We start from the raw sequence: 57,671 nt of genomic DNA on the forward strand, positions 1-57,671 counted from the left end.
ATCATAATCCACCTTTGATTTCTTAACTTATCTTTCATAATTATTTTTTTAATAACTGGTCCATTAATATTGCGGTTATTGCACCAACTGCCATTCCTGATTCTAAAATGCTCGAGATGATTTTTGGAAACAAACCCAAGAATTCTGCAGGCAGTTGTGGAGCACCAAGACCGAGTACAAGTGCGCTTGCTAATATAAGTGTGTTCCTGTCATTTAGTTCAACTTTGTCTTTTATTAATTTAAGACCTGTAATACTTATCATACCATAAAGTGCTGTTGTAATTCCCCCCAAAACTGGAGCAGGGATTGAAGCTAAAAGACCTGAGAATTTTGGAATTAATGAAAGGAGTATTAATATTACAGCACCGATCTGTACAACCTGAACACTTGAAACTTTGGTAAGTGCTACAAGCCCTATGTTTTCAGAGTAACTTGTTGTACCGCATGCACCAAAAAGACCTGCAAGAGTACAGGAGAAACCTTCTGAAGCGATACCCCTGTTTATTTTATTATCATCTATTTTTAAATCTGCAATCGTTGAAATCGCGTGATAATCCCCGACACTTTCAATTATACTGACCATGAATGCGAATAATAATATTATAATTGCATTAATGTCAAAAACAGGCATTCCCCACGGCATGAGTTTAGGTATTGCAAACCATGAGAGCTGGTTCATCATTGAAAAGTCCACGAGTCCTAAAAACATGCTTACAATATATCCAACAACTGCCCCTACAATGATTGGCATTGCTTTTAGGGTTCCTTTAGCTTGTAATGAAACAAGGATTGTAGTTATAAATGTTATTGCTGCAACAATTGCAGAAATCAATATCGAGCTACCTGCAGGGTCTGCAAAGTAGTTAAATGAGTACTGAACTGCAACATCTGCAAGGCTAAATCCGATGAGCATGATTGTAACACCGGTAACTATCGGCGAAAAAAGCTTTTTTAATTTTCCAATTAATCCAAGTGCACCGGTAGCAGCTTCAATTACACCACCAACGATTAAAGCACCTTCAACTGCAGCAAGACCCATGCTTGAACCAATTACAATTAATCCTGGGATAAATGCAAAACTTGAGCCTTGAACAATTGGAAATCTTGAACCTGCATAAGTTTGAAGCAGTGTTGCAATCCCCATTGCAAGCAATACTGCTTGAATTAAAAACGCAATTTCAGAAAGTGAAAGCCCGATTGCGTAACCCACAACAAGAGGAACAGTTACAGTTGCACCAAACATTGCGAGCACGTGCTGGAAACCTAAAATTATTCTTTTCATTATTTTCCTCCAAAACATTAATAACAGTTGAAAAAGATTTTCCTATTAAATATGGGTAAAATATTATATAAAATGTTTCAAAAAATGAAAAAGAATGGTTGATATATCTGGTAGTAAGTAAATGATTTGGAGAAAATTTTTACAAAATACATTTTAAAAATTAGATCGGCAAAAGCATGATAAAATACCCAAAAACGCATTTAGCAGTCTGTAAATTAATGATACTCCTTGGATTTTCAGTTTTATTTATGAATTATTTATCGCCCGATAAAAATATTTTAAAAATTTCAAATGTGATATTTTTTGGAGCGTTTTTATGTTTTGGATGTTATTTTAGCCAGAAAAACGTTTAAAGCTATGAAAATTAAAAACAGATAAAAAAATATTGAAAGAAGGTTAGATATTTTCGTTGCTAATATTTAACGCATCTAAAACTTTTTTTGGGAGGAACATCAATATGGCATATGCCCAAATCGCGGATAAAACAATATCTGCAATCATTAGTGGAAATTCTGCAAAGTAGGTGGCTGCAGCCATATTTAAACCAGTATTTGACGTAATTGTTGAGGCATACGAAATGAGTGTATGGTCAATTGGTCCGCCAAATATGAACAGTTCTATAGGTATTGCAAGACACAAAGCTATAATTGATATTAAAAAAGCGTGCAGCATTACAGAAGTAAACTCCCTATCATGCTTGATTGCAGCGTAACCCGCAACAAAACCAACAACAACATTTATAATTGTAAAAGGGATGTAAACAGAATTAACTGTAGAACCAATTATTAAATTTGAAACAAGACCCGTTATTACTCCGCCTGCAGGCCCGAGCAATAATCCGCAAAGTATCGTTCCCAAATGATTTAAGAATATGGGTAATTCATAAAATGTGGCAATAAATCCGCCTAAAACATTGATAAATATCCCAAAAGCCGTTATTATATAAGGTAATTTGTTATTCACGCTACCACCGGTAAATTGTTAAAAAAATTAGGTTTATTAAGATTTATATAACTTACCACTTGTAGTTACTGCCGATTAAAACTGCCTTTCAGACGATAATTTAGTTTCTTCCTCTGAAAAGAGTTTTTTTACCATCCATTCAACATCGAATTCTTGAAGATCAGAATACCTCTGACCCACACCCATGAATAAAATTGGTTTTCCAATTGCATATGCAATCGAAAGTGCAGCACCACCTTTTGCATCAGCATCTGTTTTTGTAAGGATTGCACCATCGATATTAATTGCGTTGTTAAATTCTTCTGCTTGTGATATTGCATCGTTTCCTGCAAGCGAATCTCCGACAAATATGATTAAATCTGGTTTTGTAACCCGAACTACCTTTTTAATTTCATCCATTAAGTTAATGTTTGTAGTCTGTCTTCCGGCAGTGTCAGCAAGTACAACGTTTATTCCTTTTGCTTTTGCATGACTTATCGTATCATAAATAACTGCAGCGCTGTCTGCACCTTTCTGGTGTTTTATAACCTTAATGCCTGTATTTTTGCCGTGTTCTTCAAGCTGTTCTATGGCACCAGCCCTAAATGTGTCGCCTGCAGCCATTACTGCAGAATATCCTCTTTCTTTTAAAATATATGCTAATTTAGAGATAGATGTTGTTTTCCCAGTTCCATTTATCCCAACGAATAGTAGTATTGCAGGTTCTCCTTTCTCTTTTTTTTCATCGATAAGTTTAAAAACATCAATTTTTTCCTGAGATAAAATTTCTTTTATCGATTTTTTAAGTGCATTTATAGTTATTTCTTCAGGGTCGGCTTTTGCAGATATTTTAAGTCCAACAAGCTGGTTTTTTAACGATTCAATAATTTCTCCAACAACTTCGAATGAAACATCCGCTTCAAAAAGTTCCATTTCCATTTCTTCAAGTATTTCTTCAATGTCGCTTTCCGTTAAGATTACATCTTTTCCAAGAACTTTTTTGATACTTTTTGTAATTGTTAATTTGTCTAAAAACCCGATTTTTTCCATTTTTTCAAAAGATTCAGTTTCTAATTGATTTAAATTTTCTACATTCTCTTCAATTAGTGCTTTACTATCTTCAATGCTTTTTTCAGGAGTTTCATCTAAAACGGGTTCTTCTACCGTTTTAGCATCTCCTTTAATGTAAATTTTATCGCTTAATTTTGAAATAGTATTGTTTAATTTTTCCTTTAAATTTCCAAACATTATTTTCCACCTTTCGGCAATTGGGAATTATCATTACAACTTTTACGCTCTTTTATATTAAATATCTTACATTTAATCGCTGTTTTTACATTTCAATAACCAAAAGATTTATATAGAACTTCAAAGTAATCAATATTTAGAAATTTAAAAATGGGGTGATAAAAATGTTTGGTAGAGATCCAAAAGACCCATTTTCAGAAATCTTTAAGGTTTTTGGCATGGGTATTCCAATGGAAGGTTTTGGAAGTCCTATGGGAAAATCAATGTTTCAAATGAGTTCCATGGGATTAGAAATCAGTGGAAAAGGTTTTATGCCTGTAACGTTAATTGAGGGCGATGAAACAATTAAGGTCATTGCAATGGTTCCCGGAGTAAATAAAAACGACATAGTAATCAATGCAGTTGGAGAAACCCTCGAATTGCGTGCTAAAAGAGCTCCAATGGCAATAATGGAATCAGAAAAAATAATTTATTCCGAAGTTCCAGAAGATGAAGAGATTTATAAAACAATAAAATTACCTGCTCCAGTTAAAGAAGGAAACTCTTCTGCTAAATTTGAAAATGGAATGTTAATTGTAACCCTTCCAAAGGCAGAAAAAGCTAAGAGAACCGGAATAGATATAGAATAATTTTAGCTTAAATTTACATTACTTATTTTTTTATTTAACTTTTAGCAGATTTAAACGTTTTAATAATGCTTTTTTATACTTGTAATTTAATCAGTTCTTATAAGATTTTTTGGGATTTTAATGAAAAAAAGACATCTTGAAATATTACTCGACAATTTAAAACCGCATCCAAAACCAAAAGCACATCTCGAACAGTATTCTATCGAAGGAAACCTTGCAAGCGAGTTTTTATTGTTTGCTAAAGAAGATATTGAAGGCAGTTTCGTAATTGACCTTGGATGTGGCAGTGGTAGACTTATAATCGGTGCTAAAGTTCTTGGTGCAGAACATGCGGTAGGAATTGATATTGATAATGAAACAATTGACACTGCAAAAGAAAATTTAAAAAATTTAAACAATGAATCAAAGTTAGATTTAAAGGTCGATTTTTTAAATTCCGATGTTAAAAATATCGATAAAAAATATTTTGAAGATAGTTTTTCCGATTTTAATAATTTAAAAAAGGTAGTTATTCAAAATCCACCTTTCGGGTCGCAAAAAAAGTATGCTGACAGGATTTTTTTAGATAAGGCGTTTGAAATCGGGGATGTAGTTTACACGATACACAATACTGCAACGAGGGATTTTTTAATAAATTATGTTAAGGAAAAAGGGCGAGAAATCACGAATATTTTTCAGGCAGACTTTAGAATTCCTGCAATTTATGAATTCCACAAGAAAAAGTCCGTAAATATTCCAGTGGACATTTACCGGATAGTATAAATTAAAAAAATATTTGTCCTGTCGTATTTGTTGTTTATTTTTGAATGAACAAAATCGGAAAATATATATATTAATATGGGCAGATGAATTTCTGTAAAATAAAAAAATAAAAACATGAGTAAAAATTAAATACAAAAAAAGAGGGATGAAAAATGACGCATACGCAGAGTAGCATCAGGAACTTGAATTGTATAGTTAATAAATTATGTGGCGCATTAGGGTTTAGTTTGTTTTTTTCATACCAGTGGTATTATTAACTGCTGAGAATTGTTTGTTTAATTGAAACTGTATTCGTAAAAAAGTACGATTGCGGTGTTTTGCAGATTTTAAGAATTTAATGACAAGAGTATATTCTCCATACTATATACTATATCTCTAAAGAAGACTCTATACACGTTTTAATGGTGATTGTTTATGAAAATGTTTGACAATATAAAAAATGTAGGAAAATTAATCAGATTAGAAAGAATATTCGATAAAAAAAGTGAAAAAACTGTAATAATTCCAATGGATCACGGTGTTTCATCGGGGCCACTTGATGGTATAAAAGATATGCGAACCACAACAAACGCAGTAGCAGATGGTGGAGCAAACGCAGTTTTAGGTCACAAAGGACTTGTAAGACACGGCCACAGGGGATACGGAAGAGATATCGGGTTAATCATACACATGTCCGCAGGAACTTCAATTTCACCTGACCCAAATAAAAAGGTAATCGTAACAACAGTTGAAGATGCAATGAGACTCGGTGCAGATGCAGTTTCATTACACGTAAACGTCGGTGCAGAAACTGACTTTGAAATGTACAGGGATTTAGGTTTAATTTCAGAAACCTGCGAACACTGGGGAATGCCTTTAATTGCAATGATGTACCCAAGAGGTCCAAAAATTAAAGATGAAAAAGACCCTGAAGTAGTTGCTCACGCTGCAAGACTCGGTGCAGAACTTGGTGCAGATATTATCAAAACAAATTACACTGGGGATATCGATTCATTCAGGGAAGTAGTAAAAGGATGCCCTGCTCCAATTGTTATTGCAGGCGGCCCTAAAACAAATACTGATGAAGAATTCTTGCAGATGGTAAAAGATGCAATGCACGCAGGCGGAAAAGGAGTGGCTTCTGGAAGAAATGTGTTCCAGCACAAAGATGTCAAAGGAATTACAAGTGCAATTTGTAAAATCGTTCACGAAGATGCAGAAGTAAAAGAAGCATTAAAAGAAATAAAAATCTAAATTTCTCCTTTTTTCAAAAAGTTACCTATAAATATTAATTTTTTTAAAAAGATTATTATAATTAAGGGCGGTGGTACTATCAAGCCAAATGTAATCATAAATTACAAAACTTACACGGAAAGCGTTGGTAAAAGCGGTTTAGCAATTGCAAAAGCTGCAGAAAAAGTTTCAGAAGAGTCTGGAGTTACTATTGGGGTAGCACCTCAATTTTTAGATTTAAGAATGATTTTAGAAGAAGTAAACATCCCGGTATACGCGCAACACATGGATGCTGTAACTCCTGGAAGCAGCACTGGTCACATATTGCCCGATGCATTAAAAGATGCGGGAGTTACCGGAACTCTTTTAAACCACTCTGAAAGAAGAATGCTTCTTGCAGACCTTGAAAAATGTATTGAAATTTCAAATAAACTTGGATTAAAAACCGTTGTCTGTACAAATAATATACCTGTTTCAAAAGCAGTTTCTGCGTTAAATCCAACTTCAATTGCAGTAGAACCTCCAGAATTAATTGGAAGCGGAATACCTGTTTCAAAAGCAAATCCTGAAGTTGTATCTGGAACTGTTCGAGAAGTTCGAGAAATTAACAAAAACGTTGAAATATTGTGCGGTGCAGGAATTTCAAAAGGAGAAGATGTAAAATCTGCGCTTGAACTTGGAACAAACGGTGTTTTGCTCGCATCAGGTGTTGTAAAAGCTAAAAACGTCGAAGATGCAATAAGAGAATTGATTGCAGAAATTTAAAAATAAATTCATTTTTTAAAATTTAATTAAAATTAAAAAAATAAAAAATTAATTATTCAATTTTTACTTCGACATTTAAAAAGACCGGGCCTCTAACGTCGATTACTTTATTTTTGCTCATTATCTGTTTTAATGCGATATCATCGATTTTTAAGTTAATGTCGCTTAAACTTCTGACAATTGGAACTTTAACTTTGAATTCAGACGTGTTTGAAACGAATGCTTCTTCTAATTTTGAAGTAATTTTAAAGCAGAGCGCATCGATATATCGAATGCCTGTTGGAATACCTTCTGATTTTCCTTTTTCTAAAAAGTCTTTAAATTCTTCTTTTACTCCATCAAAGCTTTCAGGAATTCCAATTACATTTCCGTCGTAAACGTAGATTTCGTTTAAAATTGAAGGTCCGAGTAAGTTTTTACCTTCTTCTTTTTCGAAAATATTTATTTTTACATTTTTCTTGGTTTTTCCAAAAGAAAATGTTTTTTCAATGGTTAATTCACAAGGGGATTTTAAATCTTTGTTTTTAACACATGAATCAATTAAATCTTTTGTTAAATCGTAAATTTCATCCATTACTGGAACTTTATCGAGTTTTACCATTGAAGCGACAGCTCTGTCATCAAGTTTGTGTTCGTAAAACTGTGGGTATACCATTTCTCTAACATCTGCAAAGTTTCCAGAAATCATTGCAAGTCTTTCAACACCAAGTCCTAAATTCATGACTGGAACATCTATTCCGTATTTGCTTAATGCAACTGGAGAATATACTCCAAAAGTAGCAACTTCAAGCCATTCTTTTAATTTTGGGTGGTATGCATAGACTTCAGTCTGTGTTTCAGGAGTATAATATTTACTTTTCTTTTCATCAGGAATAAATTTGAAGTTTGTAAATCCAAACTGTGACAAAAGCCCTTCTGCAATTGCTTTTCCATCGTTAATATCCACGCCTTCGCCAACAATTGCACATGATGCAGAGTGATATGTCATTAAGTGGCTTTTATCTTCTTTTTGTTCTCTTCTAAAGCATCTATCGATTGAAAAGAGTTTAAATGGAAGCGGCTTTTTGTTCATTAAGTCTGAAACAGTAAGGAACCATCCTGAGGTCATATGGCTTCTCAAAGTTAATTTTGAAGAAACTGCAGTTAAATCTTTAAATTCAGGGAATACTTCTTCTAAAATTTTTAAACCCATTTCGCTTGAAATTTCAAGTGCATTTGAAATTTCTAAGACTAAATCGTCACCGTCAAGTGTTCCTTTTTTGTATCCGTGAAGTATTTTTTGTAAACTTTCTTTGTGTTCAGAAACTTTAATTCCAAGTTTTTCAATCTGTGAAATTTTTTCATCGCTCAAACCAACGTCAGGTCGTGGAAGTCCAGCTAAATAAAAGCATCTATCCAAAACTGCCATTGCTTCTGGGCCAAACTGTTTATAAATATCTTTTTCATCTACAATTACTGGATTTATATATTCTTCAAAACCCATTTTTAAATAAGCCTGTCTTAGATTTTCAATAGTGTCGTTTACAGGGTGTGTTTTTCCAAAAACTGGTTTTATTCTTGGATAGCTTTCGTTTATTTTTTTAGCTTTTATAAGACTTTTAGTTTCAATCCATGCTTTTTCAAAGTCTTTGTTGGCCATTTCAATGATTTCTTCTCTTTTAAACATCATTATCACTAAATTTCTAAATTTTATGATTGAAATGTAATCTTTATATCATAATAGTTGCTTATATTATATATTAATTAATTGGGGTGAAGTTATGGCAAATTTTTTGGCTAAGTACTTTGGGTTTGAAGAACACAACACAAACTTCAAAGTAGAGACCATGGCTGGAGTTACAACTTTTATGACCATGGCGTACATTATATTTGTAAACCCGTCGATTTTAAGTCTCGCGGGAATGGATTTTGGAGCAGTAATGGTTGCAACTTGTATTTCTGCTGCACTCGGTACGTTTATAATGGGTGTTTATGCTAAATATCCGTTTGCACTCGCGCCAGGAATGGGTTTAAACGCATTCTTTACATTTGGTGTAGTTATCGGTATGGGCTTGAGCTGGCAGACTGCTCTTGGTGCTGTTTTTATTTCTGGTATTTTATTTATTTTGTTAACATTGACTAAAATTAGAACATGGATATTTGACGCGATACCTGATGCGTTAAAATACGGTACTGCAGTTGGTATCGGGTTATTTATTGCGTTCATTGGTTTAAAATCTGCAGGAGTTATCGTTGCAAACGAAGCTACTTTGGTAGGTCTTGGAAACGTTCTTTCACCTGCAACGTTCTTAGCACTATTTGGCTTATTTGCAACTGCTGCAATGATGGCAAGAAAAGTAACCGGTGCAATTCTCTGGGGTATTATTCTAACCGCAATAATTGGAATGGGACTTGGTGTTTCAGCACTTCCCGTAGGTTTAGTTTCAATGCCCCCATCACTCGCACCAACGCTAATGCAGATGGATGTTATGGGAGCTCTTAGCTTTGGTCTTTTAAATATAATTTTGGCATTCTTCTTCGTGGATTTATTTGATACACTTGGAACTTTAAGTGCTCTGAGTTCACAGGCAGGATACTTAAAAGAGGGAAAACTTCCAAAAGCAGAAAAAGCATTAATGTCTGACTCCGTTGCAACTGCTGTTGGGGCCGCTCTTGGTACTTCAACAGTTACAAGCTATATTGAATCGGCTTCAGGTATAGGGGTTGGTGGTAGAACTGGGTTTGTTTCAGTTGTAGTTGCTGCATTGTTCTTACTTTCGATATTCTTCTCACCATTTGTTGCAGCAATTCCTGCATACGCGACAGCTCCTGCATTAATCATTGTTGGAGCTTTAATGATTTCAGCAATAAAAAGAATTGATTTAGAGGACATTACAGAATCAGTTCCTGCATTTATTGCATTAATTACAATTCCATTAACATACAGTATTGCAACAGGACTTCAATTAGGGTTTATTTTCTACCCCTTAATCAAAATAATTGCAGGACGTGCAAAAGAAGTACACCCAATCGTATATTTACTTGCAATCATCTTTGCAGCAAGATTTGTATACATTGGATAAAATTAAAAAATCTTAAATTTTTTTTCTATTTTTTTATTTCGAAATTAAAAAAAGTAAACTGTAAAAATTATTTTTCGTATTTTATTCCACCTTTTTTACAGGCAGTTACACACTGGAAACACCTGATACATTCTTTTTCATCCATGTTGTCAAGTATATCAATTTGCATTGGGCATTTCATCTCACAAAGCCTGCAAGTATTACATTTATCGTTGGACTTTATTTTAAAGACTGGTTTTATGGATAAAATTCCAAGAAGTGCTCCAATCGGGCAGAAATACCTGCAGAAAAACATCGGTATAAAATATCCACCAATTAAGAATAATCCAAGAAGTATAAATGAAATTATCGTTCCATTTAGGCTTGCAAACGATCCAATAGGACACACTCCACAAATCGCGTAAGTTGCATATTTAAAAGTCAAATAAAACCCGATTATTAGTAGGATATATTTTAAATAAATCAATTTTTCATGAATTTTCGGATTTACTTTTGGGAGTATTTTTGAATTATTTATTTTCATTTTTAATTTGTATGTCCATTCAAAGATGATTCCAAATGGGCAGATAAATCCACAAAAAAGCCTCCCAAAAACAACTGAAATTGTGGAAAATCCAATTAATTGTGGTGTAATCTCGTTTAAATTGAAGGTTAGAAGAATTCTTTGAACAAAACCTACAATACAGAGACAAAAACTATTATTCACTAAAAAATAACCTAAAAAGGAAGTTTTAATCAGATTTCTCAATAATTGGAAACTAATTTTCATTTAATTCACCAAAAACTTCTTAAATCAATCCATGTAAATAAAAAATCAATTATTCTTTCTGAAAAAGACTTATTTTCTACTGAAATAGTATTTTCAGTGATATTTATAAGGTCTTCTTCTACCATGCAGTCAAATATTGCATATTTTATTTCAGTAACGGATAAACCATAAATTGAACGAACCTGGTCGATTGTAACATCGTTATTTACCTCAATACCTAATTTAACTTTTAAAGATTCCGGAGGTATCTGGTAATACTCGCAAACTTCTTCAATCGTGTAAGTTTTCAGTTCTTTTCCCGTCATCGGCACATATAATTCCACCAATTCATCATAGCTTGCATTTTCAGAACCTCCCTGAACAACATCATTTAAATTTCCAGGAACTGGCTCTGAATGGTCACATATCTGGTTATTATTTGTATCTATGTACCTTCCACAGGCTCCCGGAAAGTTACAGGATGAATTTGTAACTCCAAATGGGCAGTCGTCCCATGCATGGGCTGTTAAAATTGAAATGAATAATATTGTTATAACTATAAATTTCACGTTCATCATTTCACCAATGTAATTATATTGTGAAATGGATTTAAAAAAAGTAACTGAAAAAAATATATTAAATATTATGAAATTTTTCAAAGATTATTCTGAAGTTTCGTTGTTTTCTTCATCTTCGGTTTCTTCTTCGTCATCATCAGAGTCATCGTCTGAAGGTTTACCGTTGTTTGTTTTTACTTTAACGGTTGTTTTTACTTTGACATTGGCGTTTGTTTTGTACTGATTAGCTTTTAAGTCATCGTCTAACTGGATTGCAAGAGCGTAAGCTTGAGTGTAGTTTCCGCCGTTATATGCATCACACAATGCACCGTATTTAGCATCAAGTTCTGATGTATTAATACCGTTCTGTTCTAAAGCTTGAAGAGTTGTTTGAATTGTGTTCATTCTTCTTTCAATTTTTGCTTTTAAAACATTTCCTGGCATTGCAGCAGTACTTACCTGGAATCCGTGGTTTTGAAGTCTTGATAAAAGTCCGCTGTAGTTGTATGCAGCATCTTCTAAAACCGTGATGTTGTCAGACATATTTTCCATGTCTTCTTCGCTAACTGATGTTTTGTTTCCGTCAGTTAGTACGAATGTCACGTTCGTGATATTTCCGTATGTATCGTTTGTACCATTAGCATAAACGATTAAAATTGTTTTGTTAACAAATAAGTCTTTAAACCTGTTTATTGTAAGGTTGTTTGTTTCAAACCTGTCAGAACCGTTGATTCTTTCAACGGAAATGTTTTCGCTTTCCAATGCAGTTGTATAATTTTCAGGAATTGCAACCGTTCCGCCAATTATTACTACATTTTCAGGAGTATAATTCAATATTTCATTTAATGTATCATTGCTGAAATTTCCCCATGGGGACTCAACAAGTTCAAATTCATCGAGTTCGTCAGCAATCGTCTGAGCTACGAGTTTGTCCGCAAAGTTATCGCTTACTAAAATAACATCACTTGCATACGAAACTGGCATTAATACTACCATTAATAAAACTAGCTTTTTAAACATGTTCATAGAATCCCTCTAAATGTTTTAAAGGTAATAAAAGAGTATTATTGTTTAATGGTATATTAAATTATTTAATTGTTGTTTCCCAAGCCGTTTTTGGAATTAGAGGTACTTTTTGGCCCGTTCCAGTAGACTTGCCTGTTCAAATGTTTATAACTTAATACATTTCTTTCAAGAACTATTTCTCCAGCATAAGCTTGTTCTAAGTTCTGATTTCTTATGGAATTATTTATCGAATTTAAATCATTTCTAAGTGGAGTACAATTTATTCCAAGCTGTTCCATAGTTTCAATTTGGAGTTGTAACTGTTCCATTTTTCGATAAACGGTTCTATTTAAGACACTTTCGGGCATGGCCTGAGTACTTACAGAAAATCCCTGATTTTGAAGTCTCGACATTACATTATTTGAATTAAACACTGGAGTTTCCATGATTGTAACGGTTTTTGGATCAAAGTCTTCTAAATCGTCATCATCGATGGATAATGCAGTACCGTTTGAGAGAACTACAATGTAGTTTCCAGCACTGCAGAATTCTGGCCTATCATCGTCCCCATAAACTATCCACATATTTCTATCCTGAATTTGATTTTTAAATTTTAAAAGCACGTTTTTATTTGTTTGATACCTGTCAAGGCCGTATATTCTTTCAACAGTTATTCCTGCATCTTCTAATTGCGTATCATATTCAGAAGGAACTGCAACAGTTCCGCCGACTATTATTACGTTTTCAGGATTTTCGTTTAATATTTTTTCAAGCACGTCGTCATCATAAACTCCCCATGATGTGTTTATAACAACGTATGAATCGTTAATCGTTGGAATGATATTTGCACTTGCGCAGTCTGAAACCGTGTCGCTTACAAGCACGACATTGCTTGCAGATATGGGAACAATCAAGACCAAAAATATGGCAAATATCTTAAAATAATTCATTTTACCACCCCTTTTGTTATATATAAAATTTTGAAGAAAGGGGTATATCAAATTATTCAAAACTTAAAATAAAAAATAGTAATTATCTTAATCTTATTGAATCGAGATTCATCGGAGCTTTTGTTTCTTTCTTAAATAATTTGTATGCCGTACTTGCAAGGTCGATACATTTTGAAACTTCCCCGTGAACGGTTAATATACGGTCTGGGATTGGTTTTAATTTTCTAAGGTATTTTATGAGCTGTTTTCTGTCACTGTGTCCTGAAAATCCTTCAAGGGTGTGAACTGAAAGATTTACTTTAACCGCTTTACTTCTTCCGTTTTTACCCATCAATGGGATTTCTTTAAATCCTTTCTGGATTTTTCTACCCAAAGTTCCTTCAGACTGGTAACCTACAAAGACAATTGCGTTTTTCTCATTATCTGCGAGGTTTTTGAAGTATTCAACACTCGGTCCACCGCTGAGCATACCTGAAGTTGTTAAAATAATTCCTGGTTCATCGCTATCGATAATGTTTCTTCTGTCATTTGTATTTTTAACTTTTTTAAAGACATCTGAAAGGAACGGATTATCTCCTTCATGGAAAATTCTGTTTCTCATATTTTTAGAGAGATATTCTGGGTATGCCGTATGTATTGCAGTTGCTTCCCAGATCATACCGTCTAAATATACTGGAGCGTTGAAAATTCCCTGATTGTATCCTTCTTCTAAAACAAGCATCAATTCCTGAGCTCTTCCAATACCAAATACTGGAATTATTGCTTTTCCTTTTCTTGCAATAGTTTCAGCAATCACTCTTAAGAATTCTTTTTCAGTTTCATCTCTTTCTGGAAGTACGTCGTCGTATCCTCCGTAAGTAGATTCAATGATTAATGTTTCAAGTCGTGGGAACTGGCATACTGCAGGTTCTAATAATCTTGATGCTTCAAATTTAATATCTCCTGTATATGCAACGTTATAAAGCCCATCGCCCACGTGACAGTGTGCAATTGCTGAACCTAAAATGTGTCCTGCGTTGTGGAGTGTTAATTTGATTGCAGGTGCAATATCTGTGGTAACCCCGTAATCAAGAGGGATTGTGTGTTTAATACAGTTTTTAATATCTTTTGATGAATATGGAACTGGTTTTCCTTCTTTTTCACTAATCTCTACGTAATCTTTCTGTAAAAGAGTCATCAAGTCTCTTGTTGGTTTTGTACAGTAAACAGGTCCATCGTAACCGTATCTAAATAATCCTGGAATAAATCCGCAGTGGTCAAGGTGTGAGTGTGTTACTACAACTGCATCTATTTCTTCAATTGAAAATTCCGGTGCATCAAAATGAGGGAATGCTTTTTCGTCTTCAACAGCAATATTAATACCACAATCAACCAGGATTCTGCTTTCTGGAGTCTGGTGGTAAAGGCAAGTTCTTCCAACTTCTCTACTTCCACCTAAAAATGAGGTTCTAATCCAGCAGTCATCCCTGAGTTTTACATCCCTATGGATTCTTCTTCCGATTCTTCTCAAAATATCTTTTACATCTGCTCTTTCTCGATACATTGTAGCTCTGATGGCTTTAATTGTATCTGATGGAATTGGCGGGGTTCTAACTGGTTTTGGGGCCCATTGAATTGCTTTTTTAATATCTTCAAGGGTTGATCCTTCTTTTCCAATTACTAACCCTGGTTTTTTAGATTCGATTATTACTTCACCAGTATTTGCATCGAAAATACAGTTTGTAATTTCAGCATCCTCTGGAACTATTTTTAAAATTTTATCTTTCGCGATATCGGGTTCGACTAAAACAGATGGATCCGGTCGAATTGCAAGTCTTTTTCTAAAATCTCTTGCAAATTCTTTGATAAGATTGTTTGAAAAAAGTTCTGGGTTTTTTGCATAGATAACTACTTCTGAACCTTCAAATTCGACGTCAGTAATAACCGCATTTCCAGGGGCTTTGTTTATAACCTGCGCCTTTATCTCGTTTAATATATCTTCAGCTGACAAAATAGTCCCTCCTAATAATATCTCTGTTTAAATTCTAGAAACGCCTATAAAATTGATTAATTTGTGTTAAATCTTAAAAAAAATTTGAAAAGAATACTTTTCAATAGTATATGTTAAGGTAGTATATTTTTTAATTTATCTTTTTTTGCTGATTTTTTTCAAAAAACTTTCAATTTCTTCGTCTGAGTATATGTTTACTCCATCTTTATTGACATGAGCTAAGGAAATACCATTTCCTGAGTATGCATCTCTCTGCATGGCGGATGAAAGGGCTTTTACAGCAATTAATAATCCTTTGTCAATTGTGACATCAGATCGGTATTCTGCTTCAAGTACTCCGTAAGCAGTAGGTGAACCTGACCCTGTGGCAGTGAATGAAGATTCTTCATTAATGCCCCCAACTGGATCGAGTGAGAACAGTTTAGCTCCGTTAATCAGGTCGTATCCGCCGAGTATTAATTGTGTTAAAAGAGGGTAGTGTCTGTTACCATGCAAGACGTTACTTATTAATGTAGTGCATGAAAGAGGAGTCATATTGTTTCCAGTTCTCATCTTGTATATTTTTGCTTCTGCAGAAATAATCCTGATGAGTGACTGAGCATCACCAACACTTCCAGCTATAGTCATTGCTATGTAGTCATCAATCTTATATAACTTTTTCGCTTCTTTATCCGCGATAAGATTGCCCATAGTAGCCCTTTTATCAGTAGCTAAAACGACGCCATCCTTACAAAGTAATCCTACGGTGGTCGTTCCTTTCATATACTCTTTATGGTATTCGCTGTTGGATATCATCTTATCACCACTTAATATAATTCAATTTATAATAAATGCTTTATATACTCATCGATTTTAAAAAATAAAAGAAATTTGGCTTGAATTTTTGAAATTATTAGTAAGTTCGAGCAACTGAAATATAGTCTTTTCCATCATATGTAGTTTGACCTAAAACTGATGCATCAATCAGTTCTTCAAATTCTTCATTGTATATTGATTCATTGAATGGAATTAATATTATTCCTTTATTTTCCATGAGTGCAGTTTTAACTTTTTCTGAAAGTGCATTTACATCGCTTTCAAAGTCTACGACAGTGATAAAACTTTTAATTTTTTCTTCAGCGCGTGTTTTCAAGTCTTTTTTGTATGAAGAAACTATTTTTTCAACTTCTTCTAAAATATTTGAATATTCAACTGTTATTTTTTCTCCAGTATCCCTTCTAACAATTAATGCGTGTCCGTTTTCAATATCTCTTGGTCCAATTTCAATTCTTAATGGAACCCCTTTTATTTCCCAGTCGTTGTATTTTCTTCCAGGTCTAATGTCTCTATCGTCTAAATGAACTCTGAATTCTGATTTTAAGGTATTGTTTAATTCTTTAATTTTGTCCATTACAATTTTCTCTTTTCCTTTGAATAATAACGGAATAAGAACAATCTGGATTGGTGCAACATCTACTGGAATTACGAGTCCTTTTTCGTCACCGTGAACTGAAATCAATGAGGCAATTGCCCTATCAGAAATTCCGTAGCATGTTTGGTACACGAAATCTTTTTCGCCATCAGGAGTTTCAAATTCAAGTTCGAAAGTCTTTGCAAAGTTTTGCCCTAAATTGTGAACTGTTCCAATCTGCATTGTTTTTCCATCTGGATATATGGTGTCAAATGCCATTGTGTAGTCTGCTCCAGGGAATTTATCCCATTCAGGCCTTTTAGAAATTACGTATGGAACACCGATTTCATCAAAGAATTTTCCGTAAAGATTTAGCGCTTCTTTAATCTGAGCATCACATTCTTCTCTTGTTGCGTGAGCGGTGTGAGCTTCTTTAAAACTCATTATTTCTCTCAACCTGATTAATGGTCTTGTATGCTTTGTTTCGTACCTGAATGTGTTTACAACCTGATAAAGTTTTAATGGAAGGTCAGTGTGTACTTTAATCCACTGTTTCATCATGTAGTACATTGTGGTTTCAGAAGTAGGCCTTAACGCGAGTTTTACTTCCAAAGGAGTTTTTCCACCATGAGTTACCCAGAAAACTTCATCTTCAAATCCTTTGATGTGTTCTCCTTCTTTTGCAAGCAAATTTTCAGGAATTAACATTGGAAAGAGTGTTTCATCGTGGCCCGTTTCATCGAGCAATTTTCTCAAAATTTCAAGAGAATATCTTCTGATTTTAAAACCGTATGGTAAATAGACCCCGCATCCTTTTATAGGGTATCTTAAGTCGTAAATTCCGGCTTTTTCTAATATGTCGCTATACCATTCAGAAAATTCCATTTTTTTCACCGTAAATAATTACATTCAGAATTGACGTGTTTTAAATTTGGTAGATTATATGGTTTTGATATAAAATAAGCAGTAAAATAACTTACATAAGTATTTAATGCATATACATAACATGACAGACTATTTATAAAATATATTTATATAATTTGTGAAAATATTGCTAAATTGATGAGTATTTGATTAAATTTAATTTTTATTTTTAAAATGTTTTTGATGTTTGCATAATGTTTGCATAAACAATTGGAAGATAGATTTAAGGTAAAAGAGTGAGAATATGGATCAAAACGAAGTAAATGTAAACGAATGTCATAAGTCTGTTGATTTAATTCAAATAATGGATAAATGGCAGAAAAAATGGACAGAAGCTAAAATTTTTGAAGCTGAACACGATTTAAGGGATAAATTTTTCATAACTGCTGCATTCCCCTACCTTAACGGGGTACTTCATGCAGGACACTTAAGAACATTTACAATTCCCGAAACAATTGCAAGATACCAGAGAATGAAAAATAAAAACGTGCTCTGGACCTTTGGATTCCACGTTACCGGAACTCCGATTTTAGGTCTTGCAAACCAGATTAAAGAACGAAAAGAAGATATTATTTGGGCTTACAACAATTTACACAACATTCCAATGGATGAACTCTTAAAATTGGACACTCCTGAAGCAATAGTTGAATGCTTTTCAAAAAAAGCAACAGAAGCATTTAAAAGAATGGGATTTTCACTCGACTGGAGAAGAAACTTTAAAACTGACGATAAAGTATTCAGTAAATTCATAGAATGGCAGTTTTATAAATTAAAAGAAATGGGTAAAATTACAAAAGGTTCCCACCCTGTAAGATACTGTCCAAAATGTGAAAACCCTGTAGAAGACCACGATTTACTCCACGGTGAAGAATCAACAACCGTAGAATACAGCTTAATCAAATTTACTTCTGAATTTGACGGAAACGAAATAATAATGCCAATGGCAACTTTAAGGCCTGAAACAGTCTTTGGTGTAACCAATGCATGGGTTAATCCAAATGAAATTTATGTAATGGCAGAAGTACACGATGAAATCCAGAAATTGGATAGCGAAGACGTTGATTTAAAATACAACGGAATTTGGATTGTCGGAAAAGAGTGTGCATATAAATTAAAAGAACAGGATAGAAAAATTGAAATTTTAAAAGAAATTAATGGAAGCGAATTAATTGGTTTAAAAATCAAAAACCCCGTTACTAAAAAAGAAGTTCCGCTTCTCCCCGCAGATTTCGTTGAAATGGGGATTGGAACCGGATGCGTAATGAGTGTTCCAGCACACGCTCCATACGACTACGTTGCTTTAAGGGACCTTGGAAAAATCGAAGAAGTAGGTCTTATTCCATTAATCGAAATTGAAGGATACGATAAATATCCTGCAAAAGAGATTGTGGAAAAATTAGGTGTTAAAGACCAAAATGATGATGAATTACTTGAACAAGCAACGAGTAAAATCTACAAGGACGAATTCCACAAGGGAAAATTAAATGAAAACTGCGGAGAATACGCAGGAATTTCTGTAAAGGACATTAAAGAAAAATTAACAAAAGATTACCTAAATTCAAACATTGCAGAAATAATGTACGAGTTTTCAGAGCAGAAAGTTGTTTGTAGGTGCGGTGAAAAGTGTATTATAAAAACCGTGAAAGGACAGTGGTTTATTAACTATTCTGATGAAAACTGGAAAAAACTTGCACACGAATGCATTGACAGCATGAACTTTGCACCTGAAAACATAAGGCAGGAATTCCACAACAAAGTCGATTGGATGAAGGACAAAGCCTGTGCAAGGAAAAGAGGGCTTGGAACAATATTACCATTTGATGAAAACTGGATTATTGAATCATTGTCTGACAGTACAATTTACATGGCATATTACACAATTGCAAGATTTATAAATGAAGGATTAACTCCAGAACAGCTTATTCCAGAATTATTCGATTACGTTTATCTTGGAAAAGGAAATGTTGAAGAAATAGCTAAAAATTCAAAAATTCCAACAGAAACAATTGAAGAAATGAGAAAAGAATTCTTATACTACTATCCGCTTGACTGGAGATGTTCTGCAAAAGATTTAATTCCAAATCACCTCACATTCATGATATTCAACCACGTTGCACTATTTGGAAGAGAACATTGGCCAAAAGGAATTGAAATAAACGGATACGTTACAATCGAGGGTAAAAAGCTCTCAAAATCAAAAGGTCCAGTTTTACCGGTTTCTGAAGTTGCTGAAAAATACGGTGCAGATGTTGCAAGGTTTTACATCACAACATGTGCTGAACTACCGCAGGATGCAGACGTTAAATTCAAAGAAATGGAAAAAGCAAGAGATAATTTGATAAAATTGTATGAACTTGCAGTATCCGTCATGAAAGAAGGAAAAACTGAAAAAGAATTATCTTTAATTGATAAATGGCTTTTACACAAAACTTATAGTTCAATAAACGGTGCAGAAACTGCATACGAAGAATTCCAGTTAAGAAAAATTGGTTTGATGTTTTATGAACTCATTAACGATTTAAGATGGTATAAAAGAAGAGGCGGAGATAACAACAGCGTTTTAAAAGAAGTTGTTGAAATCTGGACGAAATTGCTTTCTCCCGTAACCCCACACCTCTGTGAAGAAATCTGGGAAAAATTAGGATACACAGGATTTATTTCACAAGAATCATTCCCAAAAATCAAATCAGAATTAATTAATGAAGATTTAGAACTTGGAGAAGAATTTATCAAATCAGTAATGGAAGATATCCGAAATATCAAGGGAGTTGCAAAAATTAACCCTGAAAAAATGTATTTATACACTGCAGACGACTGGAAATACGATCTCCTTGAATTTATGAATGAAAATGCTGAAAAAAATGTAAAAGCACTTATTCCATTTGTGATGAAAGAAGATAAATTCAAGAAACACGGAAAAGATGTAATGAAATTAATCAATGAAATAACGAAAATAGGTGTCAAAAAGGCAATAAGCGAAGTAGAAATACTTGAAAATGCCAAAACATTTATTGAAAGTGAATTTGATTGCGAGGTTATTGTAAATGGTGAAGATATTATGGGCAAAAAGAAATTTGCAATACCTTACAAACCTGCAATATACATGGAATAACTTTTAATTTTTCTATTGGGTGATTTTATGTCTTGTATTGATAATTATAACCACGAAATTCTCTTAAAAGGTTCATTTAAAGAATGTAGTGATTATATTAAGAAAAATTACAAAAATATTCGCGAATATAGTCCAGGAGATGAAATATTGGATGGAGTAATGCTTATTGGACTGCCCCCAATTCCTGTTGGTTATGACGACGATTTTGTAATTTTTCCATATACAAAGCCGTGTTATGGAACTCACGTACTCAGGGTTCCGTTAAATCAGTACATGAAATCACAAACTACCGAAAAAGGAGAAAAGAAAGGAATACTTTCAAAATTGAAGTTCTGGTAAATTCAACTTCAAAATTTCTTCAAATACTTTTTTAAAAATAAAAATTTAAAATAATTTTTTAAGAATTTAAAGAGATAGGTTTAATGATTTTCTATCTTTGTAGATAATGCCGCTTGCAAGGGTGAATCCCAACAAATCTCCAATTGGGAATGAAAACCATATTCCATTCAATCCAAAGAATATTGGAAGTATTATCAAAGTAGGCAGTAAGAATAAACTCTGTCTTGCACAAGAAATCATAAATGCAGGTTTTGCTTTACCAAGTGACTGGTATAATCCACCTATTACCATCTGAGCCCCGATAAGGAATGAGAACATGAAAAATGCTCTTGTTGCAAAAACTCCTTGTGTGATTACTTCGGGGTCAGTTACAAATATCTGGATGAATTTTTCTGGAAATATCATTATAAGTATAAATCCAAGTAAACAGAGACCTGTAGTTCCAACTAACGCGAGTTTTATTGATTCGCTGACCCTATTTAACTGGCCTTTTCCGTAGTTATATCCAACAATCGGCTGGAACCCCTGTACAATTCCAAAAACGGGCATAAGTGTAATCATTCCAATTCTCATTATTACCCCATAAATTGCAATTGCAATATCTCCACCATACATCCCAAGCAGATTATTTCCAACAATCAAAAGAATGCTGCTCATAATCAGTTTTGCAAATTCAGAAGCTCCAATAAACAATGTTTCTTTTAAAATCTTTAAATTAATTATAAAGTCATTAATTGCGTATTTGATGCTCGTATTTTTTCCAAACTGGTGTTTTACAATATAAATTACACCGATAATTTGAGACAAAACTGTTGCAATTGCGGCACCTTTTATTCCCATATTAAATACTATAATGAATAGTGCATCAAGAATCATGTTTATAATTGCAGGGACAACCATTGCAAACATTGCAACTTTTGCCATTCCCTCTGCACGAACAAGGTTATTTGCAGCAATTAAGTAGCTATTGAAGACTGTTCCGTAAAGTATTATTTCGTAGTAGTCTTTTGCGTAAGGGAATACATCGGCAGAAGTTCCAAGAATGTTCAAAATTGGAACCATGAATATAATTCCAATAATTGTTATCACTATGGATAAAATCAGAACGCTGCTGATTGCATTTCCTCCAGCTTTTCTTGCAAAGTCTAAATCTCCTTCACCAAGTTTTCTTGATAAGAGGGAAGCCCCACCGATTCCAAAAGTAATTCCGAATGCCAAAATTATCATTTGGAATGGAAATATCAAGGATATTCCTGTAAATGCTGAAGTTCCAACCCATCTACCGATAAAAAATCCATCAACTACATTATAAAGTGCCATTATAAGCATTCCAATCATTGCAGGAATTGACAGTTTAAATAATAGCGTTTTAACGTCTTCAGTTCCTAAAAATTCACTTTTATATGCCATACTATCACAAATTTTAAATTACTCTTTAAATTTCTCCTTAAATTCCATAATAAATTCTTTTTCAGTGTTTAAATGTGCTAAAAATCTATCCGATAGTGCTATAATATGTTCCGGGCGGTTATTTTTTTTAACTTTACTATTTACCATTTTTATACGGTTAATCACTTCTTCAACTGAGTTAACGTAACTTTCAAAACATTCCAACGTTTCTTCTTTTGTTAAAATTTCGAGGTTACTCATTCCAAGGTCAAAACCTGATATTAACTTTTCATAATTTGAAACGAGTTCTTTTACTTTTTTTTGCATTGTTTCTTTTCCAAAATCTGTTGCAATGTAAATTTTTCGAGCTCGTCCACATTTATTTACGGTTTCACTTTCAACGAGCTTTTTTTCTTCTAATTTTTTTAAAACGTAGTATATTGAAGAAAATGCAATTTCCGTCCACTGCCTCATTTCTCTTTCTTCGATTATTTTTTCAATTTCATAACCATACATTGGTTTTTCAAGGAGCAACCCTAAAATTGCAGATTCTACATTCGAAATTTCGATTTTATCATCCATTAAAGCACCAATTTTAGTATTTGGGGGTTTAAGGTCATAATTAAATAATGTTATATATATCTGATATTCTATTACTATAATATTATATAAAGTAAACGTATTTTAAGATATTAAAACCGTAGTAAATACGATTTTTGAATTTTAAAGAAATTTTAAAAAATAGAATTATAACTTTTGAAATATCGGAAAATATTAATATCTTTTACTTATAAAATTATATGCTTTTAATATACTTTGGTGGTATTTTTGAGAATAATGATAATTTTAGGATGTCCTGAGCCCCCAGTTTTGATTCCTTCGTTCATGTTTTTATTAAATATGCTTAAAAACAAAGGACACGAAATAATCGTTTCAGCAAACCCTGCAGCACTGAAATTAATCGAATCTGCGGACCCTGAAAAGTATTATTTAAAAGGAATCGGTTTTCAACCAATTGACGAAGGTTTAAAAAGTAAGGTTGAAGTTGACTACATTTTTGGTTTTGCGCACAATGACGCAGCAGTTAATTACATAATAACATACAAAATGACTCACAATGCAAATGCATCAGCAATAGTTTTTGGAAAAGAATTTAACGACGAATTACTCCAGATTTTAACTGAAAATGGGGTAAATGCCGAAACGGTAAAGGCATTTCACAACCCAACGCCACTAAATGTTAAAATTAAAAAAATATTTTCAGAGTTTTAAATTTAAGCTATTATTTATATTATTTATTAATTGTAACAAATAAAGGTTTATGGTGTTAATATGAGAATGGGAATAATTTCTGAAGAACGAGACTGGGTAACTGACGAATTGAAGTCTAAAATGGAAAAAAATGACATTGAACCAGTTATTATACAGCCTTCAAAAATAATTTCATATATTGGCTCAGACGTCAAGTTTGAACAGAACAATAGAAATATACTCGATATAAAATGCGCTTTTGTTAGAAACATTGGTGAAGGAGTCGAGATGTTTCACAGGTTTGACATGTTAAAATATCTTGAAAACTATATCCCGATAATAAACCCGATGGATGGGATTGAAAACGCGGGAAATAAGTTTCGGACATCTTTTTTAATGGAAGTCCATAAAATTCCCCATCCAAAAACAATCGTTGCAGAAGATGTAAATAAAGCGTTAATTGCGGCAGATAAGTTTGAGGATGTTGTTTTAAAACCTCTTTTTGGAAATCAGGGAAAAGGCCTTGTAAGAGTTAAAGGAAGATCAACTGTTGCTAAATTAAAGGCTTTGAATACTTTTAAAAGCAATCACGGCGTAATTTACATGCAGGAATTTGTAAACAATCCAAACAATGTTTATAGAGATATTCGGGCATTTGCAGTTGGGGATAAGGTAATTTCTGCAATGTACCGGACATCGGATAACTGGATTACAAACATACACCAGAACGGGGTTCCTGAAAAGTGCGAAATAACCGAAGAATTGAGCAAAATCGTGCTCGCTGCAAAAGATGCGGTTGGACTCGTTTATGCAGGTGTGGATGTGCTTGAAAGTAGTGATGGATTGAAAATTATTGAAGTAAATGCATGCCCTTCGTGGGAAGGACTTTCGAGAATTTCTGACGTGGATATTGCCCAAAATATGATTGATGAAGCCCTAATTTATGCAAAAGAGTATTAAAGTATCAAAGTATTAAAAAACTTAATTTTCAAAATATATTTCTTTCATTTTTTTAATAATTTCTGAAGAAGTTATACTTTCTTTTTGAATATTCAAAAGTTTTTCGTCTATTTTTCCGCTTTTAATTTTTGTAGTCGAATAATATTTATTTCCAAGTAAGGTTTTCAAATTTTCTCGGTCAATTTCCCTATTTTTAATAATTTCAGAAGAATCTAAATTCAAATTTTTATCGTAAAATGGAACTCCTACCGTGGACAGTGCAATTAATCGCTCATCAGTTTCTGGAATTCTTTTTATTTCCTTTTTTTGAAGATTGTCTGGATTTTTGTATGCTATTGTCGCCCCCCTTTTTCGTCCAACTGACGGCCCTTCAGAAATTACAAATCCACACTCGACAAGCGCACTTCTAAATGGAATTGATGAAGAGTAGGATATTAAAACGCCTGAATCCGCCATATTTTCATAAATTTGCTTTAAAAAATCAACAGTGTACAATACCGGGTCGTTTGCCGGTGAAAAAGCATCGTGAAATACACAGTTATATTTTTTTAAATCTTTTCTTAAAAGTGTAGTCCTTGCATCTTCGTTAAATATCCTGATTTTTTGATTAATTTTTCCTTCAAAAAAATTAGAAATTGCATCTTTAACTATTCTGTGTTCGTTTAACGGAATATCGAGTGTAAGAGATAAAAAAAGCATTTCTTTACTGTATTCGACCATATCTATTTCTGAATCGATATTGTAATGAAGTGCAGAAACCGCGTTGTATCCCATGCCGCTACAAATATCTAAAATTTTTGGATTTTTTATATTTTCAATTTTTGAAGGAACTGCAAATTTTTCAATTCCTTCGGTTAATGCACCAACTCTTGAATGCATCAGTTCTTCAGGGTCTTCTGAACGAACCGTAAATGTTCCATCTTCCGTTTTTATAAGTAAGTCCATATCTATTAGTTTTTTTGTCAATTCATTTAAATTTTCTTTAGTAAAATCTTTTTTCATGTAAATTTTAATTAAATCAAGTGCTTTTTTATTGGGAAGCATGGATACACCTAAAAACAGGGATAAAAATAAAAAATTTAAGTTATTCTTTTTTAATTCTTTCAAGGACTGTTTCAACAACTTTTTTAAATTCTTCTGATGCTTTACAGTCCATTGTAACCATTGGAACTCCCCTGTCAGATGCAACTCTTGCTTTGATGTCAAGTGGGATTCTTCCAAGGAAAAATACGTTTAATTCTTTTGCAGCTTTTTCTCCACCGCCTTTTCCAAATACGTCAATAACTTTATCGCATTCAGGGCATACAAATCCGCCCATGTTTTCGATAAGTCCAATTATTGGAATCTCAAGGGTGTTTGCAGTAGATACTGATTTTCTTGCATCTAAAACAGACACTTCTTCAGGGGTGGTAACTATTATAATTCCATCAATATCAGGAATGGACTGTAATGTCGTTAACTGGATATCGCCTGATCCTGGTGGTGTGTCGATTAATAAAAAGTCGAGTTCTCCCCAGAAAACATCGCTTAAAAACTGTCTGATAGCACCGCTTGCTTTTGGACCTCTCCAAATAACAGGGGTATTTTTATCAGGTAAAAAGTAGCCAATAGACATTGTTTTAATGCCTTGTGGTGAGGATATCGGGTATATTCCATTTTCATCAGCCATTGGTTGGACCTGGTCTACTCCAAGCATTTGTGGAATATTTGGGCCGTGAATATCTCCATCAAGGACCCCGACTTTGTAGCCCATCATGTTAAGAGTTGCTGCAAGGTTTACCGTAACTGTGGATTTTCCAACGCCACCTTTACCACTGATAACAGCTATTTTATACTTAATTTTTGACATATTGTCTCTAATCTGCGCGTTCTGCTGTTCCATCATTTTTTTAGTATCAGAACAGTTTGAACTTGAACCGCAGCTATCGCAATTTCCAGAGCATTCTTCTGCCATAATTTCACCGATAGATGTTAAATAAATATCACTTATACAATGAATAACATATTATATAAAAATATACCCATATGGGCAAATATATTCTTAATTCAGGACTTTTTTTCGCCCAAAACAATATCTACAATAGTTTTTCCGGAGTTTCCGTTTCCAAATGGATTATCCCATAATTTATTAGATTTTAACATTTTTTCAACGGAATTTAAAATGTTTCTCGGGTCACTTCCTGCTAAAATATTTGAATTAACGTGAAGTGTTTCAGGCCTTTCTGTGTTTTCCCTCAATGTTACACAAGGGATATTTAAAATACACGCTTCTTCCTGAAGCCCACCGCTGTCTGTTATTATAAGTTCCGCGTTTTTTTCAAAAATTAAAAATTCAAGGTACCCAACAGGTTCAATGATTTTTATTAATGGATTATTCTTAATTTCATTAATTAACCCAAATTCATTCAATTTTTTATATGTTCTCGGGTGAATTGGAAAAATAATGTTTTTTCCATATTTTTTAGATATTTCATTTATCGAAGTTACAAGTTTTGATAAAATTTCGAAGTTATCTGTGTTTTCAGCCCTGTGAAGTGTTAATAAAAAATATTTTTCGCCATTTGTAATGTCGGATAAAAAATTGCTGATTTTTTCATTTTTTTCTGCAATTTTTAAGTTTTGGAGGGTTGCATCTACAATTGTGTTTCCAACAACACGTATTTTTTCGATAGAAATTCCTTCATTTAAAATATTTTTTGCAGCAGTTTCTGTTGGTGCTAATAAAAGTTCTGAAATATGGTCTGTAAGAACCCGGTTCGTTTCTTCCGGCATTTTTCTATCAAAACTTCGAAGTCCAGCTTCAATATGTCCAATTTTTATTCCCAATTTTGATGCAGCAAGAGCTCCGGCTAAAACAGTGTTGGTGTCTCCTTGAACAAGTACGAAATCAGGTCTTTCTTTTAAAAGAACTTTTTCAATTTCAATCAGCATCCTTCCGGTCTGGTCCCCGTGGCTGCCTGACCCAATATTCAAATTATAATCTGGTTTTGGAAGATTTAATTCTTCAAAAAAGACTTTATCCATATTTTCAGAATAGTGCTGATTTGTATGGATTAAAAAAAAATTTTTATTTTTTAGTTCCCGGATTACCGGGGACATTTTAATTATTTCAGGTCTTGTTCCAAGAATTATTCCTATTTTTACCATTTATTCACCATGCCCCATTACCAAGCAATTTAACTTTAAATCCTGCCTTTTTCCATAAATTATGTTCGAGTATATTTTTTGTATCAAACACGATTTTGTTTTTCAGTTTCGGACATATCTCGTCAATATCGTCCTTTTTAAAGTTTTTAAATATATCGTGGTCAGTTAAAACCAATATACAGTCTGAGCCGGAAATGCATTCGTCTAAAGTGCTTAATGGGTATTCAAAACAGTCTGCATGGGGGTCAAACGTGGAAACTGTTGCTCCATTTTCTAAAAGCATTTTAATAACATTTTTGGAAGGGCTTTCCCTTGTATCTTCCACATTTCCCTTGTATGTTGCACCAAATATCGATATTTTTGGATTTTCAATGCCCTGTTTTTTTAATTCGGAAAGAACAGATTTACAAACATATGCAGGCATATTATCGTTTAATTCTCTTGCAGCACGTATGAATTTTGCATTATTAGTTTTTTCAACTATAAACCACGGGTCAATACTTATACAGTGACCTCCAACTCCCGGTCCTGGATTTAATATATTAACACGCGGGTGTTTATTTGCAATTTTTATTGCATCCCATACATTAACCCCGATTTCATCACATATCTTTGCAAATTCGTTTGCAAGTGCTATGTTTATGTCTCTATACGTATTTTCCATCAATTTTACCATTTCAGCAGTATTTGAATCCGTAATATATATTTTTCCTTCTACAAATGATTTGTAAATTTCTTTTGCCATTTCTGCAGATTTTTCGTTTATTCCGCCAATGATACGGTCGTTTTCAACAAGTTCTTTTAATATTTTTCCGGGAAGAACTCTTTCTGGACAGTGGGCAACGTATATTTTCTTATCAATCATTTCGTAAATTTTTTTGGTGGTTTCCGGTGGAATTGTACTTTCAACTACGATTAAGTTTCCATCTTTTAAAAATGGCAATATTGCCTCAACTGCACTCAATACATAAGTTAAATCACATCTTTTGGACCCATCATCATTTGGTAGTGCAGGAGTTGGAACACAGATGATGAATGCATCTGCTTCTGTTGCAGAAGTCTGAACATTTAGATTTTTTGAGTTTATCGCACCTTTCACGAGGGTTAATAACCCAGGTTCTTCAATTTTTAATTCAACGTTTTTTATCTGGTTTACCCGTTTTTCGTTGACATCAACACCAACAACTTCGTATCCATGATTTGCAAGCATTGAAGCTGTTGGAAGTCCAATGTATCCCAATCCTATAACGCAGATTTTTTTAATCTCGTAATCGCCATGTTTCTCCATTAAATCACCGGATTATTTAAAAAGTTTGTTTGCAAGGGGGTATGCCCAAGAAGCTTCTACAATAACGCTTAAAAATATCGTAACAAATGTAGAAACAAGGATTGCACCAGCAATCATTTCAGGAGGCATGTATTTTGTTACTGAGTGTGGAATTATTTCCGGATTGTGCATAATGTTTGAATATATCATTGCAGCAAGTGCGGCAGGAACTACTCCTCTTGGACCTTCAAGTGCAAAATAAATTCTTTCCTTTAATGAACTTACTGGTGGAATTGCGGTTGCAATAAAAACCCCGATTGGCCTTGCAATGAATACGGAACCAATTGCACAAAGAAGGCCATATATTCCAAAGCTTTTCAGAAGCGGTAAGCTTATACTTGCACCTAAAAATACGAATATCAAAATTCTAGTAAGTGATGAAAGGTCCGTACAAAATTCTGCCATTTTGTGCATGTCTTTTGAATTTTTGGGTTTTTTAGTTACTACGTTTCCAATATAAAGTCCCATGATAGCAACAGCCATGTAACCACTTAATCCATATCCCGTAAAATGTGGAACAATATCTTCTCCAAAGTACCATAACGCCATTGCAGCACCTACACCGAGTGGTGCAATGTAGTCTCCAAACTCATCTTTTGAAACTACAAATTCAAATATTTTTCCTCCAACGTAGCCTAAAGCGAGGCCTCCAAATGCCAACATTACAAAATCAAGAATAGGATTTACACTTTTACTAAGTCCTATTGCTGAAAGTGTTAACGTTGTTGCAACAATGCCGAGAGGATCGTTAAATACACTCTCTGCTTCGAGAGTTACTGCAATTTTTGGGTCAATGTCTGATTTTGAAAATATCGGGATAAGAGTTGCAGGGTCCGTCGCGCAGTTTACAGCACCGTAAATAAATCCAATCGGGTTTGTAAATGGTAGTGCATATACAAAACTAAAGATAAGTCCAGAAATAACTAAAGAAATAACAAGACCAATAGTGTCGAGTTTCAAAACTGTTTTTAAAACTCTTTTTAAAACAATCCACCTCATTTCAAAGGCTCCAACAAGCAAAAGAATTATCAGACCAATAGTTCCAACAAAAGAAAAAATTGTTTGAGCATAAATTGGGGATATCAATCCTAATACCGAGCCAATAAGTAAACCTGTAATCAATAGAAAGGGAATATCTGGAATTCCAATTCTTTCAGCGAGTTTAGCTATAAATGATCCAATGATAAATAAAAGGGATATGTACCCTACTACAAGGGAAATTTCCATATTAACACCCAGTACATATAGTATGTTTTGCCTGTAGGTTAATTCACAGGTATTTGTAAATTTTACTAATTAAGAGATTAATACATTATACAAATCGTTAAATTTTTATACATTAAATAATTTTGGATATTATAAATCAGATAGAATAACTACGAATACATATTTATAATCTTAGGTAAAATGCGGAAATTATTAGGTGAAATTGTGATACTTCTTGTAAGTCCTAAAGACGTTGCTGAAGCCTACGAAGCAATCGAAGGCGGTGCTGATATTATTGACGTTAAAAACCCGCCTGAAGGTTCATTAGGTGCAAACTTTCCATGGGTAATTAAAGAAACTAGAGAAGCAACGCCAGAAGGTATGCTTGTGAGTGCTGCAATAGGGGACGTTCCATATAAACCCGGAACTGTTACGCTTGCAGCTTTGGGGGCAACAGTAAGTGGTGCGGATTATATAAAAATTGGACTTTATGGTACAAGGTCATACCAAGAAGCGCTCGATGTAATGAAAAATGTTACAAAAGCTGTAAAGGACGTTGGAGAAGACAAAATCGTCGTGGCTGCAGGATATGCTGACGCTTATAGGGTTGGTGCAGTTGACCCCTTAGTTATTCCAAAAGTTGCAAGAGACGCAGGATGCGACGTTGCAATGCTTGACACTGCAGTAAAAGACGGGAAAACTTTATTTGACCACATGAGCATCGAGTTATTAAAAGAATTTGTCGAAGAAACACACAAATACGGTATGAAATGTGCTCTTGCAGGTTCAGTTAAAATTGAAGAAATTCCAATGTTAAAAGAAATTGGATGCGACATTGTAGGTGTTAGGGGTGCTGCATGCACCAAGGGTGACAGAAACGAAGGAAGAATTCAAAAAGAATTAGTTAAAGAAATAGTAAAAGCATGCAAGGAATAAATTTATGTTTTAACTTAAAAATATTTTTTAAAATAGGCTTTTTTTAGATTAAATAACTTAAATATTATCTAAAACAACCAAAAACTATTAATATATTTTTTATGACTATATTAAAAAGGATTAATCAAAAATCCAATAATTACCGTTTAGTATGCCCTCATAGGGTAGTTAGGATATCCTCGCGGACTGCGGATCCGTGGACTCGGGTTCAAATCCCGATGGGGGCGTTTTTATCATTTTCAAAAATATCTGTATATAATACTTAGATATTTTTGGTGAATTATTTAATAGTATTCAAGTTTCTTAGAAATTTTAATTAGACCAATTTCACAGGTTTTAACTAATTTATATAATTAATACGTAAGATTAATATTATTGAACAGATATATTTTAATTACATGAATGAATACATATCCCTAATCCCTATATGTCTTTAAGGCGGTGATTATAATGTCCAACAGAGGGCAGTTATCTATTGAAATGGTTATTCTGATACTTGCAGTATTGGTTTCAGGTTCATATGTGGCTTTAGAGATGTCAAAAGGCTCTTTTGAAACGACTGCTGTTAATGATGCTCAGGATACTACTTACTGCGGATTTGCTTCAGGATTCAATGTCGATGTAATTAACAATGCAGTAGTAAAACTTACTACTGGGATAATCAACATCAACCCAAACGATGCGGTAACTAACAACGAATTTAATGCAACATATACAAACACTACTGATAATAGTGTAATAACATATTCATTAGACAACGTGCATCCAAATTTAATTATGACATATGCTAACGGTACTGAAGTGTACGTTCCATTAAACGAAACGTGGAAAAACTTCACTGCTTCAAACATAGTTTTAAGAATGAAATCCGACTACGTCTGTACCATTAATGGTGAAAATGTAAGTTTGGAATCAAATTGCTTTGAAATCACTGCACCTGATGGTAGTGATGAGTTTAACTTCCAGATGAGTTCTGGAACTGGTGCTGGTCAGTACTACTTACGATTGGTAGACCAAGAAGTAACTCTTATATTTTCAATGGAATAAACTCTAAATCTTTTTTCGTTTTTTATAATTTTGGCAAGGCTGTTTTAGAAATCACTGTTTTGAAAACGTTTAAATTATTGTTTTTACATATTAAAATGTAGATACAAAAGAATTTTAACGAATTTTAACAAGACTGTTTTACCGGGGGAAATTAATGTCAGATGCTGATTATTATTTAATGCCTGTATCTGAAGTATTTAAAAAATTAAATACTGAAAAATTTGGACTTTCAAATGAGGAGGCTGAAAAAAGGCTGGCAAAGTATGGAAAAAATGAGTTAAATGTAGAACTCAGGCTTCCGAAATGGTTAAAATTTTTATTTCAATTTAAAGATGTTTTTGCAGCGGTTTTAATTTTTGCAGCGGCAGTTTCTTTTTTAATTCATAATTATCGTGACGGAACGATAATGGCATTGATTGTGATAATAAATGCAGTAATTGGGTATTATCAGGAAAATAAAGCTGAAAATATAATGGATTCTTTAAAAAAACTCATACAGTCTCCATCAAAAGTTTACCGGGATGGTGAATTAAAAGAAATTTCGCAAGGGTTACTGGTTGTAGGTGATATTGTACACCTTGATGAGGGCGACAAAGTACCTGCAGATATTCGATTGATCGAATCATATAATTTAAGTACAAACGATTTTTCGTTAACTGGAGAATCAATGCCCCAAGAAAAAGATACTGAAACAATTAATTCAGAAGTTGGGGTTGCTGACCGTACAAACATGGTTTATCTTGGAACAAACATTGCAACAGGAAATGCCAAAGGAATTGTTGTGGCAACGGGGATGAATACTGAACTTGGAAGAATTGCAAACCTTACAAGGGAAGAAAAACTTGCAAAATCACCTTTACAGGTTGAACTGGGTAATATTGCAAACAGAATAACGATTTTTGCAATAGTTATCGCTTCGATACTTTTTTTAATAAGTTTAAGTCAGGGTTTGGGATTAAAATTTGGTTTAATTTACGGTCTTGGAATTGCAGTTGCGATAGTTCCACAAGCCCTTCCAATGCAGATTACGGTTGCCCTTGCAAACGGGGTTTCTAAACTTGCAAAGAAAAACGCAGTAATAAAAAAGCTCTCGGCAGTTGAAACACTCGGTTCAACAAACGTGATTACAACAGATAAGACTGGAACATTAACTAAAAATGAAATAACCGTTAAAAACGTCTGGTTTGATGGAAACGAGTATGAAGTAACGGGTGTAGGATATGAACCAAATGGTACAATTTTGGATAATTTTGGAAACGAATTAGATAAAACAAGGCTTTCAAACATCAAATTAATTTTCAATGCGGCTACAATGGCCTCAAATGCAGAAATTCACGAGCCCGATGAGAATCACTACGGCTGGTACCCAATTGGTGACCCGACAGAGGCAGCTTTGATAACGGTTGCAAGAAAATTAAATATAATGCCTTTAGACGAGGATGAAATATATCCAAAAATTCAAGAGTTTAGTTTTGACTCTGTTAGAAAGAGGATGAGTTCAGTTCGGCTTTTTAGTGATAAAAAGCTGTTGATGATGAAAGGAGCACTTGACAGCGTTATATCGGTTAGTAAATATATTTATAAAGATGGAAAAATTGTTGAATTAAAAAAAGAAGACATTGAAATGTTAAACGAGTTAAATATTGAATATTCAAAAAAAGCAATGAGGGTTCTTGCATTTGCATATCGGGAATTGGAAAATAATACTTCAGAATATCGAGTTGAAAATACTGAAAAAGAAATGGTTTTTTTAGGTTTAATGGCCATGAGTGACCCTCCAAAAGACGGTGTGAAAGATGCAATAAAAAAAGCACACGAAGCACACATAAAAACGTATATCATGACGGGAGATCATGCAATAACTGCACAAGCCGTTGGAAAACAGATATTTTTAGCAGATGGTGGGCGAGAAGTAAAAGTTATAACTGGAAAAGAACTCGATTCAATGCAGGATAATGAATTAAAACAAAACATGTCTGAAAATGATGCACTGATATTTTCGAGAACCTCGCCTGAAAATAAACTTAGAATTGTAAAAACACTAAAAGAACAGGGGCAAATCGTTGCAGTAACTGGCGATGGTGTAAATGACGCTCCAGCTCTTAAAAGTGCACATATTGGGGTTGCAATGGGTAAAATTGGAACTGATGTATCAAAAGAAGCATCAGAGCTTATTTTGCTTGATGACAGTTTTGCAACATTGGTTTATGCAATTCGTGAAGGGCGTACCATTTATAATAATCTCACAAAAACAATTATCGCATCTCTTACGAGTAACGGTGGGGAATTAACGATTGTTTTAATTGGTTTACTTGCTGTTACTTATTTAGGGTGGCCTATGCCCATATTAACGATTCAAATACTTGCAATCGATCTTCTTGCAGAGATTTTGCCATTAACCGCGTTAACGTTTGACCCTGCATCAAAAGATATAATGAATGCGCCCCCAAGACGAAAAGAGGAACACGTTTTAAATCGTAATGCAATCTCGGAAATCTTATTTTTCGGGTTTTTAATGGGTTTTTTAGCATTTTTGAATTTTGGCGCATTTATATTTAGAAATAATATTGAATTAACCCAAATCAGTGAATTATATCCTCTTGCAACTACAATAAGCTACGCTACGATTGCGTTCTGTCAGTTTATGAACATTCTTTCACGAAGATACGCCTATGGAACGTTATTTAGTAGAACACTCTTTACAAATATGAATATGATTTATTCGATACTGATTTCAATAGTATTTACTCTTACCGCGATATACGTTTCGCCAATAAACAAAATGATTGGTTTTGCACCGATGGGAGTTATTGACTGGGCTTACGTGTTACTTGCTTCATTTATATTTTTAGGAGCACACGAACTTTTGAAAGTATACAAGCGGCATAAAAAATCAGGCAGGTCTGTAAGTGTTTTAAACGAGTTTTCAGCATGAGGTGGGATTATGAGGAAAATTGGAAATAAATATTCAATAAAAGCAGGACTTCCCCCAGGAGATTTGGTATATACTGGTGAAATGGAGTTAAAAGAGCCTGAAATAATATTCATTAGTTATAAAGGGGATAATTTTTCAAAAAAACATGTAAAAAGTATTGACGAGATAATTCCTAATGATTCATGCGTAAACTGGGTTATATATTCTGGAATACCGAGTGCCGAAGAACTGATGTCGATTGGTAAACGATACGAACTGCACAAATTAACCCTTGAAGATATATTAAATACCAGTCAGAGAACAAAATTTGAAGTTTACGAAAAATACAAGTATCTTGTAACGAGGATAATCCACCAAAAAAGTGATACTGTACATCTTGAGTCAGAACAGATCAGCATAATCTTAAAAAACAATATTTTAATTACATTTTTTGAGCAAGATATAAAAATTATTGAAAGTTTGATTAAGAGAGTTTCAAACAAAGGCGGGTCTATTCGTGAAAAGGGCATGGATTACCTGTTTTACACAGTACTTGATTCAATAATTGACCATTATTTTGGAATAATTTCGCCTATCGAGGATGAAATTGAAAAATACGATTCAAAACTGTTTTCAGATATGGAAAATGAAGAAATAGTACGTGTAAAACAAATTAGGCAGGTTTTAGTAGCTTTAAGGAAGAATATTGGGCCATTTAAAGAAATATTTCATAAATTTAGCAGGGATGAATATGAATTTATTGAAAAAAGCAATTTAATATACATTCACGATCTTTACGACCACACGGTTCATTTAATCGAAACAATTGATGTTTTAAAGGATAATACTTCGAATATTGCAGAAATACACCTGTCTGTGATGAGCAACAATATGAACGAGATTATGAAGGTACTCACGATAATTTCAACGATATTTATCCCGCTTTCATTTGTTGCCGGGCTTTATGGGATGAATTTTGTGAATATGCCTGAATTGAACTGGCCTTTTGGATATTTTTATGCTCTTGGTTTAATGGCACTTATTTTAATTTCGATGTTAATGTTTTTCAGGCGCAAAAAATGGATTTAAGTATAAAGAATTAAAAACCGGAGTATTTTCACACGTTATTTTAATTTTTCGATATAAAAATATCTAAAAAAATCAAGTAATAATTGATATATATTGATTAAATCAAAAATAAATAATTGTCCCAAAATTTAGGGATACTTTCATCAATTGCTTACATATAGGAAAGGGTAAATTTAAGAAATAGGGGTTTATATTTAAATTAACTGGATATTTATCCAGAATTTCTTTTTTTCAAACGTTTTAATGTAGTGGGTTTTAAAGTTCTAACTTTTTTATTTTAATCAAGTACAATATACATAAATAACAGTCTTTTCATATTCAAACCGGAAAAGGTTTGAGGTTATTGACCAGTCAACTTGCGTTATAATTTTATTTTTCAAAAAATTATCAAAACTATTTTTTTCAAAATAGTTTATCAATATTCATCTTGAGAGGCTTACCATGAAAAAATTAATGCTTGGAAACGAGTCAGTGGCGAGAGGAGCTTACGAAGCAGGAGTTATTGTGGCAACAGCGTATCCTGGAACTCCGAGTACTGAAATTACCGAATATATTTCAAAATATTCCGAAATTAATTCGGAATGGTCGGTAAATGAAAAAGTTGCCCTTGAAGTGGGTATTGGTTCAGCAATTGCAGGCGCTAGAACAATAGTTTCAATGAAACACGTCGGGTTAAACGTTGCAGCAGATCCATTAATGACTGTAGCATATACTGGAATCAATGCAGGACTTTTGATAGTTGTTGCAGATGATCCTAGCATGCACAGTTCCCAAAATGAACAAGATACAAGGTATTATGGAATTTTTGCAAAAATACCCGTATTGGAACCTTCAGACAGTCAGGAATGTAAAGACTTTGTAAAATTGGGACTTGAAATCAGCGAAAAATTTGATACTCCAGTAATTTTAAGACTCAGCACGAGAGTATCCCACTCACAAAGTCTGGTTGAATTGGGAGAACGGGAAAATATCAAATTAAAGCCGTACGATCAAAACCCTTCGAAATATATTTCAGCGCCAGCAAATGCAAGGAAAAGAAGAGTAATAATCGAAGAAAGGTTAAAAGAATTATCTAATTTCTCAGATATTTCCGATGTAAACAAAATTGAGTACAATAATAAAAAAATCGGGATTATTACAAGCGGAGTTTCGTATAATTACGCAAAAGAAGTGATTCCCGATGCATCTTTTTTAAAATTTGGAATAAGCTACCCACTTCCTGAAGAAAAAATTAAAGAATTTGTAAAAACTTGCGACAAAGTTTATGTTTTTGAGGAATTGGAACCTATTTTTGAGCAGAAAATTAAATCAATGGGTTTAAACGTAATCGGAAAAGAAATTTTCCCAGTTATTGGGGAATTAAGCAGTGAAATAATTAGAAATGCGCTTTTAAATGAATCAAAAGAAGTTATTGCCAAATTTGAAAATTTACCACAGAGGCCCCCAGTTTTATGTCCCGGATGTCATCACAGGGGCCCATTTTACGTGTTAAAAAAATTAAAACTTCACGTTGCTGGAGACATTGGATGCTACACGCTTGGAGGCTTTGAGCCTTTAAATGCAATTGATACTACAATCTGTATGGGTGCAAGTATTGGAATGGCACACGGATTTGAAATGGCAAGAGGAAAAGATTTTGCTAAAAAATCCGTTGCAGTTATAGGGGACTCAACATTCTGGCATTCGGGAGTTACTGGTTTAATTGATATTGTATACAATAAAGGCCACAGCACTGTAATAATTTTAGATAATTCAATTACTGCAATGACTGGACACCAGGAAAACCCTTCAACAGGAAGAACGCTTTCTGGAGAACGTACTTCCCAAATTGATTTTGAAGCCCTTGGAAAGTCTATTGGAATAAAAAGAATTCGGGTAGTTGATGCATATGATTTAAAAGCACTCGAAGAAACGATAAAAGAAGAAGTAAATGCAGAAGAACCTTCTTTAATCATTACAAAAAGGCCATGTGTTTTGATAAAAGGCGTTAAATTTGACTTTAAAGATTATACAATAAATCCTGAACTCTGTACTGGCTGCAAATTATGTTTAAAAGCAGGATGTCCAGCAATTTCATTTGATGGAAAAGTTGCAAAGATAAACGATTCGTTATGCGTTGGATGTGGACTTTGTAAGGATTTATGTAAGTTTTCAGCAATAGTTGAGGTGGTAAAATAATGAATATAGTCATCGCAGCAGTTGGTGGGCAGGGTGCAGTTCTAACTTCCAAAATTTTAGGAACACTTGCACAAAATCTCGGAAAAGACGTTAAAGTTTCAGAAGTTCATGGAATGTCTCAAAGAGGCGGTAGCGTCGTTGCATATGTTAAATTTGGCGACAAAGTTTACTCTCCCGTAGTTGAAAAAGGAACTGCAGATATTGTTTTGGCTTTTGAAATGCTCGAAGGTGCAAGATACGTAGATTACTTAAAAGAAAATGGAAAATTGGTAGTAAATACTCAAAGAATAGATCCAATGCCGGTTATAACAGGAGATATGAAATATCCTTCTGATTTAAGTGAAAAACTTGAAGAATTAAATATTGGATATATTCCTGTAGATGCACTATCACTTGCAAAAAATGCAGGAACGATAAAAGCAGTTAATGTTGCGTTAATTGGGGTTCTCGCACAAAATAGCAACATTAAAAAAGAAGAATGGATAAAAGCTATAAAAGATACTGTTCCTGAAAAATTTTTAGAATTAAATTTGAAAGCTTTTGAAATGGGTTACAATTTAAAATAGAAGGGATATCATGATTTGGAATGAAACTATCGAATGCATGGACCGGGAAAGTATGAGGGAGCTTCAAAGCAAAAGACTCTCCGAAACTGTTAACCGGGTTTACCACAATGTTCCTTTTTACAGGAAAAAAATGCAAAGTATGGGTGTTTACCCCGAAGATATTCAAAGCATTGACGATCTTTCAAAATTACCCTTTACAACAAAACAGGACTTAAGAGATAATTATCCTTTTGGAATATTTTCAGTTCCAATGAGCGAAATTGTGAGAGTTCACGCGTCATCCGGAACCACTGGAAAGCCCGTTGTTGTAGGCTATACTAGAAGAGACATTGCAATGTGGTCTGAAGTTGTTGCAAGGGCATTAAACTGTGCGGGAGCTTCTCGAGATGATTTTATCCAGATTGCATATGGATACGGCCTTTTTACCGGTGGACTTGGGCTGCACTATGGAAGTGAAAAATTAGGTGCAACTGTAATTCCAATTTCTGGCGGAAATACGCAAAAACAGGTTCAATTGATGGCTGATTTTAAAACGACAGTTCTTGCATGTACTCCATCATACGCTCTTTATTTAGCAGAAGCAATTGAAGATGCAGGAATGACTGCGGAAGACATCAGTTTAAGGGTTGGAATCTTTGGTGCGGAACCATGGACTCCGAGTATGAGAAAAGAGATAGAAAAGAAACTGGGAATAAAAGCAATGGATATATACGGGCTTAGTGAAGTAATGGGTCCCGGTGTAGCGTGTGATTGTGAATACCAAGACGGATTACACGTAAATGAAGACCACTTTGTTCCAGAAATTATTGATCCAGATACCCTACAACCACTCCCTGCTGGAAGTGAAGGGGAGTTAGTATTTACCACAATTACAAAAGAAGGGATGCCCCTTTTAAGGTACAGGACAAGAGATTTAACTTCATTAAACTATGAAAAATGTAAATGTGGAAGAACTCTTGTTAGAATGAACAAGTGTACTGGAAGAAGCGACGATATGTTAATTATAAGAGGAGTTAATGTTTTCCCATCACAAATAGAAAGCGTTCTTTTAGAAATGAGCGAAACAAAACCGCACTACTTATTAATAGTGGATAGAATAAATAATTTGGATGTACTCGAAGTTTGGGTGGAAGTTGAAGACCAGTTCTTCTCAGACAAAATCAGCATGCTTGAACAGTTAAGTAAAAAAATCAAGCATAAAATCGAAAGCACTCTTGGAATAAGTGTTAAAATTAAACTTGTAGAACCAAAAACTATCGAAAGAACCGAAGGAAAATCTAAAAGGGTAATCGATAAAAGAAAATTTTAATGGAGGGTTAAAATGATTATTAAACAATTATCCGTATTTTTAGAAAATAAATCCGGAAGATTAAATGAAGTAACAGAATTACTCGAAAAATCAGGAATAAATATTTCAGCACTCAGTATTGCAGATACATCCGATTACGGAATTTTAAGAATGGTTGTCTCAAATCCCGATCTTGCATTGAAAATTTTAAAAGAAAATCGGTTTTCAGTCAGTTTAACCGATGTTATATGTATCTGTATTCCAAATAAAATTGGAGCACTCTCAAAAACTCTCGATATACTTTCAAAAGAAAATATAAGCATTGATTATGTATATGCATTTTCAATGAACGATAAAGCATTAGCAGTTTTAAGAACTGAGGATATTCAAAAAGGAATTGACGTATTAAAAGACCACAATACTGAAGTTTTAGATGCAGAAGAGATTTACTGCATTTAATTAAACTGTTTTAAGTTAATTTCTATTTTATATTATTTTATTGCATTTTTAAAGTTTAATTCTTTTTCTTCTTTTAAAAAATGGTTTATATTAAACATGTCAATTTCGAGATGGGTTTTTCCAGTTACAAGGATATAATTGTCGTGTAATATGTATTTTAAGCAGTTTCCAAACATTTCGATAATTGATTTTATTAATTTGAGGTGGTTTCGAATCTGGTATGTTGCATTAAATTTTAATACGAGCATGTCGTGTTTTTCAAAAATTTTGCATTCATCGTGGTGTTCCATGACTTTTTTTATGACATTTAAACAGTGTATTTTTTCGTGTTTTAGCCTTTCGTTATCATCGCACAGGAAATAGTATGGGTTAGTCAAAAAATAAATCGTGCTGTTTTTTGGTCCTTTTACCTTTCCAATTAATTTTTTTTGAATCAAAGAGTTCATAGATTTTGAAATACTTCTAATACTTTCCTCTTTTGAAATTCCAGATAATTCTTTTAATTCTTCGGTAGAAAGGATTCCATCGTTATTGTAAAATTCGTAGAGTATATCGTCTTGGGATACCATGTTTTTCAGTTCCGGATTTAATTTATAGAATATGGCTGTCTTTCATTAAATACTTTTTTGAGAGCTTTGGTTTAAAACAGGATAATTCTTTGAAATTTCAGATTCTATAATATCATTTAACCTATAAATCACTTGTTAGCCAGTACTTTTTTTGGGTTTTAGAAATTTTTTAAAAAGTTTGGTAAAAAATAGTTTAAAACATTTGATGGGTTAATTTGCCACAAATGGGTAAAAATTAGCCGTAAATGCCATTAATATTCCTAATAATTCTCACGTTTTAGAAAAAGAGCAGATTTCATTTACCGATATATTTAAATGCAAGGGTATCCCATATATTACTTTACTTCTTTGGAGGGGATTTTTGATGAGGGGTACTTATGAAATGCCGGAAGAGTTAGAAGATATTGAATCAATAATAAAACCCGGTGCACAAGTAATAAATGTTTCTCGCTATGCGAAAAGAAGGGGTTTTAATGAACCGGTATTCATAACCAAAAATGTTTATGATGCAATTTATCCGGATAAGGACGATACAATTACTTATTTTAAGCGGCTCTACTCGATATTAAAAGAAATGAGGGTAGAAGTTACGGAACAAAAATGTCCGTTTATAACATTCACTCACGAAATGTCAAAACAATCTAAGACTGAATTTATGGCTGTTAGATACCAAGAAAATGGAGACAAAGCCTGGTATTTGTTAATGCCAAAATAACTATTTTCAAATGTTATTATTTACTTATCTGGTGAAATGATGGTTAATGTAGAAAGGATAAGTCTTTCCTTTCCAAAATTCTTACTTTCTGAATTAGATTCTATTGTGGAATCTAAAAATTATTCGAGCAGGAGTGAACTAATTCGCGATGCGGTAAGAAAGTACGTAATCGAAAACAACGCGTTAACTTCTGGAAAAACCGTAAATGGAATGATTACGGTTGTTTACAGTCCTTCAAAAGATACAATGGAAGAAATGAGCCATATTTATTTCGAATACGAGAATATAATTAAATCAATGAACCAGTCTTACGTAAAGACTGCATGCGAAAAGAACAAAAAACTCGAAATTTTTGTAATTGAAGGCGAATCTGATATTGTATCTGAATTTTATCAGAAAATACAAAATATAAACGGAAAAATCTACGATAATATTATTATTTTTTAACTATTCTTCTATTAAAAATCATTATTTTTAATTAGTCTTTTTTAGTTATTATCACTCGTGTTTAGTATTACTAAATTATTTATTAGTAATAATAATTATATCACACCATACAAAAAAACGGTCAAAAATTTATTTATATCCTAAATAACACATTATTACTCGTTAAGTAATTCTAAAACCCAATTAAAATATTCTGAATTAAATTTAAACTATAAAAATCCTTTAAAATCAATCAATGGTAACATAATTAGATTTTTAGGTTCAGAGTTTAAAGAAATGTAAAAAAGGTGTATTTTATGGAACGACCAACAAAAATGTTTTGTAATCAATGTCAGGAAACAGTTAATGGAACTGGGTGTGTTAAAGTTGGGGTTTGCGGAAAAAAGGACAATGTAGCTAATCTTCAAGACCTTCTAATTTATACAATAAAAGGTATTTCGTATGTTTCAGAAAAGATAGGGGTAACTAACGAGGCTGTTGATAGATATATCATAGATTCACTATTCATGTCGGTTACAAATACGAATTTTGATGATAAATATATAATTGAAAAAATAAAAGAAGGTTTAAAATTAAGAGACAGTTTGAAATCAAAATGTAGCGGAACTTGTGGGCAATTACCCGATTTTGCAACGTGGAATGCAAAAACAGATTTAGAAATTTTAGAAAAAGCAAATTCAAAAGAAGTTTCACTGCAGGCTACAGAAAATGAGGACGTAAGATCGTTAAGACTTACCACTCTTTATGGATTAAAAGGAGTTGCTGCATATTTGCACCACGCGATGGTTCTTGGCGAAAACAGCGAAGAAATTCACAAATTTATTAAAAAAGCTTTAATTGATATTTCAGATGATTCAAAAACGGCAGATGAATTGACTGCGCTGGTTCTTGAAACTGGAAAATATGCAGTAGATACGATGGCGCTTCTTGATAAAGCAAACACTGGAAAATATGGCAACCCTGAAATAACTGAGGTAGATATCGGAGTTAGGAAAAATCCCGGAATATTGATAAGTGGACATGATTTAAAAGATATGGAAGAGCTTTTAGAACAGACAAAAGGAACTGGTGTTGATGTGTATACCCATAGTGAAATGCTTCCTGCACACTATTATCCAGCATTTAAAAAATACGAACATTTTGCAGGAAATTACGGGGGTTCGTGGCATAAACAAAAAACAGAGTTTGAATCATTCAATGGACCAATTTTAATGACTACAAACTGTATCGTGCCTCCAGCAGACGCCTATATTGACAGAATTTATACAACTGGCGTTGTCGGATATCCGGGAATTAAATATATTCCAACAGTTAATGGAAAAAAAGACTTTTCAAAAGTAATTGAACAGGCTAAAACATGTGCTTCACCCGTAGAAATTGAAACAGGGAAAATAGTTGGTGGTTTTGCACATAATCAGGTACTCGCTCTTGCTGATAAGGTTGTTGATGCAGTAAAATCTGGAGCAATAAAAAAATTCTTTGTAATGGCAGGATGCGATGGTAGAAATAGAGATAGAGAATACTACACGGAATTTGCAAAAAATCTTCCAAAAGATACCGTGATTTTAACAGCAGGGTGTGCAAAATATCGATACAACAAATTGAATCTTGGGGACATTGGCGGAATTCCGAGAGTTCTCGATGCAGGGCAGTGTAACGACTGCTATTCTTTAGCTGTAATTGCTTTAAAATTAAAAGAAGTATTCGAGCTTGACGACATAAACAAGCTGCCAATCGCATTTAACGTTGCATGGTACGAACAAAAGGCGGTGGCAGTTTTATTGGCACTTTTGTACCTTGGAATTAAAAACATTCACGTAGGACCAACACTTCCAGAATTCCTTTCGCCAAATGTTGCAAATGTGTTAATTGATAAATTCGAGCTTGGCGGAATAAGCAATGTCGAAGACGACATAAAGATGTTTTTAGGAAAATAATCTTCCTAAAATTTGCATATACCTTTAATTTTTAAAAATCTCATTGATACAATTTTTAAATTAATTTTAAGAAGTTAAAAAGATTTTAATTCGTTTTCAGGTGATTTCAATGACAAAATTTAAAATTGAAATTGACAGTGAAAAGTGTCTGGGATATAAAGAGTGTGGACGCTGTATTTTGGCTTGCGAAGAAAGCATAATTATTTCAGATGAAAAAACCGGGAAAGTAAAAGTTGATAAAACACGTGAAATCAACTGTGATGGTCTTGGAGCATGCCTTGATGTTTGCCCCGTAGATGCGCTGAAAATTACGCCAGAATCTACGTTAGGCTGTGCGGGCCATGGGAAAACGTGTTCAGGTTCTGTTGCAAAAAGCTTCAACCGATCTGAACAAAGATCAGAAATGCTTCAAAATAAAGAAACAGAATCAGAACTTTTAAACTGGCCTGTTCAACTTCATCTTGTAAATCCAAACTCATCTTACTTTAAAAACGCGGACTTAATTATTGCAGCAGATTGCGTTCCTTTTGCTTATCCTGATTTTCATTCGAACTTGTTGAAAGGAAAGGTTCTCGCAATAGCATGCCCAAAACTCGATGATACCAAAGATTATCAGCTAAAAATAAGGCAGATTGTTGAAAAAAATGATATTAAAAATGTAAAGGTTGCAATAATGACTGTTCCATGCTGTAGCGGACTTTATTCATTAGTAACTCGTGCATTAAGTGGTTTAAATGTAAATATCACTAAAAAAGTTATTTCACTCGATGGAAAATTGGTGGAATGATGTACGGGTTTTAAAATTTTAAAATTTGGAGATTCTAAAAAATAATCGGGTGGTATTCATGATCGAAGAAATTCACAATTTTAATAAATCTGACAAAAAGTTAGTGGAAATGCTTGTAAATACTGAAGATATCCAGATAAGACACGTGGTACTTCCAAAAGGGGATTTCATGCCAAAGCACATCTCAAATTCGAATGTAAATTTAGTAATCATTGACGGGGAAATGGAAATCACGCTTGAAGCCCAAAACCCTGTAATTTATGAAAAAGGAACTATCTTAAGTATTCCATTCAATACAAAAATGTTAATTAAAAATGAAAATTCTAAAGTACTCGAATTTTTTGTTTTAAAAGCTCCGCACCCAAAAAAGCTTGGGGGCCCGGATGAAGCAATAAAATGCTGATTTAACTTTGATTTTTCAACTATTTTTTTAGTATTTTGTACATTACATTATGCGGTTTTATGGCCTATTCAAAAACTTTTAATATTATAACAAAAACAGAATTTTTTAAGATTAATTATTATTCTGGTAGAAATTCCATTTTCAAAAAAATCATGAGTACTTTATTATCGAGGGATATTTTGGATGAATACGACCACGAATATCGCCATTACATGTATTTAATCGAAAACTATACTGATTTTGAGAAATGTATTAGGGATAACGCTGAAATAATTCCAAAAATTCCAAAAATACTTGAAGTAATCGCTCAGGAAATGTTAATTGCAGAAAAAATGATGTTTTTATACAATAACCGGTATTCGAGTTTTGAAATACCAAAATCCAATACATACGCCCTGAATTATTTTAATTACCTGAAAAATAATATTTTATACAATATTTACTGCAAAAATTGTCTGGATATGAACATTTTAGAATTGAAAAATCACTATTATTTCGAGTTAAATGTTGAACGGGCCCCGATACACAGGCACGAGTTATTTAATGAATATATTGATGGCGAATTTAGCAGGTATATTAAAATACTCTATAATTTAAAAAAAATCAGAGTGTTATGATTTTACATTTTTTGTTTTTGTAAATAATAAACCCCTATGGATATTGCAAATATTGATATTGCCATGTAAATCATGTCAAGGGACGTTTCAAAGTGCATCGATAAAACTCTCTGAAAGAAGCTGACAATTAAGACCATGATTATAACTTTAATAATTTTGCTTTTTAATTCATCAAGGGTATAAATTTCCAAAATGTTTGAAACCTCCCCGTCAGCTCTTGCAATGTCTATTTTTGAGATAAATAATTCATATATACCAAAACTGAATATTAACAGTACGACCCCAATTAAATACAGGTCAACTGCGCCAATAACGCCAATTAATATCTGATTGTGCTGTTCGCTGTTCATAGGGTCTGAAAAATACCCGATAATCGTGTGAAATATTTCAACAGAACCTGCTAAAAACAGTGTAATTGACCCAAGCGTTCCAAAAATAACTGCAAGTGTTACAATAAAGCGGGAATTCCAGAGTGCAAGTTCAAAAAAATGTTCTAAAAGGCCCTGTTCTTTAATATCTTTAATCCCGTATTTTTCCTTAATTTTTTCCGATTCTTCCATAACTAACCCCATATACCAGGATAATTACTAAACGTTTAAATGCCCCGTTTAATATCTTCTTTAATGTATCTATATCAATAGTTAAATTTTAACATTATGTTCTGTATTTAACCATATAAGTATATATATTGTTTTTTAAAAAATATATTTATGATGGCTTATTATCGCCATGTTAAAGTAATTTTAAAGGGGTAGTATGGGATTAGATGACGTTTTAAGGGGATATTTTAAAAAAGATATTTCATACAGCATATTTAGTGTTTTACTGGTAATATTTGGTGTTTCTGTAATCTTAAAGATTTTATATAATCCGTTTTGTGATATAATTCCGTACTGGATAGAATTGGTTCCAGAATTGGAAACTTATCTTGGATTAATATCTTCTTTATTGATAGTTGGAATATTAATTACCGAGTATGTTTTAAAATAAAACTCTTAAATTTTGTATTTTCTAATAAAATAAGTATAATTATTTAATTTTTTTCTTAAGTTTTGCAATTGTATCCCTTATTTTGATTGCTTTTTCAAATTCGAGCGCTTCTGCGGCTTCATACATTTCAGCTTCAAGCTCTATAATGACATTTGGAATATCTGTTACAGGAATATGTTTTACATCAGAAATATCGACTACTTTTTCCCTTATTGGTTTTACAATAGTTTTTGGCGTGATATTGTGCTTTTCATTGTATTCTTTTTGAAGTTTTCTTCTTCTTTCTGTCTCAGAAACTGCTTTTTTAATTGAATCGGTCATTTTGTCGGCATAAAGCACAACTTTTGAGTTTGCATTTCTTGCAGCACGGCCAATTGTCTGAATCAAGCTTTTATCGTTTCTCAAAAACCCTTCCTTGTCAGCATCGAGTATTCCAACGAACCCGACTTCGGGAATATCTAATCCTTCCCTCAACAAATTTATTCCAACGAGGCAGTCAAATTTTCCAAGCCTTAAATTTCGAATAATTTCTGTTCTTTCGATTGTATCTATGTCAGAATGCAGGTATCTTGCTTTAACATTTCTTTTTGCTAAATATTCTGTTAATTCCTCTGCAAGACGTTTTGTAAGGGTTGTAATTAATACCCTTTCTCCTTTTTCGACCATTTTTTCAGTTTCTTTTATTATATCTTCAACCTGATTTTCAATTGGTCTTATTTCAACTTCGGGGTCCAAAAGTCCAGTTGGTCGGATAATCTGTTCTACAACCTGATTAGAATTATCTAATTCGTATTCTCCAGGAGTTGCTGACACAAAAATTACATTATTCATGTATTTTTTAAATTCTTCAAATCTAAGGGGGCGGTTGTCATATGCACTTGGCAATCTGAATCCATAATCAATCAAAGACTGTTTTCTTGACCTATCTCCTTTATACATCCCTCGAATTTGTGGGAGTGTCTGGTGGCTTTCGTCAATTACAATTAAAAAATCTTCCGGAAAATAATCTAAAAGGCAGTATGCAGGCTCTCCTTCTTTTCTATTTTCAAAATGCCTTGAATAATTTTCAATTCCCTTACAGCTTCCAGTTTCTTCAATCATTTCTATGTCATAAAGAGTTTTCTGCTTTAACCTGTGGGATTTTAGCATGTCTAAATGTGGAAGCCATTCATCGAGTTCCTTTAAAATGGAGTTAATTGCATTTTTTTTATCTTCTTCAGGAATTACGAAGTGTTTTGCAGGGAACATATAAAATGAATCTAATTCATGTTTTTTGGACATGTTTTTTGGATCCAATTCATAAATTCTATCTATTTCATCCCCGAACATTTCAACTCTTAAAATATCGTCCTGATATCCTGGAATAATATCTAATGTATCGCCTTTTACCCTGAATCTTCCTGGAACTAACTCCATATCGTTTCTTTCGTATTGAATATCTACTAATTTTTCAATAATGTCTGATCTTTTGATTTTTTCTCCAATTTTAAGTTCAAAACCCATTTCTTTAAAGAGTTCAGGATTTCCAAGACCATATATGCAGGAAACCGATGCCACAATTATTACGTCCCTTCTCGAAAGAATTGCAGAAGTTGCACGAAGACGCATCTGTTCAATTTTCGGGTTGATTTGTGCATCCTTTTCAATATATTGATCTTTTTGAGGAATATATGATTCAGGCTGGTAGTAATCATAATATGAAACAAAGTATTCTACTCGATTTTCAGGAAAGAATTCTTTAAACTCATTATAAAGCTGTGCTGCAAGTGTTTTATTGTGTGCAATTACCAATGTTGGTTTTTGAACTTTTTCAATCACGTTTGCAATAGTAAAAGTTTTTCCAGAACCTGTAACACCAAGCAATGTCTGCTTACTTTTTTCTGGATTTTTTTCAAGCCCATTTACAAGCTCTGCAATTGCTTCTGGCTGGGACCCTTTTGGTTCAAAATCTGCTTTTAATTTGAAATTTAGAGAACTCATTTTATCAATTCCTTTTTCCTAAGTAATCGATTATAATTTATTGCAAATCTGTGTGCTTCATCACGAATTTCTTGAATAAATAGGGATGCTTTTTCATTTTTCTTTATTGGAAGTGGATTTTCGATTCCCGGAGCGTAAATTTCTTCTTCACGTTTTGCAATCGAAATTAGCGGAATTTTAAGTTTTAATTTTTGAAGTTCTTTAAATGCTGATGAAAGCTGGCCTTTTCCACCATCAATAATTATTAAATCAGGCAGTTCCAAATTTTCTTCGATTAATTTACTGTATCGCCTAAATACTACTTCAGAAATCGATTTGAAGTCATCTATTCCCGAAACTGTTTTTATTTTAAATTTACGGTAATTTTTTTTGTCAGGTTTTCCATTTCTAAACTGAACCATTGAGGCAACAGTGGAAGTTCCAGAAAGATGCGATATATCAAAGCACTCTATTACATTTGGGTGTTTATCAAGCATTAATTTGTTTTTTAAGCTTTCAACTTTTATTTCATTTCCATTAACATAAATTTCAAGATTTTTTATAGCAAGGTCTAAAAGCTGTTTTTTCTCGCCTTGTTTAGGAATTTTAAAAACAACTTTTGAGCCTTTCTTTTGAGATAAATATTCTAAGAGTGCATCAGAATTATAATCATAATGCTCTTCTTCGATATTTTTGGGTGGCTCTGAAAGTATAATCTCTGAAGGAACTTCGTTTTCCAAATAATATTGGATTAAAAACTCTTCAAAGAAATTTTCTGTGTAATCAAATTCAAAGTATTTTCTATCAAACAGAGTTCCTTTCAATACGTTAAAAACCATTATATGGATTTTCTCGTCTTTTTCAAGAATGCTGATTACGTCTTCATTGTATTTTACATCTCTTTTAACATTTTGGCGGATTTTTAACCGTTCAATTGCATTTATTTCTTCTCTAATCAATAAAGCTTCTTCAAACTGCAGATTTTTTGATTTTTTATCCATTTCAATTTTAAGTTCATCAATCAACGAATCAATATGCCCTTTTAAAACGTGTTCTGCTTTTTTAATCTGATTTAAATAAGTTTTAGAAGTTATATCTCCACTACATGGTGCAGTGCAGTTTTTTATATGATTTCTCAGGCAGGGGCGTTTGTGCATGTTTTTGCATGACCTGATTTTAAATGTTTTTTTTAAAACGTCCAAAACATAATCTCTTTCCTTTGCAGAAGTAAATGGCCCGTAAAATTTTCCTTTTTCGGATTTATTCCTCGATATTCCGATTCTTGGGAAATCTTCTTCGCTAATGTAGATATATGCGTAATTTTTAGAGTCTTTTAAGTCAATATTGTATTTGGGACTGTATTTTTTGATTAAAGTACTTTCTAAAATCAAAGCTTCGACTTCATTATCTGTTACGATAAATTCCATGTCGTAAATTGATTTTACGAGTTGTTCGGTTTTAGGGTCGTGATTTTTTTTATTAAAGTAGCTACTAACTCTTTTTTTCAAGTTTTTGGCTTTCCCAACATAAATTACAGTTCCGGATTCGTTTTTATAAATATAACAGCCCGGATTTTTTGGAATATCTGAAATATTTATCATATTATCTTTAATTTTTGGAAAGAATATTTTTTAAGAATTTTCCAGTATGGCTTAATTTACATTTTGCAATTTCTTCGGGAGTTCCTGTTGCAATTATTTCGCCACCAAATTCCCCACCTTCAGGTCCAAGGTCGATTATGTGGTCAGCACATTTTATTACATCGAGGTTATGTTCGATTACAACTACGGTGTTTCCTTTTTCAACGAGGCTATTTAAAACATCGATTAATTTTTTAACATCGTGGAAGTGAAGTCCCGTTGTTGGTTCATCAAGTAGATATATGGTGTTTCCTGTCGCTCTTTTTGATAATTCCCTTGTTAATTTAATTCTCTGAGCTTCTCCACCTGAAAGGGTTGTGGAACTCTGACCTAGTTTGATGTATCCAAGTCCAACATCACAAAGGGTTTCTAATTTTGTCGAAATCTGCGGAATATTTTTAAAGTGTTCTCTTGCTTCTTCAACGCTCATATCTAAAACGTCAGAAATTGATTTTTCTTTGTATTTTACTTCAAGAGTTTCTTTATTGTATCTGGCACCTTTACACTCTTCACATTCCACAAAAACATCAGGTAAGAAATTCATTTCTATTTTTATAACTCCATCACCCTGACAGTTTTCACAGCGACCTCCTTTGACGTTAAACGAGAATCTTCCTGGGCCATATCCTTTTACCTTTGCTTCTTTGGTTTCTGCAAAAACCTGTCTGATTTTATCAAATACTTTTGTGTAAGTTGCAGGATTTGATCTTGGGGTTCTTCCAATCGGGCTCTGGTCGATTACAACAACTTTATCGATTTCCGAATCAATTTCGAGGTTGCATTTTTCTTTAGTGTTTTCGTAAAGCTGATCTTCAAAATCAAGTTCTTCAACACTTTCTTCGGATTTTATTTTTTCTTTCAATGCAGGATATAAATTTTCATAAATTAAAGTGGATTTTCCGCTTCCAGAAACTCCTGTAATCACATTAAATACTCCGGTTGGAATTTCAACAGATACCTCTTTTAAATTGTTCTGTCTGCAGTTTGAAAGTTTTAAGAATTTATCGCTTTTTTTTCTATTTTTTGGTATTTCGATTTTTAATTCTCCTGAGAGGTATTTTCCGGTTAAAGAATCCTTATTTTTTGAAATTTCTGCTGGTGTTCCAACCGCAACAACATCTCCGCCATGAACTCCAGCACCTGGCCCCATATCTACGACATAATCCGCATTTAAAATTGTATCTTCGTCATGTTCAACAACAACGAGAGTATTATCTAAATTTCTTAATTTATGGAGTGTTTCGATTAATTTTTGATTATCTCGCTGGTGAAGTCCAATTGATGGTTCATCAAGTACGTACAAAACACCAGTTAAGTTTGAACCAATCTGTGTTGCAAGCCTGATTCTCTGAGCTTCTCCACCTGAAAGTGTTCCAGAACGTCTTGAAAGTGTTAAATATCCCAAACCAACGTCATTTAAGAATTTTAATCTTGATTTTATTTCTTTTATGACCTGTTTTGCAATTTCATATTCTTTATCGGTTAATTTTAAATTATTAAAGAATTCTTCCGCTTTTGAAATTGAAAGGTCGGTTATGTCAATGATAGATTTGTCTTCTATTTTCACAGCAAGGGCTTTATCTTTTAAACGCTTTCCGCCACATTTTGGACACAAACTGACTTTCATGAACTTTTCAAGTTCTTTTCTCCGGTATTCTGACTTAGTTTCATTGTAAAGCCTGATTGATTGTGGGATAAGTCCTTCCCATGGTTTATTCTGGCTCCATTCGGTATCTCCACTGCCGTTTGATACTTTAAAATGAATTTTTTCAGGACTTCCATACATCAATATGTCAAACTGTTCTTTTGAAAGGTCTTTTATCGGCGTTAAAACCGTAAATCCAAAGTGATTTGCAACTGCAGCCAAATGTTGTGACCTGTATCCATCAAGGAAGTTTCTATAAAGCGCAACTGCGCCATCTGCGATACATTTATTTTTATCAGGAATTATTAAGTCCGCATCAAACTCCATTTTTATTCCAAGACCGCTACAGTATTCGCATGCACCAAATGGACTGTTAAACGAAAACATTCTTGGTTGAAGTTCTTCAAAAGAAATACCACAAATTGGACATGCTAAATTTGAAGAATAAATTTTTTCAACTTCTTTGTTATTTATATTGCCGGTTACAATCAAAAGTCCGCCTGAACGTTCAAGTGCCCTTTCACAGGCTTCAACAAGCCTTGAGTGGTCGTCTTTTGGAGTTAATCTATCAATAACAATTTCAATATCATGTTTTTTGTATCTTTCAAGTGTTATTTCGTCATCAGTTCTGTAAATTTCGCCATTTACACGAATTCTTGCAAAACCTTCAGAATTCAAGTCTTTAAAGAGTTTTTGATAGGTTCCTTTTTTCTGTCTAACAATAGGGGACAATATCGTTACAGTTTCGGAAAATTCTTCTTCAATTTTTTCAGCTATTTTTTCAGGACTCTGTGATTCTATTTTGATATTGTGTTCAGGACAGTATGGAATTCCAATTCTTGCGTAAAGCAGTCTTAAGTAGTCATAAATTTCAGTAACTGTTCCAACAGTACTTCTTGGGTTTTTACTCGTTGTTTTCTGCTGTATTGCAATTGCAGGGGATAATCCTTCAATACTGTCGACATCAGGCTTATTCATAAGCCCTAAAAACTGCCTTGCGTATGCTGAAAGTGATTCAACGTATCTTCTCTGACCTTCTGCGTAAATTGTATCAAATGCTATCGTGGATTTTCCAGAGCCAGATACCCCAGTTACAACTATTAAATTATTTCTTGGGAGTGTTAGCGAGATATTTTTTAAATTGTGTTCTCTTGCGCCTTTTATGATGATATCTTTCATAACTATCATTTGGAATAATTTGGATTAAGATTTTTATAAAAATATAAGTAACGGTGTATAAAATAAAAACGGTACGAAAATCGGATAATTTATTGATTTTATGTGTAAAATTAATCCGACTTTGAATTATTTATTGATTAAAATTAGTCCCAAGACACAAAAAGAAATCCCTAAAACTTTTAAAAAACTGATATTTTCTTTAAATAAAAGTATTCCTGTTGGAATTAATAAAACTGCAACTGCAACATATGCAGTAAGTGCTGCAACGCTTACATTCCAGCCTGTACGGTAAACAAGTAAAAATCCAAGTTCTAAAAATACAATGGAAATTCCGAGTACGTAGCTTGCCCAGTTTAGATTTTTTACAGATTCAATAATATTGATTTTTCCGTTCAAAACCATGATGATAACAGCTGTAGAGACTATTGAAACGAGATATGTAATTAAAAGTGAAACATACGGGTTTGCACTGTTTGAAATTGATTTTTGGCAGATATGGTATAATATACTTGCTAAAATTACGATAATCATTGATAAATAGTACATAAAATCCCCTTATTCATCGTTAAAATCAATTTCGCCATTTTTTGAAAGAAGTTTTACCTTTCCTTCGGCTTCATTCAATATTTTGTATAATTTGTTACTTAATTTTATCCCTTCTTCGTAGTTTTTCATCGCTTCTTCAAGGGATAGTTCGTCATTTTCCATCGAATTTACGATATTTTCAAGTTTTTCAATTAATTCTTCATAATTATCCATAAATATCACCTTTATCAGTTTTTATTCTTTCAAAGTAATATGTGCATCAACGGTCCCATCTTTTAACGTAATTTTTACATCATTTTCCGTTTTAAACGAATTTTTGGAGCTCATAATTTTTTCATTTTTATCCTGTATGATGCTGTATCCTTTATTTAATACATTTAATGGATTGTATGCATTTAAAAGTGAATACGACTTTTCAAAGCGCTTTAATTCGTATGAAATCTTATTTTTAATTTCATGATGTACCTGTGTCATGATTTTATCAATATGGAGTTTCTGTTTTTCAATTTTTGATAGGGGGCTGTTTTTTTCAATTTTTGAGTAAAGAAGGTCTATTTCATAAGACATATTTTCAATTTTATTTCTTATCTTATGATTCAATATTTTTTCGAAGTTAATTATCGTTGATTTTAGTTCGTATTCATTGTAAACGGTAAGTTCCGCGGCATTTGATGGTGTTGCAGCCCTTAAATCACTTACAAAATCGGAAATCGTAAAGTCAGTTTCATGTCCGATTCCAGTAACCACTGGTTTTTTTGAATTAAAAACTGCCCTTGCAAGCGATTCATCGTTAAAGCACCATAAATCTTCCATTGAACCTCCACCACGAGCAATAATTATTAAATCAATTTTTTCAAGTTTATTCAGTTCAGAAATCCCTTCAATAACTGTTTTTGCAGCAGATTCGCCCTGAACTACCGCAGGGTAAATAATTAAATTAACAGAACTGTTTCTATTTCTTGTAACTTTAATAATGTCCCTGATAGCAGCCCCTGTTGGAGAAGTGATTATTCCGATGTTTTTAGCATATTTTGGAATTTTTTGTTTACATTCTTCACTAAACAATCCTTCACTTTCGAGTTTTTCTTTCAATTTTTCAAATTTTACAAATAAATCTCCAATTCCATCTTTTTCCATAAAATTACAGTAAAACTGGTATTTTCCAGTTTTTTCGTATAAAGAAACTTTTCCTTTTAGGATTACGCCCATTCCTTCAGCCGGGCTGAAATTTAAGTTTTTCGCGTAGGGTTTAAACATTACGCAGTCAATTGCACTATGTTCATCTTTTAAAGTGAAATAAACATGCCCTGATTTATGTATCGTACAGTTTGAGATTTCTCCTTTTATTGATGCTCTTTTTAATAAAAAATCTTCTTCTAAGGTAGTTTTTACGTAAGAATTCAATTCTGAAACCGTAAGAGTATCTGTAAATGCACTTTCGAGGGTTAATTGGACCATATTTTAACCGTTTTAATTTTAAAATTTTAAAATCAGTAGTTTTTAAGAAATATTACTTTTATTATTTATACTATTTAGATAAATCGCTGTTAACTTTTAATTTATTAGATTTTAATTTAAAATCCTAAATTATTCTTTTTATCTTTTTAAATTCTTTGATCACGAAGTAAATTGTAAAAATAAAGCCAAGGTACTCTGAAAATACTGTTGCAAACCATATTCCATTAATTCCAAGGTATATTGGAAATATGAGAATTGCAGGGAGTATAAATATCAATGTCCTTCCAAGGGATAGAAAACCCGCAATTCTGGGCTGTTCTGTTGCTAAAAAATACATTATAAGTACCATCGATACGCCCATGATTAAAATTGCGAAGTTGTGTATTTCAAGCCCTGTTGTGGTAGTTTTTATTAACTCTGCATCATAGGGGCTGAAAATATTTATCAAGATTTCAGGGAATTTTAAGATGAATAAAAATGAAAAAATGCCGATTAGAGTATTTGCAAATACTGCTTTTTTTAATATTTTAAAAACCCTTTCAAATTTTTTAGCTCCGTAATTATAGCTTATCAAAGGCTGAACGCCTTCTGAAATCCCTAAATAAATCATGTATAAAAATGACGTAATATATAGTACAATACCGTATGCAGAAATATCTATTGAGCTTCCATACCTTATAAACTGGATATTATGCACAACCATCATTATTCCAAATGCAAGTTCCATGATAAACGGTGAAAATCCGGTTTTTACAATTCGTTCTATGATCGAAAATTCTGAAAATGGATTGATTTTTCCAATTTTTACGTTTGATTTACCACTTAAAAAGTGTTTTAAATAAAATATGGTCCCGATAGTTTGTGCAAGCACTGTTGCAGCGGCAGCACCAAAAACACCAAGATTGAATAACACTATCAAGAAGTAGTCGAGTATAATATTCGATACAGACATCAATACCAGTATAATCATTGCTTTTTTTGGAAAACCATCGTTTCTAAGCAGTGGGTCAAAAGATATTGCAGAAATTTGTGCAATTGCTCCGATAATTATTATTTTTGAATAGTCTGTAACATATGTTTTTAAGTTACCCGTAAGTGATAAGTTTGAAATAACGGGGTCGATAATCAACAGTCCTAAAATCGTAATTATAAAACTTATTAATATAATGTAGCTTATTGCAGTTTTTAATATGTTTGAGGATAGGTCGTAATCTTTTTTTCCAAGACTTATTGAAATTATTGCAGAAGCTCCAGCTCCAATCATAATTCCAATAGACCCAATTGCAATTAAAACTGGAAAAGCGAGTGTTATACCTGCAAGGCCTTCGGCTCCAACGGTTCTTCCAATAAATATCCCGTCAATTATGCTGTATATTCCAATAATGATTGTGCCTGCAATTGAGGGAATTACGTATCGCAATATAAGTTTATTGAGATTTTCGTTTTCTAATTTTGCAACCTGCTTCATAACGTGCCTTTCTGTATTGTAAAATAGAATCTGCGTTTTTTTATAGCGTTTTGAGGACTATATTAGTTGATAAAACATATATATACTTCTTTTTATAAAATTTAATTACTGAATAATGTTAGATTTGGGGTGGCGTATATGATAAAATACGGGGGAAGCGTAGGCGAAAACGAAGTAATTCTTAGAAATATAGGCTATTTGGAAAGTAAAAACTACAATTACATGTCGGAAATTGTTCCAGAAGCTTTAAAAAAGACATTATCTGGAATAGATTCGATTAACATGGCAGAAAAACTGCTTCCAGAATTGGATAATGAAAGGGTAAAAAAAGACCTTGAAAAAATTTTGTCTGCTGAAAAAAAGGAGCTTGTTGAACACGTTGTACTTATTTTAAATTATGAATATTTCAACAACGGGATCAATGTTTTAGATGCGGATTTAATTAATCAAGATTTGGTTAAATAATTACATTAATTTTTGCATTTTGTAAGGTGTTAAATTTAAGTTATTAAACAATCTTATTCGTAACTACATGTTTAAAATTGCTAATTAGCAGTTCTATTTTAAATGTTTTTAAAACTATTTTTTGCTGTTTTTTGAAATAAAATTAAAATATATTCAACAGTTATAGTATAGT

The 57,671-nt window shown here is 33.0% G+C and carries 54 protein-coding genes and 1 tRNA gene (1 of these 55 only partly in view); 27 read left to right on the forward strand and 28 right to left on the reverse strand.

All coding sequences use genetic code 11. The features are described 5' to 3' along the window. Positions 1 to 5: the start of a uracil phosphoribosyltransferase gene (upp, locus tag ACS5L2_RS03460; protein ID WP_459202374.1), read on the reverse strand. It extends 691 nt beyond the left edge of the window; 5 of the gene's 696 nt are visible here — the first part of the coding sequence; the start codon lies at positions 3 to 5; the stop codon falls past the left edge of the window. 35 nt (positions 6 to 40) lie between these two features. Next, complete coding sequence (locus ACS5L2_RS03465) at positions 41 to 1,282, reverse strand: uracil-xanthine permease family protein (protein WP_459202375.1); 1,242 nt, start codon at positions 1,280 to 1,282, stop codon at positions 41 to 43. Positions 1,283 to 1,458: 176 nt separating this feature from the next. Between ACS5L2_RS03465 and ACS5L2_RS03470 the strand changes: the two genes are divergently transcribed. Further along, entirely contained in the window at positions 1,459 to 1,635 is a 177-nt protein-coding gene (locus ACS5L2_RS03470) for a hypothetical protein (RefSeq protein WP_459202376.1), read from the forward strand. Positions 1,636 to 1,678: 43 nt separating this feature from the next. Here ACS5L2_RS03470 and ACS5L2_RS03475 read toward each other — a convergent pair whose 3' ends face one another. Continuing rightward, on the reverse strand, positions 1,679 to 2,245 hold the full coding sequence (locus ACS5L2_RS03475) for a hypothetical protein (protein WP_459202377.1): 567 nt from the start codon (positions 2,243 to 2,245) through the stop codon (positions 1,679 to 1,681). Positions 2,246 to 2,320: 75 nt separating this feature from the next. Beyond that, a complete protein-coding gene (gene ftsY / locus ACS5L2_RS03480; RefSeq protein ID WP_459202378.1) occupies positions 2,321 to 3,472 on the reverse strand; it encodes a signal recognition particle-docking protein FtsY in 1,152 nt (383 codons plus the stop codon). A gap of 164 nt (positions 3,473 to 3,636) precedes the next feature. Between ftsY and ACS5L2_RS03485 the strand changes: the two genes are divergently transcribed. The 4 genes from ACS5L2_RS03485 (at position 3,637) to tpiA (ending at position 6,840) form a co-directional block, all read left to right on the forward strand. Beyond that, positions 3,637 to 4,101: an Hsp20/alpha crystallin family protein gene (locus ACS5L2_RS03485; RefSeq protein ID WP_459202379.1), complete on the forward strand. Its 465-nt coding sequence runs from the start codon at positions 3,637 to 3,639 to the stop codon at positions 4,099 to 4,101. 120 nt (positions 4,102 to 4,221) lie between these two features. Continuing rightward, on the forward strand, positions 4,222 to 4,863 hold the full coding sequence (locus ACS5L2_RS03490) for an METTL5 family protein (RefSeq protein ID WP_459202380.1): 642 nt from the start codon (positions 4,222 to 4,224) through the stop codon (positions 4,861 to 4,863). A 414-nt stretch (positions 4,864 to 5,277) separates the two neighbouring features. Then, the gene (locus tag ACS5L2_RS03495) at positions 5,278 to 6,096 is read left to right on the forward strand and encodes a 2-amino-3,7-dideoxy-D-threo-hept-6-ulosonate synthase (RefSeq protein WP_459202381.1); all 819 of its coding nucleotides are present in this window, start codon (positions 5,278 to 5,280) and stop codon (positions 6,094 to 6,096) included. 78 nt (positions 6,097 to 6,174) lie between these two features. Continuing rightward, positions 6,175 to 6,840 carry a triose-phosphate isomerase gene (tpiA, locus tag ACS5L2_RS03500; RefSeq protein WP_459202612.1) on the forward strand — a complete coding sequence of 222 codons (666 nt, stop codon included), beginning with the start codon at positions 6,175 to 6,177 and terminating at the stop codon, positions 6,838 to 6,840. A 52-nt stretch (positions 6,841 to 6,892) separates the two neighbouring features. On the opposite strand, the gene sepS is transcribed toward tpiA, so the two are convergent. Next, complete coding sequence (sepS, locus tag ACS5L2_RS03505; protein WP_459202382.1) at positions 6,893 to 8,506, reverse strand: O-phosphoserine--tRNA ligase; 1,614 nt, start codon at positions 8,504 to 8,506, stop codon at positions 6,893 to 6,895. Positions 8,507 to 8,600: 94 nt separating this feature from the next. On the opposite strand from sepS, the gene ACS5L2_RS03510 reads away from it, so the two are divergent. Continuing rightward, complete coding sequence (locus ACS5L2_RS03510) at positions 8,601 to 9,902, forward strand: NCS2 family permease (protein ID WP_459202383.1); 1,302 nt, start codon at positions 8,601 to 8,603, stop codon at positions 9,900 to 9,902. A 67-nt stretch (positions 9,903 to 9,969) separates the two neighbouring features. On the opposite strand, the gene ACS5L2_RS03515 is transcribed toward ACS5L2_RS03510, so the two are convergent. The 7 genes from ACS5L2_RS03515 to proS all read right to left on the reverse strand — a co-directional run bounded on the left by ACS5L2_RS03515 (position 9,970) and on the right by proS (position 17,427). Further along, a complete protein-coding gene (locus ACS5L2_RS03515) occupies positions 9,970 to 10,671 on the reverse strand; it encodes a 4Fe-4S binding protein (protein WP_459202384.1) in 702 nt (233 codons plus the stop codon). A gap of 5 nt (positions 10,672 to 10,676) precedes the next feature. Further along, positions 10,677 to 11,225, reverse strand: coding sequence for a hypothetical protein (locus ACS5L2_RS03520; protein ID WP_459202385.1), 549 nt, complete (start codon positions 11,223 to 11,225; stop codon positions 10,677 to 10,679). Between the two features lie 87 nt (positions 11,226 to 11,312). Then, a complete protein-coding gene (locus ACS5L2_RS03525; RefSeq protein ID WP_459202386.1) occupies positions 11,313 to 12,233 on the reverse strand; it encodes a cell wall-binding repeat-containing protein in 921 nt (306 codons plus the stop codon). A gap of 65 nt (positions 12,234 to 12,298) precedes the next feature. Then, positions 12,299 to 13,162, reverse strand: a complete 864-nt coding sequence (locus ACS5L2_RS03530) for a cell wall-binding repeat-containing protein (RefSeq protein WP_459202387.1) — start codon at positions 13,160 to 13,162, stop codon at positions 12,299 to 12,301. 82 nt (positions 13,163 to 13,244) lie between these two features. Next, positions 13,245 to 15,152: a beta-CASP ribonuclease aCPSF1 gene (locus ACS5L2_RS03535; RefSeq protein WP_459202388.1), complete on the reverse strand. Its 1,908-nt coding sequence runs from the start codon at positions 15,150 to 15,152 to the stop codon at positions 13,245 to 13,247. Between the two features lie 135 nt (positions 15,153 to 15,287). Continuing rightward, positions 15,288 to 15,947, reverse strand: coding sequence for an archaeal proteasome endopeptidase complex subunit beta (gene psmB, locus ACS5L2_RS03540; RefSeq protein WP_459202389.1), 660 nt, complete (start codon positions 15,945 to 15,947; stop codon positions 15,288 to 15,290). Between the two features lie 97 nt (positions 15,948 to 16,044). Beyond that, positions 16,045 to 17,427: a proline--tRNA ligase gene (gene proS / locus ACS5L2_RS03545; RefSeq protein ID WP_459202390.1), complete on the reverse strand. Its 1,383-nt coding sequence runs from the start codon at positions 17,425 to 17,427 to the stop codon at positions 16,045 to 16,047. A 283-nt stretch (positions 17,428 to 17,710) separates the two neighbouring features. Here proS and leuS point away from each other — a divergent pair, with 283 nt between their 5' ends. Together leuS and ACS5L2_RS03555 are read left to right on the forward strand one after the other, a co-directional pair. Next, entirely contained in the window at positions 17,711 to 20,578 is a 2,868-nt protein-coding gene (leuS, locus tag ACS5L2_RS03550; protein WP_459202391.1) for a leucine--tRNA ligase, read from the forward strand. Positions 20,579 to 20,605: 27 nt separating this feature from the next. Beyond that, positions 20,606 to 20,917, forward strand: a complete 312-nt coding sequence (locus tag ACS5L2_RS03555; RefSeq protein WP_459202392.1) for a DUF1894 domain-containing protein — start codon at positions 20,606 to 20,608, stop codon at positions 20,915 to 20,917. Between the two features lie 66 nt (positions 20,918 to 20,983). On the opposite strand, the gene ACS5L2_RS03560 is transcribed toward ACS5L2_RS03555, so the two are convergent. Together ACS5L2_RS03560 and ACS5L2_RS03565 are read right to left on the reverse strand one after the other, a co-directional pair. Continuing rightward, complete coding sequence (locus ACS5L2_RS03560) at positions 20,984 to 22,327, reverse strand: MATE family efflux transporter (protein WP_459202393.1); 1,344 nt, start codon at positions 22,325 to 22,327, stop codon at positions 20,984 to 20,986. Positions 22,328 to 22,345: 18 nt separating this feature from the next. Then, on the reverse strand, positions 22,346 to 22,888 hold the full coding sequence (locus ACS5L2_RS03565; protein ID WP_459202394.1) for a PadR family transcriptional regulator: 543 nt from the start codon (positions 22,886 to 22,888) through the stop codon (positions 22,346 to 22,348). Positions 22,889 to 23,134: 246 nt separating this feature from the next. On the opposite strand from ACS5L2_RS03565, the gene ACS5L2_RS03570 reads away from it, so the two are divergent. Beyond that, positions 23,135 to 23,578 carry a DUF1890 family protein gene (locus ACS5L2_RS03570; protein ID WP_459202395.1) on the forward strand — a complete coding sequence of 148 codons (444 nt, stop codon included), beginning with the start codon at positions 23,135 to 23,137 and terminating at the stop codon, positions 23,576 to 23,578. Positions 23,579 to 23,638: 60 nt separating this feature from the next. Next, a complete protein-coding gene (gene mptN / locus ACS5L2_RS03575; protein WP_459202396.1) occupies positions 23,639 to 24,517 on the forward strand; it encodes a tetrahydromethanopterin:alpha-L-glutamate ligase in 879 nt (292 codons plus the stop codon). Between the two features lie 21 nt (positions 24,518 to 24,538). Here mptN and ACS5L2_RS03580 read toward each other — a convergent pair whose 3' ends face one another. From ACS5L2_RS03580 to ACS5L2_RS03600, 5 genes are all read right to left on the reverse strand, one after another. Then, on the reverse strand, positions 24,539 to 25,561 hold the full coding sequence (locus ACS5L2_RS03580) for an MnmC family methyltransferase (RefSeq protein WP_459202397.1): 1,023 nt from the start codon (positions 25,559 to 25,561) through the stop codon (positions 24,539 to 24,541). Between the two features lie 40 nt (positions 25,562 to 25,601). Next, positions 25,602 to 26,471 (reverse strand): Mrp/NBP35 family ATP-binding protein, encoded by an 870-nt coding sequence (locus ACS5L2_RS03585; RefSeq protein ID WP_459202398.1) that lies wholly within the window; start codon positions 26,469 to 26,471, stop codon positions 25,602 to 25,604. A gap of 92 nt (positions 26,472 to 26,563) precedes the next feature. Further along, positions 26,564 to 27,664, reverse strand: a complete 1,101-nt coding sequence (gene wecB / locus ACS5L2_RS03590; RefSeq protein ID WP_459202399.1) for a non-hydrolyzing UDP-N-acetylglucosamine 2-epimerase — start codon at positions 27,662 to 27,664, stop codon at positions 26,564 to 26,566. Between the two features lie 4 nt (positions 27,665 to 27,668). Continuing rightward, complete coding sequence (locus ACS5L2_RS03595; RefSeq protein ID WP_459202400.1) at positions 27,669 to 28,952, reverse strand: nucleotide sugar dehydrogenase; 1,284 nt, start codon at positions 28,950 to 28,952, stop codon at positions 27,669 to 27,671. A gap of 12 nt (positions 28,953 to 28,964) precedes the next feature. Then, the gene (locus tag ACS5L2_RS03600; protein WP_459202401.1) at positions 28,965 to 30,218 is read right to left on the reverse strand and encodes a cation:proton antiporter; all 1,254 of its coding nucleotides are present in this window, start codon (positions 30,216 to 30,218) and stop codon (positions 28,965 to 28,967) included. Between the two features lie 204 nt (positions 30,219 to 30,422). Between ACS5L2_RS03600 and ACS5L2_RS03605 the strand changes: the two genes are divergently transcribed. The 9 genes from ACS5L2_RS03605 to ACS5L2_RS03645 all read left to right on the forward strand — a co-directional run bounded on the left by ACS5L2_RS03605 (position 30,423) and on the right by ACS5L2_RS03645 (position 40,674). Further along, positions 30,423 to 31,133 carry a (5-formylfuran-3-yl)methyl phosphate synthase gene (locus ACS5L2_RS03605; protein ID WP_459202402.1) on the forward strand — a complete coding sequence of 237 codons (711 nt, stop codon included), beginning with the start codon at positions 30,423 to 30,425 and terminating at the stop codon, positions 31,131 to 31,133. Positions 31,134 to 31,286: 153 nt separating this feature from the next. After that, a tRNA-Arg gene (locus ACS5L2_RS03610) sits at positions 31,287 to 31,360 on the forward strand. Between the two features lie 223 nt (positions 31,361 to 31,583). Further along, entirely contained in the window at positions 31,584 to 32,180 is a 597-nt protein-coding gene (locus ACS5L2_RS03615) for a class III signal peptide-containing protein (RefSeq protein ID WP_459202403.1), read from the forward strand. Positions 32,181 to 32,334: 154 nt separating this feature from the next. Beyond that, on the forward strand, positions 32,335 to 35,115 hold the full coding sequence (locus tag ACS5L2_RS03620) for a cation-translocating P-type ATPase (RefSeq protein WP_459202404.1): 2,781 nt from the start codon (positions 32,335 to 32,337) through the stop codon (positions 35,113 to 35,115). A 9-nt stretch (positions 35,116 to 35,124) separates the two neighbouring features. Further along, positions 35,125 to 36,183, forward strand: coding sequence for a magnesium/cobalt transporter CorA (corA, locus tag ACS5L2_RS03625; RefSeq protein ID WP_459202405.1), 1,059 nt, complete (start codon positions 35,125 to 35,127; stop codon positions 36,181 to 36,183). Between the two features lie 441 nt (positions 36,184 to 36,624). Continuing rightward, entirely contained in the window at positions 36,625 to 38,361 is a 1,737-nt protein-coding gene (gene iorA, locus ACS5L2_RS03630; RefSeq protein WP_459202406.1) for an indolepyruvate ferredoxin oxidoreductase subunit alpha, read from the forward strand. Further along, complete coding sequence (locus ACS5L2_RS03635; RefSeq protein WP_459202407.1) at positions 38,361 to 38,927, forward strand: indolepyruvate oxidoreductase subunit beta; 567 nt, start codon at positions 38,361 to 38,363, stop codon at positions 38,925 to 38,927. Before iorA ends, ACS5L2_RS03635 begins: the two co-directional genes overlap by 1 nt. A 10-nt stretch (positions 38,928 to 38,937) precedes the next feature. Continuing rightward, positions 38,938 to 40,236, forward strand: coding sequence for a phenylacetate--CoA ligase family protein (locus ACS5L2_RS03640; protein WP_459202408.1), 1,299 nt, complete (start codon positions 38,938 to 38,940; stop codon positions 40,234 to 40,236). A gap of 12 nt (positions 40,237 to 40,248) precedes the next feature. Then, a complete protein-coding gene (locus ACS5L2_RS03645; protein WP_459202409.1) occupies positions 40,249 to 40,674 on the forward strand; it encodes an ACT domain-containing protein in 426 nt (141 codons plus the stop codon). Between the two features lie 32 nt (positions 40,675 to 40,706). Here ACS5L2_RS03645 and ACS5L2_RS03650 read toward each other — a convergent pair whose 3' ends face one another. Then, positions 40,707 to 41,243: a MarR family transcriptional regulator gene (locus tag ACS5L2_RS03650; RefSeq protein WP_459202410.1), complete on the reverse strand. Its 537-nt coding sequence runs from the start codon at positions 41,241 to 41,243 to the stop codon at positions 40,707 to 40,709. Between the two features lie 364 nt (positions 41,244 to 41,607). Between ACS5L2_RS03650 and ACS5L2_RS03655 the strand changes: the two genes are divergently transcribed. From ACS5L2_RS03655 to ACS5L2_RS03680, 6 genes are all read left to right on the forward strand, one after another. Beyond that, positions 41,608 to 41,958, forward strand: coding sequence for a hypothetical protein (locus tag ACS5L2_RS03655; protein WP_459202613.1), 351 nt, complete (start codon positions 41,608 to 41,610; stop codon positions 41,956 to 41,958). Positions 41,959 to 41,997: 39 nt separating this feature from the next. Next, entirely contained in the window at positions 41,998 to 42,405 is a 408-nt protein-coding gene (locus tag ACS5L2_RS03660; RefSeq protein ID WP_459202411.1) for a CopG family ribbon-helix-helix protein, read from the forward strand. Between the two features lie 296 nt (positions 42,406 to 42,701). Continuing rightward, the gene (gene hcp, locus ACS5L2_RS03665) at positions 42,702 to 44,342 is read left to right on the forward strand and encodes a hydroxylamine reductase (protein ID WP_459202412.1); all 1,641 of its coding nucleotides are present in this window, start codon (positions 42,702 to 42,704) and stop codon (positions 44,340 to 44,342) included. A gap of 109 nt (positions 44,343 to 44,451) precedes the next feature. Further along, positions 44,452 to 45,129 (forward strand): ATP-binding protein, encoded by a 678-nt coding sequence (locus tag ACS5L2_RS03670; RefSeq protein WP_459202413.1) that lies wholly within the window; start codon positions 44,452 to 44,454, stop codon positions 45,127 to 45,129. 58 nt (positions 45,130 to 45,187) lie between these two features. Beyond that, positions 45,188 to 45,532 carry a cupin domain-containing protein gene (locus ACS5L2_RS03675; RefSeq protein ID WP_459202414.1) on the forward strand — a complete coding sequence of 115 codons (345 nt, stop codon included), beginning with the start codon at positions 45,188 to 45,190 and terminating at the stop codon, positions 45,530 to 45,532. 179 nt (positions 45,533 to 45,711) lie between these two features. Further along, entirely contained in the window at positions 45,712 to 46,149 is a 438-nt protein-coding gene (locus tag ACS5L2_RS03680; protein WP_459202415.1) for a hypothetical protein, read from the forward strand. A gap of 2 nt (positions 46,150 to 46,151) precedes the next feature. Here the strand turns inward: ACS5L2_RS03680 and ACS5L2_RS03685 are convergent, their stop codons facing one another. Next, positions 46,152 to 46,709, reverse strand: a complete 558-nt coding sequence (locus tag ACS5L2_RS03685; protein ID WP_459202416.1) for a YqhA family protein — start codon at positions 46,707 to 46,709, stop codon at positions 46,152 to 46,154. Between the two features lie 196 nt (positions 46,710 to 46,905). On the opposite strand from ACS5L2_RS03685, the gene ACS5L2_RS03690 reads away from it, so the two are divergent. After that, positions 46,906 to 47,139, forward strand: coding sequence for a hypothetical protein (locus ACS5L2_RS03690; protein ID WP_459202417.1), 234 nt, complete (start codon positions 46,906 to 46,908; stop codon positions 47,137 to 47,139). 39 nt (positions 47,140 to 47,178) lie between these two features. Here the strand turns inward: ACS5L2_RS03690 and uvrB are convergent, their stop codons facing one another. The 7 genes from uvrB to ACS5L2_RS03725 form a co-directional block, all read right to left on the reverse strand. Next, the gene (gene uvrB, locus ACS5L2_RS03695; protein WP_459202418.1) at positions 47,179 to 49,119 is read right to left on the reverse strand and encodes an excinuclease ABC subunit UvrB; all 1,941 of its coding nucleotides are present in this window, start codon (positions 49,117 to 49,119) and stop codon (positions 47,179 to 47,181) included. Beyond that, positions 49,116 to 50,699, reverse strand: coding sequence for an excinuclease ABC subunit UvrC (uvrC, locus tag ACS5L2_RS03700; RefSeq protein WP_459202419.1), 1,584 nt, complete (start codon positions 50,697 to 50,699; stop codon positions 49,116 to 49,118). Before uvrC ends, uvrB begins: the two co-directional genes overlap by 4 nt. 7 nt (positions 50,700 to 50,706) lie before the next feature. Beyond that, complete coding sequence (gene uvrA / locus ACS5L2_RS03705) at positions 50,707 to 53,562, reverse strand: excinuclease ABC subunit UvrA (protein ID WP_459202420.1); 2,856 nt, start codon at positions 53,560 to 53,562, stop codon at positions 50,707 to 50,709. 126 nt (positions 53,563 to 53,688) lie between these two features. After that, the gene (locus ACS5L2_RS03710; protein WP_459202421.1) at positions 53,689 to 54,108 is read right to left on the reverse strand and encodes a hypothetical protein; all 420 of its coding nucleotides are present in this window, start codon (positions 54,106 to 54,108) and stop codon (positions 53,689 to 53,691) included. A gap of 9 nt (positions 54,109 to 54,117) precedes the next feature. Next, positions 54,118 to 54,321 (reverse strand): exodeoxyribonuclease VII small subunit, encoded by a 204-nt coding sequence (locus tag ACS5L2_RS03715; RefSeq protein WP_459202422.1) that lies wholly within the window; start codon positions 54,319 to 54,321, stop codon positions 54,118 to 54,120. Positions 54,322 to 54,342: 21 nt separating this feature from the next. Beyond that, positions 54,343 to 55,566, reverse strand: coding sequence for an exodeoxyribonuclease VII large subunit (gene xseA / locus ACS5L2_RS03720; protein WP_459202423.1), 1,224 nt, complete (start codon positions 55,564 to 55,566; stop codon positions 54,343 to 54,345). 124 nt (positions 55,567 to 55,690) lie between these two features. Then, entirely contained in the window at positions 55,691 to 57,034 is a 1,344-nt protein-coding gene (locus tag ACS5L2_RS03725; RefSeq protein WP_459202424.1) for an MATE family efflux transporter, read from the reverse strand. A 138-nt stretch (positions 57,035 to 57,172) separates the two neighbouring features. On the opposite strand from ACS5L2_RS03725, the gene ACS5L2_RS03730 reads away from it, so the two are divergent. Then, positions 57,173 to 57,499, forward strand: coding sequence for a hypothetical protein (locus tag ACS5L2_RS03730; RefSeq protein ID WP_459202425.1), 327 nt, complete (start codon positions 57,173 to 57,175; stop codon positions 57,497 to 57,499). The last annotated feature ends 172 nt before the right edge of the window (positions 57,500 to 57,671 follow it).

It is taken from the genome of Methanococcus mangrovi (assembly GCF_054506835.1).

Bases quoted from the DNA above. Each gene is read 5' to 3' on its own strand.
- ACS5L2_RS03465 (WP_459202375.1), bottom strand. From the start codon at position 1,282: ATGAAAAGAATAATTTTAGGTTTCCAGCACGTGCTCGCAATGTTTGGT.
- ACS5L2_RS03470 (WP_459202376.1), top strand. From the start codon at position 1,459: ATGATAAAATACCCAAAAACGCATTTAGCAGTCTGTAAATTAATGATA.
- ftsY (WP_459202378.1), bottom strand. From the start codon at position 3,472: ATGTTTGGAAATTTAAAGGAAAAATTAAACAATACTATTTCAAAATTA.
- ACS5L2_RS03485 (WP_459202379.1), top strand. From the start codon at position 3,637: ATGTTTGGTAGAGATCCAAAAGACCCATTTTCAGAAATCTTTAAGGTT.
- ACS5L2_RS03490 (WP_459202380.1), top strand. From the start codon at position 4,222: ATGAAAAAAAGACATCTTGAAATATTACTCGACAATTTAAAACCGCAT.
- ACS5L2_RS03495 (WP_459202381.1), top strand. From the start codon at position 5,278: ATGAAAATGTTTGACAATATAAAAAATGTAGGAAAATTAATCAGATTA.
- sepS (WP_459202382.1), bottom strand. From the start codon at position 8,506: ATGTTTAAAAGAGAAGAAATCATTGAAATGGCCAACAAAGACTTTGAA.
- ACS5L2_RS03510 (WP_459202383.1), top strand. From the start codon at position 8,601: ATGGCAAATTTTTTGGCTAAGTACTTTGGGTTTGAAGAACACAACACA.
- ACS5L2_RS03515 (WP_459202384.1), bottom strand. From the start codon at position 10,671: ATGAAAATTAGTTTCCAATTATTGAGAAATCTGATTAAAACTTCCTTT.
- ACS5L2_RS03520 (WP_459202385.1), bottom strand. From the start codon at position 11,225: ATGAACGTGAAATTTATAGTTATAACAATATTATTCATTTCAATTTTA.
- ACS5L2_RS03525 (WP_459202386.1), bottom strand. From the start codon at position 12,233: ATGAACATGTTTAAAAAGCTAGTTTTATTAATGGTAGTATTAATGCCA.
- ACS5L2_RS03530 (WP_459202387.1), bottom strand. From the start codon at position 13,162: ATGAATTATTTTAAGATATTTGCCATATTTTTGGTCTTGATTGTTCCC.
- psmB (WP_459202389.1), bottom strand. From the start codon at position 15,947: ATGATATCCAACAGCGAATACCATAAAGAGTATATGAAAGGAACGACC.
- proS (WP_459202390.1), bottom strand. From the start codon at position 17,427: ATGGAATTTTCTGAATGGTATAGCGACATATTAGAAAAAGCCGGAATT.
- leuS (WP_459202391.1), top strand. From the start codon at position 17,711: ATGGATCAAAACGAAGTAAATGTAAACGAATGTCATAAGTCTGTTGAT.
- ACS5L2_RS03555 (WP_459202392.1), top strand. From the start codon at position 20,606: ATGTCTTGTATTGATAATTATAACCACGAAATTCTCTTAAAAGGTTCA.
- ACS5L2_RS03560 (WP_459202393.1), bottom strand. From the start codon at position 22,327: ATGGCATATAAAAGTGAATTTTTAGGAACTGAAGACGTTAAAACGCTA.
- ACS5L2_RS03565 (WP_459202394.1), bottom strand. From the start codon at position 22,888: ATGGATGATAAAATCGAAATTTCGAATGTAGAATCTGCAATTTTAGGG.
- mptN (WP_459202396.1), top strand. From the start codon at position 23,639: ATGAGAATGGGAATAATTTCTGAAGAACGAGACTGGGTAACTGACGAA.
- ACS5L2_RS03580 (WP_459202397.1), bottom strand. From the start codon at position 25,561: ATGCTTCCCAATAAAAAAGCACTTGATTTAATTAAAATTTACATGAAA.
- ACS5L2_RS03585 (WP_459202398.1), bottom strand. From the start codon at position 26,471: ATGGCAGAAGAATGCTCTGGAAATTGCGATAGCTGCGGTTCAAGTTCA.
- wecB (WP_459202399.1), bottom strand. From the start codon at position 27,664: ATGGTAAAAATAGGAATAATTCTTGGAACAAGACCTGAAATAATTAAA.
- ACS5L2_RS03595 (WP_459202400.1), bottom strand. From the start codon at position 28,952: ATGGAGAAACATGGCGATTACGAGATTAAAAAAATCTGCGTTATAGGA.
- ACS5L2_RS03600 (WP_459202401.1), bottom strand. From the start codon at position 30,218: ATGGAAATTTCCCTTGTAGTAGGGTACATATCCCTTTTATTTATCATT.
- ACS5L2_RS03615 (WP_459202403.1), top strand. From the start codon at position 31,584: ATGTCCAACAGAGGGCAGTTATCTATTGAAATGGTTATTCTGATACTT.
- ACS5L2_RS03620 (WP_459202404.1), top strand. From the start codon at position 32,335: ATGTCAGATGCTGATTATTATTTAATGCCTGTATCTGAAGTATTTAAA.
- corA (WP_459202405.1), top strand. From the start codon at position 35,125: ATGAGGAAAATTGGAAATAAATATTCAATAAAAGCAGGACTTCCCCCA.
- iorA (WP_459202406.1), top strand. From the start codon at position 36,625: ATGAAAAAATTAATGCTTGGAAACGAGTCAGTGGCGAGAGGAGCTTAC.
- ACS5L2_RS03635 (WP_459202407.1), top strand. From the start codon at position 38,361: ATGAATATAGTCATCGCAGCAGTTGGTGGGCAGGGTGCAGTTCTAACT.
- ACS5L2_RS03640 (WP_459202408.1), top strand. From the start codon at position 38,938: ATGATTTGGAATGAAACTATCGAATGCATGGACCGGGAAAGTATGAGG.
- ACS5L2_RS03645 (WP_459202409.1), top strand. From the start codon at position 40,249: ATGATTATTAAACAATTATCCGTATTTTTAGAAAATAAATCCGGAAGA.
- ACS5L2_RS03650 (WP_459202410.1), bottom strand. From the start codon at position 41,243: ATGGTATCCCAAGACGATATACTCTACGAATTTTACAATAACGATGGA.
- ACS5L2_RS03655 (WP_459202613.1), top strand. From the start codon at position 41,608: ATGAGGGGTACTTATGAAATGCCGGAAGAGTTAGAAGATATTGAATCA.
- ACS5L2_RS03660 (WP_459202411.1), top strand. From the start codon at position 41,998: ATGGTTAATGTAGAAAGGATAAGTCTTTCCTTTCCAAAATTCTTACTT.
- hcp (WP_459202412.1), top strand. From the start codon at position 42,702: ATGGAACGACCAACAAAAATGTTTTGTAATCAATGTCAGGAAACAGTT.
- ACS5L2_RS03670 (WP_459202413.1), top strand. From the start codon at position 44,452: ATGACAAAATTTAAAATTGAAATTGACAGTGAAAAGTGTCTGGGATAT.
- ACS5L2_RS03675 (WP_459202414.1), top strand. From the start codon at position 45,188: ATGATCGAAGAAATTCACAATTTTAATAAATCTGACAAAAAGTTAGTG.
- ACS5L2_RS03685 (WP_459202416.1), bottom strand. From the start codon at position 46,709: ATGGAAGAATCGGAAAAAATTAAGGAAAAATACGGGATTAAAGATATT.
- ACS5L2_RS03690 (WP_459202417.1), top strand. From the start codon at position 46,906: ATGGGATTAGATGACGTTTTAAGGGGATATTTTAAAAAAGATATTTCA.
- uvrB (WP_459202418.1), bottom strand. From the start codon at position 49,119: ATGAGTTCTCTAAATTTCAAATTAAAAGCAGATTTTGAACCAAAAGGG.
- uvrC (WP_459202419.1), bottom strand. From the start codon at position 50,699: ATGATAAATATTTCAGATATTCCAAAAAATCCGGGCTGTTATATTTAT.
- uvrA (WP_459202420.1), bottom strand. From the start codon at position 53,562: ATGAAAGATATCATCATAAAAGGCGCAAGAGAACACAATTTAAAAAAT.
- ACS5L2_RS03710 (WP_459202421.1), bottom strand. From the start codon at position 54,108: ATGTACTATTTATCAATGATTATCGTAATTTTAGCAAGTATATTATAC.
- ACS5L2_RS03715 (WP_459202422.1), bottom strand. From the start codon at position 54,321: ATGGATAATTATGAAGAATTAATTGAAAAACTTGAAAATATCGTAAAT.
- xseA (WP_459202423.1), bottom strand. From the start codon at position 55,566: ATGGTCCAATTAACCCTCGAAAGTGCATTTACAGATACTCTTACGGTT.
- ACS5L2_RS03725 (WP_459202424.1), bottom strand. From the start codon at position 57,034: ATGAAGCAGGTTGCAAAATTAGAAAACGAAAATCTCAATAAACTTATA.
- ACS5L2_RS03730 (WP_459202425.1), top strand. From the start codon at position 57,173: ATGATAAAATACGGGGGAAGCGTAGGCGAAAACGAAGTAATTCTTAGA.